At 35.7% G+C, this 57,671-nt stretch carries 56 protein-coding genes and 1 tRNA gene (2 of these 57 cut by a window edge); 26 read left to right on the forward strand and 31 right to left on the reverse strand.

The genetic code is table 11. The features are described from left to right. The 3 genes in view from KXJ69_RS04120 to rnr are tightly spaced (at most 60 nt apart) and all read right to left on the reverse strand, a layout consistent with a single transcriptional unit that may run on beyond the window. A protein-coding gene (locus tag KXJ69_RS04120; protein ID WP_219051556.1) for a head GIN domain-containing protein crosses the window boundary here: on the reverse strand, positions 1–165 show its beginning. It extends 510 nt beyond the left edge of the window; the window shows 165 of its 675 coding nt (coding positions 1–165); it begins with the start codon at positions 163–165; its stop codon lies beyond the left edge, outside the window. Positions 166–225: 60 nt separating this feature from the next. Next, the gene (locus KXJ69_RS04125) at positions 226–741 is read right to left on the reverse strand and encodes a DUF3124 domain-containing protein (RefSeq protein ID WP_219051558.1); all 516 of its coding nucleotides are present in this window, start codon (positions 739–741) and stop codon (positions 226–228) included. A gap of 34 nt (positions 742–775) precedes the next feature. Next, complete coding sequence (rnr, locus tag KXJ69_RS04130) at positions 776–2,971, reverse strand: ribonuclease R (protein ID WP_219051560.1); 2,196 nt, start codon at positions 2,969–2,971, stop codon at positions 776–778. Positions 2,972–3,058: 87 nt separating this feature from the next. Here rnr and KXJ69_RS04135 point away from each other — a divergent pair, with 87 nt between their 5' ends. From KXJ69_RS04135 to KXJ69_RS04155, 5 genes are all read left to right on the forward strand, one after another. After that, complete coding sequence (locus tag KXJ69_RS04135; RefSeq protein ID WP_219051562.1) at positions 3,059–3,298, forward strand: DUF2007 domain-containing protein; 240 nt, start codon at positions 3,059–3,061, stop codon at positions 3,296–3,298. Between the two features lie 551 nt (positions 3,299–3,849). Then, positions 3,850–4,281: a ribose 5-phosphate isomerase B gene (gene rpiB, locus KXJ69_RS04140; protein ID WP_219051564.1), complete on the forward strand. Its 432-nt coding sequence runs from the start codon at positions 3,850–3,852 to the stop codon at positions 4,279–4,281. Positions 4,282–4,291: 10 nt separating this feature from the next. Beyond that, on the forward strand, positions 4,292–5,203 hold the full coding sequence (locus KXJ69_RS04145; protein ID WP_219051566.1) for a cation diffusion facilitator family transporter: 912 nt from the start codon (positions 4,292–4,294) through the stop codon (positions 5,201–5,203). Between the two features lie 2 nt (positions 5,204–5,205). Next, on the forward strand, positions 5,206–5,649 hold the full coding sequence (locus KXJ69_RS04150; protein WP_219051568.1) for a GNAT family N-acetyltransferase: 444 nt from the start codon (positions 5,206–5,208) through the stop codon (positions 5,647–5,649). A gap of 135 nt (positions 5,650–5,784) precedes the next feature. Beyond that, entirely contained in the window at positions 5,785–7,071 is a 1,287-nt protein-coding gene (locus KXJ69_RS04155) for an ammonium transporter (RefSeq protein ID WP_219051570.1), read from the forward strand. On the opposite strand, the gene KXJ69_RS04160 is transcribed toward KXJ69_RS04155, so the two are convergent. The 8 genes from KXJ69_RS04160 to KXJ69_RS04195 all read right to left on the reverse strand — a co-directional run bounded on the left by KXJ69_RS04160 (position 7,068) and on the right by KXJ69_RS04195 (position 15,714). Then, a complete protein-coding gene (locus tag KXJ69_RS04160) occupies positions 7,068–7,439 on the reverse strand; it encodes a hypothetical protein (protein WP_219051572.1) in 372 nt (123 codons plus the stop codon). The two genes, KXJ69_RS04155 and KXJ69_RS04160, sit on opposite strands and share 4 nt — an antisense overlap. A 70-nt stretch (positions 7,440–7,509) precedes the next feature. Next, positions 7,510–8,331 (reverse strand): sterol desaturase family protein, encoded by an 822-nt coding sequence (locus KXJ69_RS04165; RefSeq protein ID WP_219051574.1) that lies wholly within the window; start codon positions 8,329–8,331, stop codon positions 7,510–7,512. A gap of 2 nt (positions 8,332–8,333) precedes the next feature. Further along, entirely contained in the window at positions 8,334–9,956 is a 1,623-nt protein-coding gene (locus KXJ69_RS04170) for a S41 family peptidase (protein ID WP_219051576.1), read from the reverse strand. Positions 9,957–9,962: 6 nt separating this feature from the next. Beyond that, positions 9,963–10,814: a DUF4349 domain-containing protein gene (locus KXJ69_RS04175; protein WP_219051578.1), complete on the reverse strand. Its 852-nt coding sequence runs from the start codon at positions 10,812–10,814 to the stop codon at positions 9,963–9,965. After that, a complete protein-coding gene (rnpA, locus tag KXJ69_RS04180) occupies positions 10,811–11,167 on the reverse strand; it encodes a ribonuclease P protein component (protein WP_219051580.1) in 357 nt (118 codons plus the stop codon). Before rnpA ends, KXJ69_RS04175 begins: the two co-directional genes overlap by 4 nt. A 208-nt stretch (positions 11,168–11,375) precedes the next feature. Further along, on the reverse strand, positions 11,376–13,166 hold the full coding sequence (locus KXJ69_RS04185; RefSeq protein ID WP_219051582.1) for a M1 family metallopeptidase: 1,791 nt from the start codon (positions 13,164–13,166) through the stop codon (positions 11,376–11,378). Then, the gene (locus tag KXJ69_RS04190; RefSeq protein ID WP_219051584.1) at positions 13,166–14,842 is read right to left on the reverse strand and encodes a S8 family peptidase; all 1,677 of its coding nucleotides are present in this window, start codon (positions 14,840–14,842) and stop codon (positions 13,166–13,168) included. Before KXJ69_RS04190 ends, KXJ69_RS04185 begins: the two co-directional genes overlap by 1 nt. A gap of 11 nt (positions 14,843–14,853) precedes the next feature. Further along, positions 14,854–15,714, reverse strand: coding sequence for an MBL fold metallo-hydrolase (locus tag KXJ69_RS04195; RefSeq protein WP_219051586.1), 861 nt, complete (start codon positions 15,712–15,714; stop codon positions 14,854–14,856). 207 nt (positions 15,715–15,921) lie between these two features. On the opposite strand from KXJ69_RS04195, the gene KXJ69_RS04200 reads away from it, so the two are divergent. Beyond that, complete coding sequence (locus tag KXJ69_RS04200; protein ID WP_219051588.1) at positions 15,922–17,787, forward strand: cation:proton antiporter; 1,866 nt, start codon at positions 15,922–15,924, stop codon at positions 17,785–17,787. 39 nt (positions 17,788–17,826) lie between these two features. Then, positions 17,827–18,051: a hypothetical protein gene (locus tag KXJ69_RS04205; RefSeq protein ID WP_219051590.1), complete on the forward strand. Its 225-nt coding sequence runs from the start codon at positions 17,827–17,829 to the stop codon at positions 18,049–18,051. A gap of 64 nt (positions 18,052–18,115) precedes the next feature. Here the strand turns inward: KXJ69_RS04205 and KXJ69_RS04210 are convergent, their stop codons facing one another. The 3 genes from KXJ69_RS04210 to lepA form a co-directional block, all read right to left on the reverse strand. Continuing rightward, a complete protein-coding gene (locus tag KXJ69_RS04210) occupies positions 18,116–19,804 on the reverse strand; it encodes an Ig-like domain-containing domain (protein ID WP_219051592.1) in 1,689 nt (562 codons plus the stop codon). A 102-nt stretch (positions 19,805–19,906) separates the two neighbouring features. Then, a complete protein-coding gene (locus tag KXJ69_RS04215; protein ID WP_219051594.1) occupies positions 19,907–21,454 on the reverse strand; it encodes a LytTR family transcriptional regulator in 1,548 nt (515 codons plus the stop codon). Positions 21,455–21,528: 74 nt separating this feature from the next. Next, the gene (lepA, locus tag KXJ69_RS04220) at positions 21,529–23,325 is read right to left on the reverse strand and encodes a translation elongation factor 4 (protein ID WP_219051596.1); all 1,797 of its coding nucleotides are present in this window, start codon (positions 23,323–23,325) and stop codon (positions 21,529–21,531) included. A 237-nt stretch (positions 23,326–23,562) separates the two neighbouring features. Here lepA and KXJ69_RS04225 point away from each other — a divergent pair, with 237 nt between their 5' ends. Both KXJ69_RS04225 and dusB read left to right on the forward strand, forming a co-directional pair. Continuing rightward, on the forward strand, positions 23,563–25,929 hold the full coding sequence (locus KXJ69_RS04225; RefSeq protein ID WP_219051598.1) for an outer membrane beta-barrel family protein: 2,367 nt from the start codon (positions 23,563–23,565) through the stop codon (positions 25,927–25,929). 33 nt (positions 25,930–25,962) lie between these two features. Then, positions 25,963–26,955, forward strand: coding sequence for a tRNA dihydrouridine synthase DusB (gene dusB / locus KXJ69_RS04230; RefSeq protein WP_219051600.1), 993 nt, complete (start codon positions 25,963–25,965; stop codon positions 26,953–26,955). Here the strand turns inward: dusB and KXJ69_RS04235 are convergent. Then, positions 26,952–28,157, reverse strand: a complete 1,206-nt coding sequence (locus KXJ69_RS04235) for an ABC transporter permease (protein ID WP_219051602.1) — start codon at positions 28,155–28,157, stop codon at positions 26,952–26,954. The genes dusB and KXJ69_RS04235 overlap by 4 nt on opposite strands. Positions 28,158–28,160: 3 nt before the next feature. Continuing rightward, complete coding sequence (gene rbfA, locus KXJ69_RS04240; RefSeq protein WP_255571188.1) at positions 28,161–28,574, reverse strand: 30S ribosome-binding factor RbfA; 414 nt, start codon at positions 28,572–28,574, stop codon at positions 28,161–28,163. Between the two features lie 53 nt (positions 28,575–28,627). Here rbfA and mce point away from each other — a divergent pair, with 53 nt between their 5' ends. The 3 genes from mce to KXJ69_RS04255 all read left to right on the forward strand — a co-directional run bounded on the left by mce (position 28,628) and on the right by KXJ69_RS04255 (position 29,527). After that, positions 28,628–29,035: a methylmalonyl-CoA epimerase gene (mce, locus tag KXJ69_RS04245; protein ID WP_219051604.1), complete on the forward strand. Its 408-nt coding sequence runs from the start codon at positions 28,628–28,630 to the stop codon at positions 29,033–29,035. A gap of 50 nt (positions 29,036–29,085) precedes the next feature. After that, a tRNA-Ile gene (locus KXJ69_RS04250) sits at positions 29,086–29,159 on the forward strand. Positions 29,160–29,299: 140 nt separating this feature from the next. Then, on the forward strand, positions 29,300–29,527 hold the full coding sequence (locus tag KXJ69_RS04255; protein ID WP_255571189.1) for an Fjoh_0651 family PID-CTERM protein: 228 nt from the start codon (positions 29,300–29,302) through the stop codon (positions 29,525–29,527). Here the strand turns inward: KXJ69_RS04255 and KXJ69_RS04260 are convergent. Beyond that, positions 29,508–30,098: a riboflavin synthase gene (locus tag KXJ69_RS04260; RefSeq protein WP_219051606.1), complete on the reverse strand. Its 591-nt coding sequence runs from the start codon at positions 30,096–30,098 to the stop codon at positions 29,508–29,510. The genes KXJ69_RS04255 and KXJ69_RS04260 overlap by 20 nt on opposite strands. Before the next feature lie 51 nt (positions 30,099–30,149). Here KXJ69_RS04260 and pdxA point away from each other — a divergent pair, with 51 nt between their 5' ends. From pdxA to KXJ69_RS04305, 9 genes are all read left to right on the forward strand, one after another. Further along, positions 30,150–31,214, forward strand: a complete 1,065-nt coding sequence (gene pdxA / locus KXJ69_RS04265) for a 4-hydroxythreonine-4-phosphate dehydrogenase PdxA (RefSeq protein WP_219051608.1) — start codon at positions 30,150–30,152, stop codon at positions 31,212–31,214. Between the two features lie 80 nt (positions 31,215–31,294). Next, positions 31,295–31,831, forward strand: a complete 537-nt coding sequence (locus KXJ69_RS04270) for a YceD family protein (RefSeq protein ID WP_219051610.1) — start codon at positions 31,295–31,297, stop codon at positions 31,829–31,831. Between the two features lie 9 nt (positions 31,832–31,840). Beyond that, the gene (gene rpmF, locus KXJ69_RS04275; RefSeq protein ID WP_219051612.1) at positions 31,841–32,038 is read left to right on the forward strand and encodes a 50S ribosomal protein L32; all 198 of its coding nucleotides are present in this window, start codon (positions 31,841–31,843) and stop codon (positions 32,036–32,038) included. A 179-nt stretch (positions 32,039–32,217) separates the two neighbouring features. Then, positions 32,218–33,213: a beta-ketoacyl-ACP synthase III gene (locus KXJ69_RS04280; RefSeq protein WP_219051614.1), complete on the forward strand. Its 996-nt coding sequence runs from the start codon at positions 32,218–32,220 to the stop codon at positions 33,211–33,213. Between the two features lie 33 nt (positions 33,214–33,246). Beyond that, positions 33,247–33,735: an acetyl-CoA carboxylase biotin carboxyl carrier protein gene (gene accB / locus KXJ69_RS04285; protein WP_219051616.1), complete on the forward strand. Its 489-nt coding sequence runs from the start codon at positions 33,247–33,249 to the stop codon at positions 33,733–33,735. Between the two features lie 78 nt (positions 33,736–33,813). Next, positions 33,814–35,166, forward strand: coding sequence for an acetyl-CoA carboxylase biotin carboxylase subunit (gene accC / locus KXJ69_RS04290; RefSeq protein WP_219051618.1), 1,353 nt, complete (start codon positions 33,814–33,816; stop codon positions 35,164–35,166). Between the two features lie 84 nt (positions 35,167–35,250). Beyond that, positions 35,251–36,381 (forward strand): NAD(P)/FAD-dependent oxidoreductase, encoded by a 1,131-nt coding sequence (locus KXJ69_RS04295; protein ID WP_219051620.1) that lies wholly within the window; start codon positions 35,251–35,253, stop codon positions 36,379–36,381. 1 nt (position 36,382) lies between these two features. Beyond that, on the forward strand, positions 36,383–37,087 hold the full coding sequence (gene mtgA, locus KXJ69_RS04300; RefSeq protein ID WP_219051622.1) for a monofunctional biosynthetic peptidoglycan transglycosylase: 705 nt from the start codon (positions 36,383–36,385) through the stop codon (positions 37,085–37,087). Beyond that, positions 37,068–37,526 (forward strand): 3-oxoacyl-ACP synthase, encoded by a 459-nt coding sequence (locus KXJ69_RS04305; RefSeq protein ID WP_219051624.1) that lies wholly within the window; start codon positions 37,068–37,070, stop codon positions 37,524–37,526. Before mtgA ends, KXJ69_RS04305 begins: the two co-directional genes overlap by 20 nt. Here KXJ69_RS04305 and KXJ69_RS04310 read toward each other — a convergent pair. From KXJ69_RS04310 to KXJ69_RS04350, 9 genes are all read right to left on the reverse strand, one after another. Then, a complete protein-coding gene (locus tag KXJ69_RS04310) occupies positions 37,512–38,450 on the reverse strand; it encodes an ABC transporter ATP-binding protein (protein WP_219051626.1) in 939 nt (312 codons plus the stop codon). The two genes, KXJ69_RS04305 and KXJ69_RS04310, sit on opposite strands and share 15 nt — an antisense overlap. Before the next feature lie 83 nt (positions 38,451–38,533). Further along, on the reverse strand, positions 38,534–40,693 hold the full coding sequence (locus tag KXJ69_RS04315) for a prolyl oligopeptidase family serine peptidase (protein WP_219051628.1): 2,160 nt from the start codon (positions 40,691–40,693) through the stop codon (positions 38,534–38,536). Between the two features lie 72 nt (positions 40,694–40,765). Then, positions 40,766–41,143, reverse strand: a complete 378-nt coding sequence (locus KXJ69_RS04320) for a DoxX family membrane protein (protein WP_219051630.1) — start codon at positions 41,141–41,143, stop codon at positions 40,766–40,768. A gap of 93 nt (positions 41,144–41,236) precedes the next feature. After that, positions 41,237–42,835: an FG-GAP-like repeat-containing protein gene (locus KXJ69_RS04325; protein ID WP_219051632.1), complete on the reverse strand. Its 1,599-nt coding sequence runs from the start codon at positions 42,833–42,835 to the stop codon at positions 41,237–41,239. 22 nt (positions 42,836–42,857) lie between these two features. Continuing rightward, complete coding sequence (locus tag KXJ69_RS04330; protein WP_219051634.1) at positions 42,858–44,243, reverse strand: Ig-like domain-containing protein; 1,386 nt, start codon at positions 44,241–44,243, stop codon at positions 42,858–42,860. Between the two features lie 306 nt (positions 44,244–44,549). Continuing rightward, positions 44,550–45,539: an aspartate-semialdehyde dehydrogenase gene (locus KXJ69_RS04335; protein WP_219051643.1), complete on the reverse strand. Its 990-nt coding sequence runs from the start codon at positions 45,537–45,539 to the stop codon at positions 44,550–44,552. A gap of 126 nt (positions 45,540–45,665) precedes the next feature. Then, a complete protein-coding gene (gene mscL, locus KXJ69_RS04340) occupies positions 45,666–46,073 on the reverse strand; it encodes a large conductance mechanosensitive channel protein MscL (protein WP_219051645.1) in 408 nt (135 codons plus the stop codon). 73 nt (positions 46,074–46,146) lie between these two features. After that, positions 46,147–47,277: an alanine racemase gene (gene alr / locus KXJ69_RS04345; protein ID WP_255571190.1), complete on the reverse strand. Its 1,131-nt coding sequence runs from the start codon at positions 47,275–47,277 to the stop codon at positions 46,147–46,149. 1 nt (position 47,278) lies between these two features. Next, positions 47,279–47,917 (reverse strand): thymidine kinase, encoded by a 639-nt coding sequence (locus KXJ69_RS04350; protein WP_219051650.1) that lies wholly within the window; start codon positions 47,915–47,917, stop codon positions 47,279–47,281. A 100-nt stretch (positions 47,918–48,017) separates the two neighbouring features. Between KXJ69_RS04350 and KXJ69_RS04355 the strand changes: the two genes are divergently transcribed. Genes KXJ69_RS04355 through KXJ69_RS04365 form a run of 3 tightly spaced genes read left to right on the forward strand, consistent with a single transcriptional unit; the run spans position 48,018 to position 50,050 of the window. Continuing rightward, positions 48,018–48,797 (forward strand): DUF8457 domain-containing protein, encoded by a 780-nt coding sequence (locus tag KXJ69_RS04355; RefSeq protein ID WP_219051652.1) that lies wholly within the window; start codon positions 48,018–48,020, stop codon positions 48,795–48,797. A 7-nt stretch (positions 48,798–48,804) separates the two neighbouring features. Continuing rightward, the gene (gene rsmI / locus KXJ69_RS04360; RefSeq protein ID WP_219051654.1) at positions 48,805–49,473 is read left to right on the forward strand and encodes a 16S rRNA (cytidine(1402)-2'-O)-methyltransferase; all 669 of its coding nucleotides are present in this window, start codon (positions 48,805–48,807) and stop codon (positions 49,471–49,473) included. 1 nt (position 49,474) lies between these two features. Then, positions 49,475–50,050: a uracil-DNA glycosylase family protein gene (locus tag KXJ69_RS04365; RefSeq protein ID WP_219051656.1), complete on the forward strand. Its 576-nt coding sequence runs from the start codon at positions 49,475–49,477 to the stop codon at positions 50,048–50,050. On the opposite strand, the gene KXJ69_RS04370 is transcribed toward KXJ69_RS04365, so the two are convergent. Both KXJ69_RS04370 and KXJ69_RS04375 read right to left on the reverse strand, forming a co-directional pair. After that, complete coding sequence (locus KXJ69_RS04370) at positions 50,039–51,925, reverse strand: M61 family metallopeptidase (RefSeq protein ID WP_219051658.1); 1,887 nt, start codon at positions 51,923–51,925, stop codon at positions 50,039–50,041. The two genes, KXJ69_RS04365 and KXJ69_RS04370, sit on opposite strands and share 12 nt — an antisense overlap. A gap of 83 nt (positions 51,926–52,008) precedes the next feature. Further along, on the reverse strand, positions 52,009–52,599 hold the full coding sequence (locus tag KXJ69_RS04375; RefSeq protein WP_219051660.1) for a carboxymuconolactone decarboxylase family protein: 591 nt from the start codon (positions 52,597–52,599) through the stop codon (positions 52,009–52,011). 100 nt (positions 52,600–52,699) lie between these two features. Between KXJ69_RS04375 and recJ the strand changes: the two genes are divergently transcribed. Beyond that, positions 52,700–54,391, forward strand: coding sequence for a single-stranded-DNA-specific exonuclease RecJ (gene recJ / locus KXJ69_RS04380; RefSeq protein ID WP_219051662.1), 1,692 nt, complete (start codon positions 52,700–52,702; stop codon positions 54,389–54,391). On the opposite strand, the gene KXJ69_RS04385 is transcribed toward recJ, so the two are convergent. Further along, positions 54,381–55,139, reverse strand: a complete 759-nt coding sequence (locus tag KXJ69_RS04385; protein WP_219051664.1) for a UDP-2,3-diacylglucosamine diphosphatase — start codon at positions 55,137–55,139, stop codon at positions 54,381–54,383. The two genes, recJ and KXJ69_RS04385, sit on opposite strands and share 11 nt — an antisense overlap. A gap of 26 nt (positions 55,140–55,165) precedes the next feature. Beyond that, positions 55,166–55,615: a 6-pyruvoyl trahydropterin synthase family protein gene (locus tag KXJ69_RS04390; RefSeq protein WP_219051666.1), complete on the reverse strand. Its 450-nt coding sequence runs from the start codon at positions 55,613–55,615 to the stop codon at positions 55,166–55,168. A gap of 91 nt (positions 55,616–55,706) precedes the next feature. Between KXJ69_RS04390 and KXJ69_RS04395 the strand changes: the two genes are divergently transcribed. Then, positions 55,707–56,342: a 2OG-Fe(II) oxygenase gene (locus tag KXJ69_RS04395; protein WP_219051668.1), complete on the forward strand. Its 636-nt coding sequence runs from the start codon at positions 55,707–55,709 to the stop codon at positions 56,340–56,342. Here KXJ69_RS04395 and KXJ69_RS04400 read toward each other — a convergent pair whose 3' ends face one another. Then, positions 56,343–57,671 carry the 3' portion of an MATE family efflux transporter gene (locus tag KXJ69_RS04400; protein WP_219051670.1) on the reverse strand. The gene runs 12 nt beyond the window's last position, so 1,329 of the gene's 1,341 nt are visible here — the last part of the coding sequence; the start codon falls outside the window, past its right edge; its stop codon occupies positions 56,343–56,345.

Consider the following 57,671-nt stretch of genomic DNA (forward strand, 5'->3'; position numbering starts at 1 on the left):
CTCACCTTTTATAACAACCTTGTTCTCATTAGATTGAATAAGCGTCACAACAATTAAATCGTACACTTTTAATTCATTAAAATCTCCAACTTCCCTAGTGATAATTTCTTGAGAAAAAACACTGGTAGTTAAAATTGCTAAAAAAATGGTGCTCAAAATTTTCATGATGTTCTATTTTAATTTCTATAAAGATGTAAGAAGTTTAGAATTGTTACAATAAATAAATCAATTTATCCTAATCCCTTGTGTAGTAAACGACAATCCTTGCTGCCCATATGTAGAAATCATGGCACATTCAAAAAAAGGTTCGTGGGTATTAGGTTTAATCTTCCAATCGAAAATAAAATTAGCACCAGAACCTCCTTCTTTATCGCGTTCATCAATAACAATCTCAACGGTCTCCAAAGGTGCTATGAAGATAGGTTTGCTGAAATAATTTCGAATTAACTTTCCGTGGGTATTATAATAGCTGGCCTTCTCAAGGTAAATAGTATCTCTTTTATTAATATTTCTAAGGCTTACTGTTGCGGTTAAATTAATAGTAGCATGTTCTGTTTCACTATAAATTTCTGAGTAAACTGAAAGATAACTTGATCCACTTAACAGCGAATCATTTGGATTGTATTTTATAGCTCTTTTATCCCAATTTACTGGGTTGATAGAACTGATTTCTTTTTGATTTTCACAACCCATGGAAATCAATAAAAAAGAAATAATAATAAAGTAAAAAACAGTTTTCATTGTACGCATTTACAGCTACTGAAAATACAAAAATTTATTTAACATCTTTTTTATGTCCCAACATAGTGAAATCGAGATGTTTTTTAACCAAATCGGCGTTTTTAACTTTTACATATACTTCATCTCCAAGTTGATATACATTCTTGGTTTTACTTCCAATTACCGCAAATTCATCTTTATCAAATGTGTAGTGATCGTCTTTTAAATCCTGCACACGCACCATACCTTCACATTTATTTGAAATAATTTCTACATACACTCCCCATTCGGTTACACCAGAAATAACACCTAAATACTCTTGGTCTTTATGGTCCATCATATATTTCACCTGCATATATTTTATACTATCTCTCTCAGCATTTGAAGCAAGTCCTTCCATATCACTTGAATGGCGACATTGTAATTCGTATTTATCTTCTGAAGCGCTTTTTCCTCCATCTAAATACTGTTGTAATAGTCTATGCACCATCACATCTGGATAACGGCGAATAGGCGATGTAAAATGAGTGTAATAATCGAAAGCTAAGCCATAATGACCAATATTATTTACGGTATACACCGCTTTACTCATACTTCGAATGGCCAACGTATCAACTAAGTTTTGTTCTTTTTTACCAGCAACATCTTCTAATAATTTATTTAACGAGCTAGCAGTACTTTTTCTGTCGCGGGTAATTAATTTATACCCAAAACGTTTAATTATATTTTCTAAAGCTGCAATTTTATCGTCATCCGGTTCGTCATGAACACGATATACAAAGGTTTTTTTAGGGGTTTGTTTTCCAATAAATTCTGCCACACTTCGGTTGGCTAAAAGCATAAATTCTTCAATCAATTTATTAGCATCTTTTGCTTCTTTAAAATACACCCCTTCAGGGTTATTATTTTCGTCTAAAACAAATTTAACTTCTACTTTATCAAAAGAAATAGCGCCGTTATGCATACGCTGTTTCCGAAGGATTTTTGCTAAGCGATCTAATTCTAAAACAGCTTCGGTAATTTTAGAATCGACTGAATAGGCTTTTCCTGTAAGCGAAACTTTTTCAGAAATAGAACCTTTTCCTGTTTCAATAATTTCCTGAGCTTCTTCATAAGCAAAGCGAGCATCACTATAAGTAACTGTTCTTCCAAACCATTTATGGACTACTTCCGCTTTAGAATTCATTTCAAACACAGAAGAAAACGTATATTTTTCTTCATTAGGCCGAAGTGAACACGCATTGTTACTTAAAATTTCGGGTAACATAGGTACTACTCTATCTACAAGATAAACTGAGGTTGCTCTTCCGTATGCTTCATCATCAAGAATGGTTCCTGGTTTTACATAATGTGACACATCGGCAATATGTATTCCTATTTCATAATTTCCGTTTTTAAGTTTTTGAAAGGATAACGCATCATCAAAATCCTTTGCGTCTTTTGGATCAATGGTAAAGGTAAGTACCTCTCGCATGTCTCGTCTTTTCTTAATCTCAGCTGGCTGAATGGAAGTATCTAACTGATTTGCATAATCTTCTACTTCCTTTGGAAACTCATACGGTAAACCGTATTGTGCTAGAATAGAATGAATTTCGGTATTGTGTTCTCCTGCTTTTCCTAAAACACGAACGATACTTCCAATTGGGGAATCGCTATGCGCCTCCCAACCTTCCATTTTCACAATTACCTTGTCTCCTGATTGGGCTTTATTAATTTTGGATTTAGGTACAAAAATATCTGTATACATGCTATATCCTGGGCATTCTACAAAGGCGAATTTATCTGAAACCTGAATGGTTCCAACAAATTCCGTCCTTTTTCTTTCTATAATTTTTGTGACTTCTCCTTCTAGTTTTCCACTTCGCTTACGTTTAAAAACATAGACTTCCACTATATCACCATTCAAGGCCTTGTTTAAATGTTTTTTTCCAATGGAGATATCATCTTCCAAGCCTTCCACAATCACATATCCTTTCCCTCGAGAAGTAATATCCATGACTCCGGTATGGTAGTTTTTAGAAGGTGTTAAAATATATTTACCTCTTTCTATTTCCTGAATAGATCCTTCTCCTTTTAATCGTTGAAGACTTTTTACAATATGATTTCTACTACTAGGATCGTTTAATCCTAATTTCGCTGCAATTTGTTTATAGTTAAAAGATTGAGTGTGTTCCTTTCGAAGAATGGTGAGGATGTTTTCTGTAAAGTGAGCAGACTGCTGTTTTTTTCCTCCTTTTTTCCTTTTCCGCATATGTCAAAAATATGATTTTTGTAAAAGTACGTTTATTAGTACAATAGCTTCCTATAATTAGGATAGAATTAGTAATTTAGTAATATCATGGAACACTTCAAAACCATTGCAATTTTCACGTATCCAGCAGAATATGCTGTACTTCGATTGCTTTTGGAACAAGAGGAAATACGCTATGTGTTTCAAAATGAAACCATGATTTGGGTACTTCCTTTTCATTCCAACGCAATAGGAGGAATCCGGTTAAAAGTTCACGAAGAAGATATTCCATCAGCAGAATTCATTTTAGATAAATGGAAAAACAATCCAGATCTTCGAATCGTATAAAATTTCTTTAAAAGTAGTTTTCAACAAGTATATAATCATCTTTATTTTTTATTGAAATTTAAATTAAAAAAATGATGGTTATTATAGTTTGTTAATAGGTAGTATAACTTTTTAATGTTCTCCTTTTATTTTTAGTTATTACCCTTTACGAGACCTTTATTAACATATTTTCAGTATTTCAATTAGCTGAAAAACAAGACTATTTTAAAAGTAATTGACAGTTGTGAACAACATAATTAAACACTAAATTTTTAAAAAGTTTTTGTGATAAAAATGTGGTTAACTTAACTATCTGGTCTGAAAAATTTACAATAACTGAAGACTTAAAATATTGTAGAATCCATTAAATTTTTCATATTGATAATCTCGAGGAAACTACCAACTATTCTTATAGAAATTCTATTAACAAATATGAACATACTTGTTAACTTAAATATCAGGTAAAGGTTAAGAAATAGTAAAGTATTGAAAGTTAAGTTCTTTAAAAACTTTCATTACTATCCTTAAATATATAGTCTTTATAAAATGTATCTTTGTATAAATTTTTTACTATGAAAATAGCTATAGGAAACGATCACGCAGGAACTGAATATAAACAAGCCATTGTTAAACATTTAGAAGCTCAAGGATACGCAGTTATTAATTTTGGGACCAACACAAACGATAGTGTAGATTATCCAGATTTTGTGCATCCTGTTGCAAAAGTTGTTTCTAATAACGAAGTAGATTTTGGAATCCTTATCTGCGGAAGTGGTAATGGTGTTTCTATGACGGCTAATAAACATCAAAAAGTTCGTGCAGCGCTGTGTTGGACTAAAGAAATTACAGAATTAGCACGCCAACACAATAATGCTAATATTTTAAGTATTCCTGCTAGGTTTACCAGCGAACCACAGGCGGTTGCCATGGTTGAAACTTTTTTAAACACTCCTTTTGAAGGAGGACGTCACCAAAATCGCGTGAATAAAATCGCTTGTTCATAACTCCATAAACATGGCACATTCCCACTCCCATCACCATCATACTCATGATACTAAAGGGAGGAATTTGTTTATTTCTATTTTATTAAACATTATTATTACCGTTGCTCAGGTAATTGGAGGAATTCTATCAGGTAGTCTTTCATTACTATCAGACGCGCTTCATAATTTTAGCGATGTTCTTTCTTTAATCGTTAGTTATATAGCTAATCGGTATTCTAAAAAGAAAGCATCCTTCGATAAAACCTTTGGGTACAAACGCGCTGAGATTATTGCAGCTTTTGTAAACGCGTCTTCATTAATTATTGTGGCCTTGTATCTAATTTATGAAGCTATTGTTCGCTTTATTCATCCACAAGAAATTGAAAGTGGATTAGTAATTTGGCTAGCATTATTAGGAATTGTTGCTAACGGATTTTCAGTTTTACTTCTTAAAAAAGATTCAAAAGACAATATGAATATGCGATCTGCATATCTCCATTTATTAACCGATATGTCTGCATCTGTTGCCGTGTTAATTGGGGGGTTGTTAATGAAATATTTTAATTGGTTTTGGGTAGACAGTGTTCTTACCTTGCTTATTGCATTTTATCTTATCGCAATGGGGTACGATTTATTAAAGAATTCTTTTAGGGTGTTAATGCTTTTTAGCCCAGAAGATGTGGATTTGAAAGAAATACGAGAGGCTATTTCAGCCTTTCCAGAAATAAAAAATGTGCACCATATGCATATTTGGCAGCTCAATGAAAAGGAGAATCATTTGGAAGCTCATATCGATTTTTATGAAGATATTACGCTTTCACAATTTGATGATATCTTAAATAAAGTAGAAGAAGTTTTATATCATCAATTTGGAATTAACCATGTTAATATCCAGCCAGAGTATCAAAAAGATGATGCTAAAGACATTATTGTTCAAGATTAATTATGGAAATAACCGTAAAAACATTTCAGCAATTAACCGTAGAAGATCTTTATGATATTTTACAATTACGTTCGGAAGTTTTTGTTGTCGAACAAGATTGCGTCTACCAAGATATTGACGGGAAAGATGATAAAGCCCTGCATATTATTGGTAAAAAGAAAGGTAAAATAATAGCATACACTCGATGCTTTCCTCCAGGAGTTTATTTTAAGGAGGCTGCTATAGGAAGGGTGGTTGTTTCTGAAAAGAAAAGAAAATATGGCTATGGACACGACTTAATGAAAGTGTCTATAAAAGCTATCGAAGACACATATAATACCTCTTCAATTAAACTTTCAGCGCAAACGTACCTTATTTCATTCTATGAAGCCCATGGATTTAAAAAAGAGGGAAGTGAATACCTGGAAGATGGAATTCCACATATAGGAATGATAAAAAACGGGTGATTATTTACTAATTTATTATTTTTTCTAGGCCTTTTCTAATAATCTTATAATTTTTTTATTTTACCCCCTAATTTCTAGGGGGTCACATCATAAATATTTAAATTTACCCTTTAAAAATTTAAATTTATAGGGGGTATGGGTAGAAAAGTAAACTTTTTAATGCTTTCATTATTGGTTTTACTATGTCTTTTATTAGGGACAGAGTATCAATTTATAGAGAATACTGGAAATATTGACACGGGTGATACCGCGTGGATGTTGGTCGCAAGTGCATTTGTATTATTAATGACCCCAGGATTAGCTTTTTTCTACGGTGGAATGGTTTCCAAAAAAAGTATCATTTCAACTATGTTACAAAGTTTTGTGGCCTTGGGAGTAATTAGTATTCTTTGGGTTGTTGTCGGTTTTAGTTTGGCATTTGGAGAAAGCTATTATGGAATTATAGGAAACCCTTTAACCTACTTTGCTTTTAATAATGTTTCAATATCACCAAATCCAGATTTTTCAGGGACTATCCCCTTTTTGTTATTTGCTTTGTTTCAATTAAAATTTGCAATCATTACACCAGCGCTTATTACAGGAAGCTTTGCCGAAAGGATTCGTTTTAGAAGCTATATTCTTTATATGGTTCTTTTTTCATTGTTTATTTATTCCCCCTTAGCCCATATGACATGGCACCCAGATGGGTTATTGCGAAATTGGGGTGTGCTCGATTTTGCAGGAGGAACTGTTGTGCATATGTCTGCTGGAATAGCAGCACTTGCGGGAGCACTATATCTTGGAAAAAGGAAAGAACAAATTGAACGACCCGCCAATATTCCTTTTGTAATTTTAGGAACAGGATTGTTGTGGTTTGGATGGTTTGGGTTTAATGCTGGATCTGCATTGGGCGCTAATACGGATGCTGTTATTGCTTTTGCAAACACCAATTTGGCATCTGCAGCTAGTATGATAACTTGGATATTTTTAGATAGATTTCAGAATAGGAAAATGTCCTCTTTAGGCGCTTGTATAGGTGCCATTGTTGGATTGGTAGCGATTACTCCTGCAGCAGGATTTGTAACACTAGGACAGAGTATTTTTATTGGTTTTGTTGCTGCAATTGTAAGCAATTTTGCCATTCGACTAAACAAAAAATCTGAAATCGACGATACACTGGATGTTTTTCCCAGCCATGGTGTAGGTGGAATTGTAGGAATGATACTTACAGGAGTACTAGCAAAAGATGTTGGGCTTATCTATGGGGAAACCACGACCTTTTTATATCACATGCTTGCGCTGGTAATTGTAGGCGCATTCACATTTATAGGGAGTTATTTATTATATAAACTTACCGATATGTTGTTATCTATGAGAGTAAGAGAGGATCAAGAATATCGTGGTTTAGACGCCTCTCAACACGGAGAAAATATCGAAAATTAAATTTTTATTGGGTCTTTATCAAGATTTAAATCTCTTAACATGTCATCTGTAAATTTATAATGCCCACGACGTGTTACTATTTTAAATCTGTGGTTTTTCATTCGGGTAAGTACATCTAGAAATCGCCATTTAGATTTTAATAAATTAGGCTCGGCGCTTTTAAGACTTACCTCAAAGTAATGTTTTACCCCTTCACGTTCAGCAACAAGGTCTGGAGTTATACTAATATCACTACCCACTTTAGTGTAAGACTTTGGAGATTCATAACCCTCAACATCGGCTTGAATGTTTTCGAATCCTCTTTTTTCGAGATATTGAACCGTGTCCAATAATACCTCTTCATTTTCTTTTTTATCTAATTGTACCATATAGCGTCATGATACAAAAATTTAAGCAGAAATACAATTAAACTTGTGTTAATATTTGGAAATGAAGAAATTAAGATTTCTTGCTTTTCACAGTTTTATTGAATGGAATATTTAACTGGACTAGTAGACTTTCATCGTTAGTATGGTCCGCAATATCAACCCCATAAACAATTTTATTAGGATCGTCGTAAACAAAAGTTCCAAAAATCCTATCCCAAATAGAAAGCATATTTCCATAGTTTCTATCGGTCCAAGGAAGCTGAAAATGATGATGAAACTTATGCATATTTGGGGTTACAATAACATAACTTAATCCTTTATCTAGCCAAAAGGGAAGGTTAAGGTTGGCATGAGTCCAATAGGTAAAAAGAACGCTTAAAATTCTGTAGAAAAAATAGTAAGAGATAGGCATTCCCATAATAACCACCGCAAGCAAGGCAAATAGTTCTCGAAGGACAAAGTCTAGAGGATGGTGCCTAGTCCCTGTGGTTACGTCTACATTTTTATCGGTGTGGTGCACTAAATGTAATCGCCACATCCATGTTACTTTATGAAGAAAGTAATGGACCCCGTATTGAGCTATTAAATCTAAGACCATTAAAGACAGTACTAGCTTAACCCAAACAGGGGATTCAAATAATTGTAATACCCCAAAACTAGACTCTTGAAGCCAAACAAACACACCTGTCGTTGCTGCTCCAAAGAATACATTTATAACCATAACAAATCCTAACAGGCCAAAGTTTACTTTGGCGTGTTTCCACTTTTTATACTTTAAATGAAACCTACTATAATAGCCTTCTAAAATCCAAAAAAGAGCGATGCAAAAAACAATCCATCCAGCTTTTTGCCACACTGGCATCACTTCAAAAAAATGTAAAAAAGCGTCCAATGTTATTTAAGAATTCGGTTGTATTTATTAGCATCATTTAAAACTGACACGGCTTCCAAAACTTCAGGATTGTGCTGAATTTGATAATCGTACAAGCCCTTTGCGTAGAAATATCTTTTTAAAATTTCATCGTTTAACAATGATTTTATTTCTACTTTTTTAGCGACAAGGTCTTTTTGTTTTGCAGCTTCAATGGATGCCATTAGCACATTATAACTAGATTGAATACCGTCCTTAAGCTCATCGTCTTCAGCTCGACGAAGGGCTTCAGCAAATTTCTTTTCGGTTTCGGTTTCGTAACTAAAGTTTTTCTTTTTTAGAAATTGAAGAAAATTCTGAAAATCTGTTTCAGAAAATTCAAAACCTTTCCAATCGGTAAGTTGATGAGTGTAATAGTATTCGGTAGCGTAATCAAAAATGGCATTATCCTTCAATAAAGCCGTTGTAATGGGGCTAAACTTTGAAGATTCCAATTCTATATCTGGCAAAATTCCACCACCATCGTACACCGTTCTGCCGCCTTTTGTTTTGAAGGTATTATAATTTTTAGGATCTAATCGAATAGGATCCCCATTTTCATCACGATTCCAGTAATCCAAAGCCTGAATACATCTACCGCTTGGTGTGTAGTATCGAGAAATGGTTACTTTTAATTGGGTGCCATAGGTTAACTTTTTAGGACGCTGAACCAATCCTTTTCCAAAACTACGTGCACCAATAATAACAGCCCTATCCAAATCTTGTAATCCACCCGATACAATTTCACTTGCCGAAGCACTACGACCATTAACCAATACCACCAAAGGAATTTCTGTATCTATTGGATCTTTAGTGGTTTTATAAGTTTTGTTGTATTTTTCAATCACAGATTTAGTTGTTGTAATTACCTCCCCTTTTGGAACAAATAGGTTAACAATACTAATAGCTTCGTTTAGTAAGCCTCCAGGATTACCACGCAAATCGAGAATGATTTTAGTTGCGCCTTGGGACTTTAAATCTTCCAGCGCGGCCTTCGTTTCTATCGTTGTTTTTTGGTTAAAAGCACGAAGAACAATATATCCAATATCATTGTTAATAAGATTATAATACGGCACCGCTTTTACATCCACTTTTTCCCGCTTTAGGGTAGTTGTTTGCGTCTTTCCTTGTCTTTTAAAAGTAAGTTGTACTTCAGATCCTGCAACCCCTTTTAGTAATTCGCCAGCGTCATCTTCAAAATCAGAAAGTGTGATATTCCCAATTTTAACGATTTCATCGCCCGCTTTTAAACCTGCTTTGTCTGCAGGATATCCTTCAAAGGGCTCGGTAATAATAATCTTTTCTTTTTGTGTTTGTACTGTCGCACCAATTCCTGTGTAGGTTCCAGAATTTTTTATACGGGCGTCCTCCACTTCTTGTTCGTTCCAATACACGGTGTAGGGATCTAGGTCTGCCAGCATGCCATTTATAGCTTTGTCCATTAACATGGCAGGCGTGGTTTCATCCACATAATTCATATTCAGCTCTTTATAAAGCGTGGTGAATATCTCTATTTGCTTCGCAATTTCAAAAAAATCGTTTTTAAAACTGGCTGTAGTTATGAGGATTCCTAATGCGAGAATAGGAATGACAATTTTCTTTTTCATGAGTTTCTAGCTTTTATTTTCTGAAGCCTTTTTCTTGCTTCGCTTCAAATATCTTCGAAGCACCAAGATAACAATTAATGCTATGACGAACAAAGGCCATAAATACAACAACCCAAGGAAGAATACCGAAATCCCGTCCCATCCTCCTTTGAGGGCATTCACGATTTTTTGTCCATAGGAAAGCGTCACCCCTGTTTCGGCGGTTTGTTTGTAAAATTCAATATTTACCGTACTTAAAGAAACTTTATTCTGAAGGTAATTTAAACGTCCTTGTTTGGCTTCAATTTCTTCGCGAATATTAGATAACTCACGTTCAATTTCCAGCATTTCTTTTACGTTTTTGGCTTGTTTCAGTAATTCTAAATACCGTGTTTCCAATTCTCGCTTTGCTTTTAAGCGAGCTTCGAGATCCACAAATTCTTCCGAAACATCCTGACGGGAAATATCTTTTTGGTCGAAATACGGAACCCCTTGGGAAATAGCATCTATGTAGAGTTGAAAATTCTCTGTGGGAATGCGCACCACCATATTTCGGTATAACTGATTGTAGTTTTTACCGGCATTATCACTTTGGATAAACCCTTTGTATTGTTGGGTTAGAGCCAAGATGTTTTTGTGGGTTTCTTCGGGATTGGAAGCTTCAAAACGAAGATTGGCTGTTTTAATGATTTTTTGCTCTTGAACCTCCACAGTTTCTATTGAACCTTCATCTGCTACTTTTAATTCCGAGACTGGTTCCTCAATATATTCGTAATCTGCCGCCACAGAAGATTCCGATTTGGATAGACTATAATCACTATTGCCACCTCCGCCACAGGCCAAGGCAAGACCTAAAAGAAAAAGACTGAAAATTTTCATAATGTTAGTTGTTTAAGTAATAACTGAATTGAGTTGTCTAATTGATTGTATGTTGGCCTATCTTTACCAATGTACATAACTAATATCGCAAATTTCTTGCCGTTATTGTTGGTTAACAAGGATTTATGAATTCGGTAAGCTTCGCGCATTTGTCTTTTAATGCGATTTCTAGAAACGGCAAGTTTAAAACTTCGTTTGGGCACTGCGAACGCAGCCTGAGTTTTTTCTAGGGCTTCTACTTCTAAATACACTAATTTGACGGGAAATTTTTTCACCGATTTGCCTTCGGCAAATAGTTGATCAATTAACTTGCGGCTTTTTAATTTTTCTTCTTTTGGAAACTTAAAACTCATGAAGTAAATTTAGGAAAGATTAAATTGTTAAAGTAAAATATTTTAATGGAGAAGAATTCTGAAAATGATTATCAAAAATTTTATAAAATATATTCATTAGCCGCTATAATCATTACCTTGATTGTTTTAATTCTAATTTGTTTATAAAAAAAGGCCTTTCAAAATGATTTCTGAAAGGCCTTTTTTTTAATTTTTATAAAAATGAAATTTATTGCTCTCCGTATAGGTTGTTTTCCATATCAATATCCGCCATCAATAAAGAAGCATCTATCATCATGTTTTTCACTTTCTTTCCGTTGGCAATTTCAAAGGAATAGGTAGTATACGCCCATGCCCAATCTTTTAAAACAGTTCTTTTAAAAGTAGGATATGGGTTGTCTTTTTCACCACGCATCATTTGCAGCGGGATATAAAAAGATTCCTGAGTCCCATCTTCGTAGGTTACATATAAGTCAATAGGCATTGGCATTAAACCAATTCGCTCTAAGGTTACTTTCGTTTTACCAGCCTCTTCTGTAACGTCTTTAATGGCGTAATCAATGGTATTAGTAGTTTGGGCAAAATCCTGTAAGTACCAATCTAACTCAAACCCAGATACTTTTTCAGCTACACGAATAAAATCGTTAGGCGTAGGATGTTTAAATGCCCATTCTTTATAATACCTTTTAATGGTTTTTTCTAGGTTTTTTTGACCAATTACATACCCTAATTGTGCCATAAAAACAGCTCCTTTGCTATACGCAGCAATGCCATAACTACGGTTAGACGCGTAACGATCTGCATGCGTTGTTAATGGTTGTTCTTGTCCGCTTGTGGCTAAATAACGATACCCACGATACGAGCCTGCCACAGGATTCGGGTTGTTTTCATGTAACACTTCATTTTCAGCTAAAGCTGAAATATAGGAGGTAAAACCTTCGTCCATCCATTCGTGTAAACTCTCGTTTGTGGCTAGCAAAAACTGAAACCAAGAATGTGCCAACTCGTGAGCCGTTACACCCACCAAGCTTTCAAACTTTCGATGTCCTGTGATAAGGGTACACATGGCATATTCCATACCACCGTCACCCCCTTGAATGACAGAATATTGCTTATAAGGATAAGGCCCAATATGTTCATTAAAGTAAGCCATTAGCTCAGCTGTTTTTGGCTGAAGGTTTTTCCAGTTTTCAAGAATATCGGGGTTATTTTTATAATAAAAGTTTAGAACAACTCCGTTAGGTCCAGGATAGATATCGTGGATATAATCTGGATCCGCGGCCCACGTAAAATCGTGCACATTGGGCGCCACAAAGTGCCAAATTTTCTTTTTCTTTTTTACTGAAGGCTCTCCTTGAAGATAGCCTGTTCCTCCCACGACGTATTTCTCGTCGATGGTAAGCATTACCTCAAAATCACCCCAAACTCCATGGAATTCACGTCCAATGTAAGGATCTGCATGCCACCCTTGAAAATCGTATTCGGCTAATTTAGGGTACCATTGTGTCATGGATAGTGCCACTCCTTCTTCATTGTTTCTTCCGCTTCTTCTAATTTGAATCGGAACTTGTGCGTCCCATTCCATATAAAAAGTGGTGTTTTGTCCAGGCAAAATAGGCTGGTTTAAAGCCACTTCAAGGATGGTTCCAACGACCTCGTAAGAAAGCGCTACTCCATCTTGTGTTAGCTTTAAAGGTTTTATGAATCCAATTTCTGAAGGCGATAATTTTGAAATTCTATCGGCTACACGTGGGTCTGCATCCGAAATTGTCATCGAACGCACATCCATTTCACTACCGGGTTGAAAGGCATTAAAATGCAAATGATAAAAAACTTTGGACAATGTATCAGGAGAATTGTTGGTGTACACCAATTCCTGAGTTCCTTTATATTGCCAATTGGTTACGTCCATATCAATGGACATTTTATAATTCACTTTTTGTTGCCAGTAAGAGGTATTATTTTGAGCAGTTACCGAAACAACTAGTAGTAGTGCCCAAAATGCTTTAAAAAACTTCATTATCGTGACATTTTATCTGCCATAATTAAGGCATTATACAAATTCACCATTTTTCCAGATGCCGAAATATTTCCAAATTTATCTTGGTTAGATTGGTCACCTCCTAAAATTACAGTTGCAGTTGAGCTCAAACCACTATCCATTAATATTTGCTTTACTTGTTTAGCAGAAAGTGAAGGATAGTACGAACGAATCATAGCGGCAACACCTGCCACAGCTGGAGCAGCCATTGAGGTTCCTTGTAAATATTCATAAGTGTTTAAAGGGGTAGTGGACCAAATTTTTACACCAGGTGCAAATACATCCACATTACTCTTTCCATAGTTTGAAAAATTGGCAACTAACTCGCTTCCATACTTATAGTTTAATGCTCCAATGGTGATAAATGTGTCCCCCATTTCTGAAGTTTCTCCTACCTTTTGATCGTTTGGATACACTTGAATTTTATCTAAATCGAATCCTTCATTTCCTGCGGCATTCACAATTAGCACATCTTTATCTGAAGCATATTTAATAGCATCCCAAACCCATTCTGGGCGTGGCGAATAGTATTTTCCGAAACTAGTGTTTATTACTTTTGCACCATTATCTACTGCATAACGAATGGCCAATGCGATGTCTTTATCATACTCGTCCCCATCTGGTACAGCACGAACAACCATAATTTCAACATTGTTTGCAACACCGTCCATTCCAATACCATTTCCTCTTTTTGCAGCAATTATTCCAGCTACGTGTGTCCCGTGGCGGGCATCCTCTTTTTTAGGATCAGGACCGTCCACATCATTGTTTCCATAATATTTTGATGAAAAGTCATCAGGGTCGTCACCAAGTTTTTCACTTCTGAAGTTTTTATCCATATTAAAATGACTTTTTAAACGGCCATCGAAATACTCGATTCCATCATTAAGCTGTTTTAATACTTCAGGAACCGAATCTCCAAAACTCAACATTTGAGTAAGCATTCCTATTTGTTGTTGCTCCGTTTCCGTTGGACTTGCAATACCATTTAAATCGGTAACAGTATAATCTTCTTTTCCTAATTTTTTTGAAATAGCATCGTGAGCAGGAGCTACTTGTCCAAGAATTTGCTCATAGCGTGCTTTGTTTGCTTGCGTTTCTCCAAATTCTTTTTCGTATTCCGCTTTTGCTCTTTTATATACTTCATAATCTGGCCGATCTGCTGCACTTATGGAAGCTTCAGATTTACCTTTAAATTTTGGTTCTAATTTTTTAATGTAACGAACATATTCCATGTTCTCTTCCACGATATTTCCAAGAAAATTCCATCCGTGGATATCGTCTACATATCCGTTTTTATCGTCATCAATTCCATTGCCAGCAATTTCATCATCATTAACCCAAATAACATCTTTTAGGTCTTCGTGTTCAACATCAATTCCACTGTCAATGACAGCCACAAGTACTTTACTATTTTTTCTTCCTTTAAGAATTTCAGTATAAGCTTTGTCGACACTCATTCCAGGAATGGTATCGCTTAACAAGTCTGCAGCACCCCAAGTTTTTGTTTCTGCTTCGGTAAGTGGAGCAGCTTTTAATGGCAAGTTATCAATGTTTGCAATTGGGGTTGAAACTATAGGGGCAACACCACCTCCGCAAGAAGAAAGTATTGTAGCTGAAGCTATAGTAAGTAAAGAAATTTTAAAAATGTTCATCTGTTTATAAATTAATTAAATAGTTCGTTAAAAGTAAAAACCTGATCAAGGCGAACCCCTTTTTCGGTATGTTTTACGGTGATTATTTGATTGTGAGCATCATGCTCTAAAAATAGGTAGTACTTATTATCTGCTGCCGCATTCAGAAATTTTTCTTTTTCTGGCATAGTTAACAAAGGTCTAGTGTCATATCCCATTACAAAGGGAAGTGGTAGATGCCCTGCAGTGGGCAACAAGTCTGCCATAAAAACGATCGTTTTTTCTTTATATTGGATATGAGGAATCATTTGTTTTTCGGTATGGCCATCGGCAAAAAAGATGCCGAAATCCAGTTCCTTTGCTTCAGAAAAATCTTGAACAGGGTCTTTTACGAAATGCAGTTGCCCACTTTCTTCCATGGGAAGAATGTTTTCTTTTAAAAATGAAGCTTGTTCTCTTCTATTGGGTTCTGTGGCCCATTTCCAATGTCGCAGGTTGCTCCAATATTTTGCTTTTTTAAATGCGGGCTCGTAACCAGTTCGGTTTTTATTCCATTGAATACTACCTCCGCAATGATCAAAATGAAGGTGTGTTAAAAAAACATCTGTAATATCATCTTTATGATACCCAGCATTTTTTAAAGAATCATCCAAATTGTAATCACCCCAAGGGTAGTAATAGCCAAAAAACTTATCGCTTTGCTTATTTCCCATACCATTATCAATAAGGGTAAGCCGATTGCCATTTTCAATGAGGAGGCATCGAGCCGCAATATCAATCATATTATTACTATCGGCTGGATTAGTTTTAGACCAAAGAGATTTTGGAACAACGCCAAACATGGCACCGCCGTCAAGCTTAAAATTTCCAGCTTCAATTGGAATTAATTTCATAGGAAGCGCAAATTAGCAAAACTGATACATTTTAAATATGGGTGTAGCCACTAATTTTGAAGAATTTAACAAAAACGAGCATATTATTCCCGTTTTTTTAAAAAGTATCATTTTTTTGGAGTTAAAAGGCAATAATTTGGTAATTGTAATAAATAGTTTGGGACTGTAATTAGTTTCTTCCTATTTTTAGAAAATTAAAAAATATTTATGATTGAATTAGCGGGTATCATTATTCTTGGAATTTTAGCACAATGGTTTGCTTGGAAATTTAAGATTCCTGCTATACTTCCCTTAATTCTTATAGGCTTATTAGTTGGTCCTATTGCCACTTTAATAACTCAAAATGGTCAATCTTGGATACAACCCATTTGGGATGGGAATCGGGGACTATTTCCTGGGGATAATCTATTTTCTTTTGTCTCATTAGCCATTGGAATTATTTTATTTGAAGGCGGGCTAACTTTAAAAAGAGGGGAGTTATCTAAAGTGGGTCCAGTAATAGGAAAACTTATTAGTCTTGGAGCTGCGGTTACTTTTTTTGGTGCAGGAGTAGCTGCGCACTACATTTTTGGACTTAACTGGCGAATTTCATTCTTGTTTTCGGCATTAATTATTGTTACCGGACCAACGGTTATTTCGCCCATTTTGAGAAATATTCCGTTAAAGAAAGATGTTTCTGCCGTATTAAAGTGGGAAGGAATCTTAATAGATCCCATAGGAGCTTTAGTAGCCGTTTTAATTTTTGAATTTATTAGTATTGAAGGAGATGCAGGCTATTCTAAACAAGCATTAATAGAGTTTGGCAAGATTATTCTTATTGGATTCTCCTTCGGAATTTCGGGAGGTTATGCTCTTTATTTTGCCATAAAAAGAAAATGGATTCCTCACTATTTACTTAATGTTGTAGCACTATCTGTTGTGTTACTCATATTTGTAGAAAGTGATGTTTTTGCACATGAGTCTGGCTTATTATCGGTTGTTGTGATGGGAATGTTTTTAGGTAATAGCGACCTTCCAAACTTAAAAGAGTTACTCTATTTTAAAGAATCTTTAAGCGTTTTATTAATTTCTATTTTATTCATTTTATTGGCAGCGAATATTTCTATTGACGATTTGCTGTTAATATATAACTGGAACACGGCCATCCTTTTGGCAGTGGTCATATTTATTTTAAGACCGATTTCCGTTTTTGCAAGTACTATAAATTCTTCATTGAAGTTAAATGAAAAACTATTTATTAGTTGGGTAGGCCCTCGTGGAATTGTAGCTGCTGGGATTGCTTCGCTGTTTGGAACAAAATTAGCTTTAAGAGGGTTCCCAGGAGCAGAGTATATTACACCGTTGGTGTTTGCAGTCGTTTTAGTTACTGTTTTGTTGAATGCAACCACTGCAAGGTTTTTTGCTTCGGTTGTTGGTGTGTTTTTAAAAACTTCGGAAGGAGTTTTAATCGTAGGAGCGTCAAAGGTATCGAGGCTTATTGCAAATTATCTTCAAAATAATGGTCGTCATGTGGTTTTAGTAGATTCAAATCAATCTAACATAGCTCAGGCTCAGGAGTTGGGTTTGGAAGCTTTTAATGCCAATATTTATGCAGCTGATCTTGCCTCGGATATCGAATTGAGTGATGTTGGATATTTACTGGCACTTACAGGTAGTGAAGAGGTAAATAAACAAGCCATTAATCGTTTTGGTAAAATATTTGGTGAAACAGGAATTTTTAGACTCCTATCCGCAGAAGAAAAACTTCAGGGTGTTGAAGAAAGGGATTCCAAAGAGCTTTTTTCAAATACACATGATTTTACCATGCTTGAAGAAGTTGCAAGGGTGTACCCGTCTATCCAGGAGGTTCCTCTACAGTCGAAAGAACAATTTTTGAAATTGCTTTCTATTATTGAAAAAGAGAACAATACTGTGGCGTTGTTTTTAAAACTTCCCTCTGGGTTTTTAGAAATTATAAACACCCCAAAAGAAATGGAAGTTAATGAAGATAGCCAATTGGTGTATTTGGGAAAACCATTAGATATTGAAGAACTCAATAGTGTAGCAAGAAATCAAAAGGCTGCAAAAAGGTAAAAATAAACTTAACAAAAAGGCGTTTCTTAAAAAAGACTTATGAGGTTTCTATTTTCCCTACTTGTATTTTTTACCTTGCTTGTTTCTTGTAAGAAAGACGATTCTAGGTCTTGTACTATTTGCAATTCTCCAGAAACATTTGAATTTGAAGTTTGCCGAGAAAGTAATGGAAATGCTTCGGTTAATGGAGATGACACGGGAACCAATTACGACGTTTATGTATCAGGACTTGAAGAAGCTGGGGCAACCTGTGGAGGTAATTAAAAATTAATAACCCCAAGCAATCCTACTAGAACCACTTGGAGTTATTTTTCAAGAAATAGTATGTTTAAAAATTAGGCACGAACCAAATATCGTTTAGCAACGATGTGCCATTTTTACCACCATATATTACTATTTCTCCATCAATTGCAATACAATCAAACTCTTGACGACCTTTAAAATCCCCAGATCCAGAATCGTCGGAGATATGTGGCTCTAGTTCTAACCAAGTTTCGCCATCATCGGTAACCCAGGCATCATTTAGAGAATCAATACTAATTCCAGTATTTGGGTCTATCCCATTTCCGCCAAAAAGCCAAAGTACATCTCCGTCACTTTGCACTTCCATAACGTGTTCAGTTCTTTCAGAAAAGGGTGCAGTTGCAGACACTAAAGTCCAATTAACACCATTGGCGGAGGACCAAATATCATTCATTCTTTCAGTACCCGTTGAGCCTCCAGTAAGAATTATTTTATCTTTAAAAACAACGGCTTGATGTCCATATCTAGGTAAAAAGCCAGCATCATCTGTTTCTAGTATCCATTCAATTTCACCATTGGCATCGGGAATTCCATTTGTACTCCATACATCATTTTTTAATATCCCAGAGGCGCTTCCTCCAATAACATAAAGTCTATCGTAAAATACAACTGCTTGATGCTGGTGTCTGGGCGCATAATGTGTGCCCTGGCTCACATTTCCAGAATAAGGAACAAATTCCCAATTAATTCCATCGGAACTTTTATGAGCCGTACTACCATTACCGTTGAGCACCCAGATTTCATTTCTAAAAACAACCGCTTGGTGTTCTTCGCTAGGCGTAAAACCTTCGGGAGGAGCGGTATTTTCTTTCACTAAGCTCCATGTATTACCACCGTCGCTGCTATTCCAAACATCGTTATATTCTCCTCCGCTACCATCATCATTTATTGCGAGACCACCAATTATCCAAATTTTTCCATTATAATTAATCATTTGATGTCCTCTTCTACCAACTTGGTTGGCTATTGCATTACTAGAAATAAGGGTATAATTTCCATTTCCGCCAGAAGAACCATCATCTGTAGTGAATGAAAAAATAGATGAATTAACACCATTTCCAGCGGTATCTAATGCCTGTACGTACCAAAAATAGGTTGTATTAGGTAATAGCGAACCCACCGGAAGTGTTGTTCCTTGTACACCAGCACCTATTCTTACAGGAACGTTTTCTCCAAGGTAGACATCATAAACTATAGGATCATTTTCTGGATCTGTGGCAGCTTGCCACGACAATATTGGATCTGAAGGCACATCCATTTCATTGTCGAAAGGTGATACTAAATCAAAGGGATTAGGCGGTAAATTTTGAGCGTCTGCAGTAATAAAAGAAAAAACATTATTACTGTTTATATTCCCTCCACCACTAATTTTTGCTTTTACATACCACTTGTATTGTGTTGTTGGTAAAAGAGGGCTTGATACGGTATAAGTATTTGTGGTTATTCCACCTTTGTGAAGTTGTGTGGGCAATGAACCGCTAGGAACTTGATCTGCCTTTTGAATGTATAAATCGTAAGTTACAGATTCGCCATTAGGACCTGTACTTTCTTCCCAAGTAAAGGTGGGCGTAAAACTCACCCCGGTTGCATTGTTAGAAACAAATAATAAATTAAAACTGGAAGGATTAACAGCGCCTTCATTTGTATCATCTTTGCTACACGAAACTAGAACAGTTACAGAGAAAAGAAACAAGATTAATTTTGAGATTTTCATAGTATTTAATTTTATGATTCACTCCAAATGTACTTGTGACAGAGCCTCCTTTAAAAAGAATGTGATGAATTACAGGAAAAACGATACGAACAACAGATTCCTTTAAGAAAGATTTTGCTTATAGGTTCTAGATACAGGAATTTCTACCCCATTTTGAAGCCTTAGAGAGGTTGCGTTTAATGATTGAATGACATTTTTATTTACAATAAAGGAGCGATGTGTCTGCACAAAATTTGGAGGTAATTGATTGGCTACAGTTTTTAACTTATTGCGATCAATAACCTTTTTTTCCTTAGAATAAAATTCCAAATAATTACCATCAGACTTAATATAATCTAAATCCTTTATATACACCTTCGCTTTGTTGTTAAGTGCAATGTATTTTGCCTCCACTTTTTTTTCAATAGCAGCTTTTTCAGATTCAACATTCTTTACTTTTTGAATATATGCCACAAGCTTCCTCCCCAAAAATAGAGATATAATTAAAAACAGAATAGATAAAGTTGCCCATTGCCATCTTCTCCTTGTTTGTTGAGATAGTAGAAGTGCGGTTTCTTGATTGGCCTTTTCAAGCCTTAAAATGTCGTTTGTTTGTTTTTCTACTTGATATTTTGAGGTAATTTCTGCGATGCGTTCATTTTCTTGAAAAGTAGCTATAGAATCTTTAATTTTTGAAAGTGTTTCAGCATACAGGAAGGCATTCTTGTAATCACTTTTGTTTTTATACCCAAGAATGAGCATTTCATACATTAATGGTTTTAGAGAGCGTTTTTCAGAAAGTTTTATAGCCGTTAAAAGATTTCTAATTCCTTCGTCATTTATGTTTAGCCTAATTTGAGATTTCCCCAAAATAAAATAGGAGAAATCTAAATTTTGGGTATAACCAATATTGTTTTTTATCTCTATGGCTTTTTTTGCCATTTCAATAGCTTCAAGATATTTTTTATTATCAATATAATTTTTACTTAAGTCATGATAAATAACCGAAGCAAGCCTTGATTCACTTTGGTTTTCTATACTTTTTAATGCTTCAAAACAAATTTTCAACTTGGTTTCATAATTTTCTTCTGCACCACGCTTTACATCTTCATGGGTCACAGACAAACTATTATTATTAAAATTAGAGTGGTGTAATGATTTATCATAAAAATAGTCTGCTTGTTTGTTTTTTCCTTCATTTTCATAGATTATGCCAACATTTAGATAGGTTCTAGCAAGATAATCATGAGAGCCTATTTCCTCAAAAATGTATAAAGCAATTAAATAGTTTTCTAAAGCAATGTCCCTTTGTTCTTTAAGAGAGTTTATGGATCCAAAATTAGCATAGGTAATACCTAAGTCTATTTTGTTAATTTTTGATTTATTCTGAAGGTTTTGGTTTAGTAATTTTTCAGCTTCTTGATACTTTTTTTTGCTAATTAAATAGGTTGCATGTTGAGCAATGGCTTGCCCTATAACAGAAACATCACCCTGCTTTAAAGCTTTTTTATAGGCCAAACCTGAGTAGTATAAAGCACTATCTTGATTCGTCTTATAAAAAACTTTGGCTTTTTGCAACAACGAATCAAAGTCGATTTGCGTATGGTTTTGAGAAAAGGCTGTAGATTCAGATAGAATTAGAAAGCCAATAATGAAAAGTACTTTATTCATACTGAAAAAGGTACAAAAAAAACTGAAGCGTATAAACTTCAGTTTTAATGTATTATAAAATGGAGGTGTTCGTTTTAGTCATTCAATTTTAACACTGCCATAAACGCTTCCTGAGGAATTTCAACATTCCCTACAGCGCGCATACGTTTCTTTCCTTTTTTCTGTTTTTCAAGTAGCTTTCTTTTTCTTGAAATATCTCCACCATAACATTTGGCGGTAACGTCTTTTCGAAGCGCTTTTACTGTTTCACGAGCAATAATTTTTGCACCAATAGCGGCTTGTATTGGAATATCAAACTGCTGTCGTGGAATTAATTGGCGTAATTTTTCGCACATTTTTTTTCCAATATCGTAGGCATTGTCTTGGTGTAACAATGCTGAAAGTGCATCTACGACATTGGCATTTAGTAATACGTCTACCTTAACTAATTTTGAGGCACGCATCCCAATAGGAGCATAATCGAAAGAGGCATATCCTTTCGAAACCGTTTTTAATCGATCGTAAAAATCGAATACAATTTCGGCCAAAGGCATATCGAAACTTAATTCTACACGATCTTGAGTTAAATAAGTTTGATTGGTAATTTGCCCTCGTTTTTCAATACACAATGACATTACGGACCCAACAAAATCAGATTTTGTGATAATGCTTGCCTTAATGTAAGGTTCTTCAACTCTGTTTAGTGTAGATGGTTCTGGTAAATCACTAGGATTATTAACAAGAATGATGGTATCGGGTTCTTTATTCGTAAAAGCGTGATAGGACACGTTTGGCACCGTTGTGATAACGGTCATATCAAACTCACGCTCTAAGCGCTCTTGAATAATTTCAAGATGGAGCATTCCTAAAAAGCCACATCGAAAACCAAACCCTAATGCTGCCGAACTTTCAGGCTGAAAGACTAAAGAGGCATCATTTAACTGAAGCTTTTCCATAGAGCTTCTCAATTCTTCATAATCTTCAGTATCTACAGGGTAGATTCCTGCAAAAACCATGGGCTTTACATCTTCAAACCCTTCAATCATGTTGGTGGTAGGATTTTTAGAATCGGTAATAGTATCACCCACTTTTACTTCACGGGCATCTTTAATTCCTGTAATTAAATAACCAACATCTCCAGTTTTTACTACTTCTTTAGGCTGTTGCTTTAAACGTAAGGTTCCAACTTCATCGGCAAAATAAGATTTGCCCGTAGCCATGAATTTTATTTGTTGCCCCTTTTTAATTTCACCATTCAAGACTCTAAAATAAGTTTCAACCCCTCGAAAAGGGTTATAAACAGAATCAAAAATTAATGCTTGAAGAGGTTCATCAGCAATTCCTTTGGGAGCAGGCACACGTTCAACAATAGCCTTTAAAATTTCTTCAATTCCAATTCCTGTTTTCGCACTCGCTGGAATCACTTCTTCTGGGTCACATCCTAAAAGGTCTACAATATCGTCAATTACTTCCTCTGGCTTTGCCGAAGGAAGGTCTACTTTATTTAGTACAGGAATGATTTCCAGGTCGTTTTCTAAAGCCAAGTAAAGATTAGAAATAGTTTGTGCTTGAATGCTTTGTGCCGCATCTACAACTAAAAGTGCACCTTCACAGGCCGCAATAGAACGGGAAACCTCGTAAGAAAAATCGACGTGACCAGGAGTGTCAATAAGATTTAAAACATATTTTTCACCTTCATACACATAATCCATTTGTATGGCATGACTTTTTATAGTGATACCACGCTCTCTTTCCAAATCCATACTATCCAACAATTGATCTTGTTTTTCTCTATCTGTAACAGAGCCAGTGGCATCCAATAACCTATCGGCAAGGGTACTCTTCCCGTGATCAATGTGCGCGATAATGCAAAAATTGCGAATATTCTTCATAAATAACTTCTTCCTAGCAATTAAGGTTGCAAATATAGATTAAAAATAAAGCTTAAAATACTTAAAATTTGACTTGTAAGAATTTTAATGTTAAAAGAAAATGCGGATATTTGTTATTCAATTTTAATTACTTAGCCAAAGCAGAGTTTCTACTAAAGATTAAGATGAGTTTCTTTTGTAGAATATTAAAAAGACATGCGAACGTACATTCTTATATACTTTCTATCCTTTTGGACTTTGATAACAGCCCAAAATCATACACTTACGGGCATTATCGTCGATGAAAATAATTCCCCTATTTCATTTGTAAATGTGGTTTTATATCAAAAAGCCGAATCAGAACCTTTTACCGGAACTGCTTCAGATGAAAAAGGAAATTTTAAATTAGAGTCAATTTCTCAAGGAGAGTATACGCTCGAAATAAGCATGATTGGTTTTAAAACAAAGACTTTGCCTATATCTATTTCTGAAAATATTTCTTTAAACACCATACAAATTGAAGAAGATGCTGAACAATTAGGTGAAGCCGTTGTGACGGCCAAAAGACCAACGATTCAAAAAACGGCGGGAATGTTGGTGTTTAATGTTGAAAACTCATCACTTTCCACGGGTAATTCGTTGAATTTGTTATCTAAAACACCAGGGGTGTTGGTTCTTGGGGGGAATATTTCTATTAAGAATCAGCCTACAACTATTTACATTAATGGGAGGAGGGTATATCTTTCTGCTTCCGAAACAGTTTCTTTTCTTCAAAATTTAGACGCCTCTGTTGTAAAGCAAGTAGAGGTTATAACAAATCCGTCGTCTCAGTTTGACGCAGAATCTGGGACGGTGTTAAATATTATTACTTCAAAGAATCTAACTCCAGGCTATAAAGGCTCAATCAGCAGTACTTACGAACAGGCAATTTTTTCTAAATATACTTTTGGGACTAGCCATTTTTACAAGAATAATTGGTTAAACCTATATGGCAGTTATAGCTTCAGTCCTAGAAAGGAAAATAAGGATCAAGATTCTTATATCCGGTTTTTTGAGGCAGACGAAACAACCACTAGCACCATCTGGGAAAGCGATTTTAATAGAATTACAAGAAGCTATGGGCATCAAGGTAATTTTGTGGCTGACATTGATTTTGACGATAGGAACGCTCTTAACGTAACAGCAAATATTTTTGTGTCACCTAATAAGGAGTATAAAAACCATCAAAACACGGCCATTTTTAACGCACAACGACAACTGGACTCTACCTTTTTTACGAAAAGCTTAATGGATACAGATGTTACCAATATTGCGTTGGGCACAGACTATAAAACAAAAATAAACGAGAATGGAGGAGCGCTCACTATTGGCGGAAATTATATAACGTACACCAGCGATCAGTCTCAAGAATTGAAAAGTGATTATTTTCTTCCGAATGGAGATTTTATAAAAAGTATTCAATTTGAAACAAATGCAACGCAAGACACTAAAATTGCCACTGGATATCTAGATATAAGCACAGGTCTTTTTGAAGGAACTCTTGAAACAGGGTTAAAATATTCCAATATTGACACCAATACAGGCTTGGATTATTTCAATCTTGTAAATGGAAGCATGGTTTTAAATCCTTCACTTTCAGATAAATTTACCTATGAAGAATCCATATTTGCTGGCTATTTTAGTTTTGATAAAGGCTTCGAAAAATGGAATATAAGCCTTGGAACTAGAGCTGAGTATACTGATGTAAAAGGAATTTCTGTGTCTTTAGGTAGTTTAAATACACAGGAATATTTTAAGTTGTTTCCTTCAGCATCAGTGGAATATCAGTTGGATTCAAACAATTCTTTTGGCGTAAATTATGCTAGAAAAATTGAAAGGCCAAGGTACCAAAGTTTGAATCCTTTTCGATATTTTTTAAATGAAAATAATTTTAATGAAGGAAACCCAAATTTAGTGCCTTCTATAGAAGATAAAGTTACCTTAAGCTATACCCACAAAGGGAAGTGGTTTTTTGAATTGTATTATCAAACCATCGAAAATTCTTTAGAAATATTAAATTTTCAGAACAACGAAACCTTTACTTTTAGACAGCTTGACGCTAATTTAATTGACTTTTTTCAATACAGTTTTGATGTGGTTTACTCTGCTCCAATTGGTAATTTTTGGTATGCAAGTTTTGTGACTTCAACCTATTATTTGGAGAATGAATTCTTTGCTGTTGAAAGTTCTCAAGAAAGAGCCCAAAATCATACCCTCGGGTTTTTTGCTCAAGCCTATAGCCAAATTACACTTTCTCAAAAAGGAGGATTTACATCGGATGTATCCGCGCGTTATATTTCAAACCTAATTTCAGGTTCTTTAGATTATAAAAATATTTTTGATCTTTCCATTTCATTTAGAAAGTCATTCTGGAATAGGAGCGCTAGCATTTCAGCAGGAGTGGATGATATTTTTCAAACCAATAATGTGCGAGTTTCTTCTAGGTATTTAAATCAGGACAACTCCTATTTTGCGAGACCCGAATCTAGAAAGTTTTGGATTGGATTTAAATACAATTTCGGAAACTACAGTCTTCGCGAAAACAAGAAAACCATTAGCACAAAAGAAGGCGACCGTCTACAATAATTTATCCACAAGAAATTCACTATTTTTGCACCCATGGCCAAAATTGGTAACATAGACGTTGGAGATTTTCCCTTGCTTCTTGCTCCTATGGAGGATGTAAGCGATCCACCTTTTCGTGCACTTTGTAAGGAACAAGGTGCAGATGTGGTATTCACTGAGTTTATTTCTTCGGAAGGTCTTATTCGTGATGCCGCAAAAAGTGTAATGAAACTTGATATTTATGAAAAAGAGCGCCCAGTGGGCATTCAAATATTTGGTGCGGTTCTCGATTCGATGCTTCAAAGTGTTGAGATTGTTGAGGCAAGCGGTCCCGATATGATTGATATAAACTTTGGATGCCCAGTTAAAAAAGTGGTATCCAAAGGCGCTGGTGCTGGCATTTTAAAAGATATAGATTTAATGGTATCGCTTACGGAAGCCATGGTGAAACACACGAAGCTTCCTATAACAGTAAAAACGAGATTGGGCTGGGATTACGATTCCATTAAGATTGTTGAGGTTGCCGAAAGACTGCAAGATGTAGGTTGTCAAGCAATTTCTATTCATGGAAGAACACGTGCTCAAATGTATAAAGGTGATGCCGATTGGGCACCTATTGCAGAAGTAAAAAATAACTCCCGAATGCACATCCCTGTTTTTGGTAATGGCGATGTAAATTCACCAGAAAGAGCCATGGAGATGCGGGATAAATACGGACTTGATGGAGCAATGATAGGAAGAGCTAGTATTGGTTACCCTTGGTTTTTTAGTGAGGTGAAACATTATTTTAAAACTGGAGAACACCTTGCGCCGCCCACCATGGAAGAAAGAGTTTATGCTGCCAAAAGACACCTCCAAATGGCTATTGATTGGAAAGGGGAAAAATTAGGTGTTTTTGAAACCCGCCGTCATTATACCAATTACTTTAAAGGGATTCCAGACTTTAAAGAATATCGAATGAAAATGGTCACCAGCGATGACTCTGCTTCCGTTTTTGAAGCTTTTGATGAAGTTTTGGAAAAATTTGGAGACTTCCAATTTGTCTAAGAAAGCAACCGATTGGAAACTCGTAACGATGCTATTTTGGAAGCCATTCCTCCTAATAACGTGATAGTTAAAAATACAATCAAGAGGTTTATTATATTAAATTTCACTGGATAGGGCAAGGATTCAGTAATAGGAACAAAGCCATATTGTATTTGTAATAACACCAATACGCTTCCTAAAAAAAGACCAATAAACACTCCTATAAGTGTCATTAAAAGACCATTGTAAAAGAATACTTTTCTAATTTCCTTTAGTGTTAAACCTAAAAAGTATAGTGTTTTAATATTTCCTCTTTTTTCAAGAATAATCATAATAATCGTTCCTGCAAGATTAAAAATGGCTATCGCTGCAATAAGACTCACAAAAAGGTACGTAAAGAGATTTTCAGAATTCAGCATTTTATACAAAGCATCGTTTTGCTGAAATCTATTTTTAATGATAATTTCTTCAGGAAAAATTCCTGAAATGCCTGCTTTTACTTTATCCTCTTGAGCTGAGGGATTTAATTTAAACTCTAGGAATGAAACTTTTGTACTATCAAGTCCTAGTAGATTTCTTGCAAAATCAATATCCGAAAAAAGGTATTTTCCATTTAATTCATCATTAATTTCATAAATACCAGAAGCCACCACCCTTTCAGAATTAAAGGCAGAAGTTGGATCTAGAACATTTATTTGACCTGTTCCTGGTTTTGGCACATACACTTCAATTAACTTACCATAATCTCTTGGTGGGATAGATAATTTAGCCGAAATACCGAAACCAATCACCACTTCATTCTGATTTGGAATCAACCAATCACCCACTAGAAGTAGACTATCAACAGGTGTAACTTTTGAATAATTTTCATCGACTCCTTTGATGAATGCAATATGATTTTTACCCTCATAACGAATAAAAATTCGTTCTTCTATAGTTTTTGAAACGGCTTCAATTCCTTCAATTTTCTGAATTTTTATAAACTGTTCCTCGGTGATTTGAAGTGTTTTTCCCTTTGCAGGAATTACTTTTAAATCACTATCAAACATATTGGTAAACTGAAGCGCAAACTCTTTTAGACCAGAAAATCCAGAAAGCACTATAAATAATGCCATAGCACCTAGGATAACAGCAATAATGGCAATTCTAGAAATAATGTTTACAGCATTTTTATTACTCTTTGAAAACAAATAACGCTTTGCGATGTAGAGCGGGTAGTTCACAAATTAATTTTTCTTCCTTTTGGGTAATAGATTAGGATCTTTGATTGGGTTAGCCTCTCCTTTCACCGCTTTTTCAATTTGTTCGATGTATTCAAGAGAATCATCGTTATAAAAAGTAAGATCTGGCATTTTTCGCAATTGATGTTTTGTAAGTTGTGCGATTTGATGCTTTATTTTTGGTTTTAGAACGTTTAATTCCTTTACCATGGCATTTCCTTTTTCAGGAGGGAAAACACTTACGTAAACCTTTGCTAAGGATAGGTCAACTGTTACAGAAACTTTAGACACCGAAACAATTATGCCTGTTTGTCCACTATTTCTTAGGAATTCTTGAAGCACGCTAGCAAGGTCTTTTTGTAAAACCCCAGCAATTTTTTTTTGTCTATTACTTTCTACCATAGTGCAAAAATAGTACATTTAATAGGATGGGCAGTTAATTTATTACTTTTGAAAAAGTGAAAAAACTAAATATGAATAAAATAGAGCACCTTGGCATTGCAGTAAAGGATATTGAACAAGCAAATAAATTATACGAAAGCCTTTTAGGATATACTCATTACAAAACAGAAGCCGTAGAGAGTGAAGGAGTTATAACCTCTTTTTTTAAAAGTGGTGAAAATAAAATAGAACTATTAGAGGCAACCAATGAGGAGAGTCCGATAGCAAAATTTATTGAAAAAAAAGGAGAAGGAATCCACCACATAGCTTTTTCCGTAGATAATATTAAGAAAGAAGTTGAAAGACTTAAAAAGGAAGGATTTACTATCCTGAATGAAGAGCCAAAAAAAGGAGCAGATAATAAATGGGTTGTTTTTTTACACCCAAAAAGCACAGGCGGTGTGTTAATTGAGCTTTGTCAAGAAAGGAACAATAGCTAAATTTGTTTTGCAGTATAACTTAAAGTGTTTTACATTTGCAACTTGTTTTTGGTCCCATAGCTCAGCTGGTTAGAGCACCTGACTCATAATCAGGGGGTCCTTGGTTCGAGCCCAAGTGGGACCACTTATAGTTTAAAAGGATTAAATAGAATAAATAAACATTACCCAAAATGCAATTTTTTAATTAAATTTTGGTTAATAAATGGTTGATAACAAGCTTTTTTGTTTGTTGTTTAAAAAAAATTATTACTTTAGCCCCTGAATATGCGACCCCAAATCGTAACTATATTAACCCTATTGCTATTCTTAATGAATGGCATTTCTATGCTTGGGCAGTCTTCGACTGCATCTTCAGGCCCACCACCTCCAGCTCAAAGAACACCAGTAGATTTACCCATTGATGGTAGTGTTTACTTACTTCTTATTGCGGGATTAGTTTATGGTGTATACCTAATTATAAAGAACAAAAGGGTTAGCGATACGCATTCATAATTCTACTTACGTATTTCCCAATTACATCAAATTCTAAGTTTACGATGCTACCAACTTTTAGCATTTTAAAACTTGTATTTTCATAAGTATAGGGAATGATAGCTACACTGAAAGAATTTTTTTTGGAATTTACAACAGTCAAGCTCACACCGTTTACCGTTATTGATCCCTTTTCAATAGTAATATTTTCCAAGTTCTGTTGGTATTCAAAAGTGAATGACCAGCTACCATTAGTTTCTTCCATAGAAGTGCAAACAGCAGTTTGATCCACATGACCTTGCACTATGTGACCATCAAGTCGTTCGCCGAGTTTCATAGCTCTTTCTAGATTTACAATATCTCCTTCAACTAGTTGTCCTAAATTACTTTTGTCCAGTGTTTCCTTAATGGCAGTAACAGTGTAATAGTCATTTTCAATATTAACGACAGTTAAACAAACACCATTGTGCGCTACACTTTGATCTATTTTAAGCTCATTTGTAAAATTGCTTTCAATAGTAATGTGGAGATTGTTATTTTCTTTTTCCAGTAAAACTATTTTACCAATCGTTTCTACAATACCTGTAAACATGCTTTCAATTAATTACATTTGTAGCACAAAAGTAACAAGGAGTATTTGTTTATGGGTAAAAATGAAAAAATAATTGTTGGAATTTCCATTGGTGACTATAACGGGATTGGGAGTGAGGTCATATTAAAAACCTTTCAAGATAGTAGAATGCTTGAATTTTGTACTCCTGTAGTATTTGCTTCAGTTAAGCTGATGTCTTTTTTTAAAAAGGAATATGACATGGAAATTAATTTTCATGGCATTGATAAAATTGAAGATGTTATCCATAAAAAAATTAATGTTTTAAATGTTTGGAAAGAACCAATCGAAGTAAATTTTGGAAAAGAAGAAGCTAAAGCAGGAGAATTTGCAATTACATCCTTGAAAGCTTCAGTTGAGGCGCTTAAGAACGACAAAATTGATGTATTAGTCACTGCTCCCATTAATAAAAGTAATGTACAATCAAAATCGTTTAGTTTTCCAGGACATACAGATTATTTAGCAAAAGAATTGGGCGGCAACAGCCTTATGTTTATGATTTCTGAAGAATTAAAAATTGGGTTACTTACAGACCATGTTGCCGTTAAGGATGTTCCAGGAACTATTACAAGAGAACTCATTGAAAAAAAGATTAATACCATCAACAAAACATTAATTGAAGACTTTGGTATTATAAAACCAAAAATTGCTGTTTTGGGAATTAACCCACATACGGGGGATAATGGGGTAATTGGCGACGAGGATGACACTGTTTTAAGACCAACTATAGAAAATATTAGAAATAACGGGAAAATTGTGTTAGGACCTTATGCTGCAGATAGCTTTTTTGGATCAGGAAACTATAAAAGCTTTGATGCAGTAGTAGCTTCTTATCACGACCAAGGGCTTATTCCATTTAAAACGCTAGCTTTTGGTCAAGGAGTTAACTATACAGCGGGGTTAAGCAAAATTAGAACTTCTCCAGACCACGGAACAGCTTACGAAATTGCAGGAAAGAATCAAGCCAATGAATCTTCTTTTAAAGAAGCTGTTTTTGCGGCCATTCAAATTTATAAAAACAGGGAAGAATATCAATTATATGCCCAAAATCCATTAAAAGTTACTGCAAAAAAAGAATATTCAAAAAAGAATTTTTAAAAAGGATAAGCAAATAGAAATATTTTTTATCTTTGCGACCGCCTTTTTTGGAAGGCAAATGTTTAAATATAGATGTGAAAATGAATGAAATGAAAGAATTTGCAATCCCTTTTGTGGGGTTGAAATTGGGGAAACACATCTTTACTTTTGAAATAAGGAACACGTTCTTTGAACATTTTGAGTATGATGAGTTTAATGATGTAAACATTTCATTAGAAGCGGTTCTCGATAAGAAAACTACACTTTTGGAATTTACTCTTGATTTTTCTGGGTTTGTAAAGGTTAATTGTGATTTAACGAATGAACCTTTTAATCAAGAAGTATCAGGCAATTATCATTTTGTAGTAAAGTTTGGCGAGGAGTTTAATGATGAAAACGAAGATTTACTTATCCTTCCTCACGGAAGCTATCAAGTAAATATTCAGCAATATATATATGAATCTATTGTTCTTGCTTTACCATCAAAAAGAATCCATCCGGGAGTAAAAGACGGAACATTAAAATCGGATATACTCGAAAAATTAGAAGAATTAAGCCCTAAAGGCAAAGACATTTCAGAAGAAACAGATATAGATCCCCGTTGGGACAACTTAAAAAAATTATTAACAGATAAATAGAATTGAGTAATGGCACATCCTAAAAGAAAAATCTCGAAAACAAGAAGAGATAAAAGAAGAACACATTACAAGGCCACGTCACCACAAATTGCTACAGATCCTACTACAGGAGAGGCACATCTTTTCCATAGAGCTCATTGGCACGAAGGAAAATTATATTACAAAGGGCAAGTGGTTATTGACGCAGTAGAATCAGTAGAAGCATAAGTAGTTTATATAAAAAACTAAAAACTCTCACAATCTATTAATTGATCGTGAGGGTTTTTTATTTTCTTTCTAATAATTTAAAAAGGTGCTTTTTTTGATCATTTTTGATTAAAAATTAGTATTTTTCAGTCTTATTTATTGCTTTTTGGCCTTTTTTGTGAATTTTAATACAAATCTATATGTCTAAAATCACTGCAGCCATTACCGCTGTGGGAGGATACGTCCCAGACTATGTACTTTCCAACCAGATACTGGAAACCATGGTAGATACCAACGATGAATGGATTACCGCTAGAACAGGTATTAAAGAACGCAGAATTTTAAAAGATAAAGACAAAGGAACCTCTTATCTAGCCATAAAAGCCGCAGAAGACCTTCTTAAGAAAAGTAATACTAACCCAAAAGATATAGATTTGGTGATTATGGCGACGGCCACACCAGATATGCCCGTAGCGGCAACAGGCGTTTACGTTGCGAGTAAAATTGGAGCCGTAAACGCTTTTTCTTTTGACCTAGTGGCAGCGTGTTCCAGTTTTTTATATGGAATGTCTACTGCCGCCAGATATATTGAATCGGGGAAATACAAAAAAGTACTTTTAATTGGAGCAGATAAAATGTCCTCCATTATAGATTACGAAGACAGAACTACATGTATTATTTTTGGAGATGGAGGAGGAGCTGTTCTTTTTGAACCTAATACCGAAGGGCTAGGATTAATTGATGAACATCTGCGGTCCGACGGAATAGGAAGAGCACACCTTAAAATAGACGCTGGAGGTTCTTTACTTCCTGCATCCATTGAAACTGTCACAAACAAGCAACATTATGTTTTTCAAGATGGGAAAACAGTATTTAAGTTTGCGGTTTCCAATATGGCAGATGTATGTGCGAAAGTCATGGAAAAAAATAATTTAGAGGGGAAGGATGTAAATTGGTTGGTACCACACCAGGCAAACAAACGGATTATTGATGCAGCGGCCAATAGAATGGAACTCCCAGAAGAAAAAGTAATGATGAATATCCATAAATATGGAAACACAACCTCCGCAACGTTACCTCTATGCCTCCATGACTATGAAAAGCATTTAAAAAAGGGAGATAATTTAATTTTTGCTGCTTTTGGAGGAGGATTTACTTGGGGAGCTGTCTATGTTAAATGGGCATACAATTCATAAAAAAAATAAACGACCAATTAAACAAATAACAATATGGACTTAAAAGACATTCAAAATCTAATCAAGTTTGTAGCAAAATCTGGAGCTAGCGAAGTGAAACTTGAAATGGAAGATGTTAAAATCACCATTAGAACTGGACACGAAAATGATGAACCTACTTATATTCAGCATATACCAGCGCCAATTCAGCAACAAGCGCAACCGACTATAGCGCAACCACAGGCAGAAAGTACACCAGCTCCTGTTAAGGAAGCTGCCGCACCGGCAGATGAGAGTTCAAAATATATAACTGTAAAGTCTCCAATTATTGGTACTTTTTACAGAAAACCTTCTCCAGATAAACCTGTATTTAAGGAAGTGGGTGATATGGTGTCAGTAGGCGATGTTCTTTGTGTTATTGAAGCAATGAAATTGTTTAATGAAATTGAAAGTGAAGTTTCAGGAAAAATTGTGAAAGTTTTAGTGGAGGATTCATCTCCAGTAGAGTTTGATCAACCCTTATTCCTTATAGACCCATCTTAATTGTCAAATCCCAAATCCCAATAATCAAATTCTTTTCAATTGGAAATTTGGTGACGGAGATTTGAAAATTAGCAAACTATGTTTAAAAAAATATTAATAGCCAATAGAGGTGAAATTGCCTTACGAGTTATAAGGACTTGTAAGGAGATGGGAATTAAAACAGTTGCGGTGTATTCTACTGCAGATGCAGAAAGCCTTCACGTACGTTTTGCAGATGAAGCCGTTTGTATAGGACCACCACCAAGTAGCGAAAGCTATTTAAAAATTTCAAACATCATAGCCGCTGCTGAAATTACTAATGCCGATGCCATTCATCCTGGATATGGATTCTTGTCTGAAAATGCTAAGTTTTCAAAAATATGTGAGGAACATGGCATTAAATTTATTGGTGCCTCTGCAGATATGATCCAAAAAATGGGAGACAAAGCCACCGCTAAAGCTACCATGAAAGAAGCTGGGGTACCTTGTGTTCCTGGAAGTGATGGTATAATTCCTGATTTTGAGACCTGTAAAAAAGTAGCTAAAGAAACGGGATATCCTGTGATGTTAAAAGCTAGTGCAGGTGGAGGAGGAAAAGGGATGCGAGGTGTTTGGAAAGAAGAAGATTTACTAGCCGCTTGGGAATCTGCGAGACAAGAAAGTAAAGCTGCTTTTGGAAATGATGACATGTATATGGAAAAGCTTATTGAAGAGCCCCGTCATATCGAAATACAAATTGTTGGAGATAGCACCGGAAAGGCTTGTCATTTAAGTGAAAGAGATTGCTCAATTCAGCGTCGTCATCAAAAATTAACAGAGGAGACGCCAAGTCCATTTATGACTAAAAAGCTTAGAGATGATATGGGTAAAGCGGCTGTGAAAGCTGCGGAATATATCAATTATGAAGGCGCAGGAACCATCGAATTTTTGGTAGATAAACACCGCAATTTCTATTTTATGGAAATGAATACTCGTATTCAAGTTGAGCATCCTATTACCGAACAAGTGGTAGATCACGATTTAATTAGAGAGCAAATTTTGGTAGCTGCTGGGATTCCAATTTCAGGGAAGAATTATTTGCCACAGCTTCATTCTATAGAATGTAGAATTAATGCCGAAGATCCTTATAACGGGTTTAGACCTTCCCCTGGAAAAATAACCGTTTTACATGCGCCAGGAGGTCATGGAGTGCGATTAGATACTCATGTATATGCTGGCTATGTGATACCGCCAAATTATGACTCAATGATTGCGAAGCTAATTACAACTGCGCAAACAAGAGATGAGGCAATTAATAAAATGAAAAGAGCTCTTGACGAATTTGTCATTGAAGGTGTAAAAACCACCATTCCCTTTCATAGACAATTAATGGATGATCCTGCGTATGTTTCAGGAAATTATACCACAGCGTTTATGAATACCTGGAAAATGAATACACCAGAAGAACAATAAATTTATAGCACTTAAATTTAGAATATACCCATTTCAAAAAGTAATATCTTTGAAATGGGTATTTTTTTAACCAAACTCTAGCTATTGAATCTATCTTATTGGGAATATAAAACTTGGTTTCAAAACATTGACTACGCCATCATTGGAAGTGGAATAGTTGGGTTAAGTTGTGCGCTATCCCTTCGTGAGAGGCATCCTAATGCCAAAATTGTTGTTTTTGAAAGAGGCACCTTACCTAACGGGGCTAGTACCAAAAATGCTGGCTTTGCATGTTTTGGAAGCTTGTCCGAAATTATTGAAGATTTAAAAACACATTCTGAAGATGAGGTGGTTGAATTGGTTAAGAAAAGAGTGAGGGGGTTAGAGTTGCTTCGGAAGAATCTAGGCGATAAAAAAATCGATTTTCAGCGACACGGAGGCTATGAACTTTTCACCCTTGAGGATGAAAATTTATATGAAAATTGCCTTTCAAAATTGCCTTACATTAATAATTTACTAAAAAAAACTATTTTTAACGAAAATGACGTGTTTTCTATTAAAAATAACACATTTTCGTTCAAAAAAGTTCAAAAAACGCTTATTTTTAATCGATTTGAAGGGCAGTTAGATACCGGCAAAATGATGCAAGCGCTTATTCAAAAATGTATAAATAAGGGTGTTTTTATAGTAAATTCGTTCAGAATTGAGTCATTTTTATCAAAAAATGATCAAATAGTAATGAATTTTGAGCAATTTGGAGAAATTTCGACAAAAAAGCTATGTATTGCTACAAATGGTTTTGCAAATCAGCTTATAAATACTCAAGATTTGAAACCAGCCAGAGCCCAAGTGCTTATTACTAAACCCATAAAAAATCTTCATATTAAAGGGACTTTTCATTTGGATAGAGGCTATTATTATTTCAGAAATATAGACGATAGAATCCTTTTGGGAGGTGGAAGGAATTTAGACATTATAGGAGAAACTACCACTAGTTTGGAATTGACTTCCCTTATTCAAAATAGATTAGAGGATTTATTACGTACTACCATTATCCCAAACATTCCGTTTGAAGTGGAACAGCGTTGGAGTGGGATTATGGGTGTTGGATCACAAAAAAAACCTATCGTTAAGAAGATAGAGGACAATGTGTATTGCGGTGTTAGATTAGGAGGAATGGGCGTAGCTATTGGTAGTTTGGTGGGTAGCGAGTTAGCAACTATAGCACAGACTTAAGATGATAAAAAAGGTATTTAAATTCATTTGGAAATCCATTTTATGGTTTTTGGGACTTAGTATCTTATGGGTAGTAATTTACAAATGGGTGCCAGTACCTTATACTCCTTTAATGGCTATTCGCTCTTTGGAAGCCGAAGGTGATTTTGAAACAAAACATGATTGGGTACCTATAGAAGAAATCTCTACTGAGCTACAACTCGCAGTCATTTCTGCCGAAGATCAAAATTTTTTATATCATAAAGGATTTGATTATGAAGCCATTCAAAAAGCATATAAAAACAATCAAAAAGGAAGGCGAATAAAAGGAGGTAGCACCATTTCGCAACAAACGGCAAAGAATGTTTTTCTATGGCCAAATAGAAGTTGGTTGCGCAAAGGATTGGAGACGTATTTTACATTTCTAATCGAAACCCTTTGGAGTAAAGAACGAATTTTAGAAGTATATCTCAACAGTATTGAAATGGGTAATGGAATCTATGGAGCCGAAGCCGCCTCGCAATATTGGTTCAAAAAAAGTGCTAAAAAATTAACTAGATATCAAGCAGCATCTATTGCTGTGATACTTCCAAATCCTAGAAAATATAAGGCATCCAATAGTTCAAACTATATTGAAAATAGAAAACAATGGTTGGTTCGACAAATGCAAAATTATGGTACATTTACTTTAAAACAATCTAAGGAGGATGACGGCAAAAGAAATTAAAGAGGCGTTATTTAAAATTTGTGCCGAGAAGGTTGAAAACCGCTATCAAAAAATTAAACAGGTTTTAGAAGATATAAAAGAGTCGTTACTAGAAGAAAGCAAGAGTACTGCAGGGGACAAACATGAAACGGGACGTGCCATGCTTGATATTGAACGAGAAAACACATCAAAACAATTGCAGGAGGTTGAGGTGTTAATGTCCATTCTTAAAAAAATAGATATTAATTCAAAATCAGATTACGTGCGTTTAGGAAGTTTGGTAAAGACAGATAAAGCTACCTATTTTATAAGCCTTTCTATAGGAGCTGTTGACTTAAATAAGAAGTCTTATCTATGTGTGGCGCTAAATTCTCCAATGGGACAAGGATTATTGGGGAAGAAAAGGGAAGATACTTTTACTTTTAACAATCAAGAATACAAAGTATTATTGGTTTCTTAGTTGTAAGTAAACTTCTATATTTAATTTGATAGGATTCTGGTTTTCAAAGAAAATTAAATGGTCTCCAAATTTGGTTTGTATTAAGTAATTTTTCCCTTTAAAATAGTTTTTCTGAATAAGTACCTTAAATTCTGTTTCATTTTCTGAAAGTTGTAATTGATTAGGAAGTAAGATAAGTTCTTCATTCGACAAAATTCCAGAAGGAACTATGGAAACTTCTCCAAAAAAACCAGCTTGATACACATTGTCTAGGGCGTTATAAATATTTTCAGGAGTGTCTAGCTTTTCAATCTTTCCGTCCTTTAAAAGCAATATTTTATCCGAAAAAGCTAAAGCCTCTTCGGCATCATGGGTTGCTGTAATACAAGCGATATTATTTTCTTTTAAATACCCAAAAAGCTTTCTACGTAATGTATTTTTTCTGAAAGTATCAATATTACTGAAGGGCTCATCAAGCAATAGTAGTTGAGGTTCCTTTGCAAGCGCTTTTGCAAGCGCTACACGTTGTTTTTGACCGCCGCTAAGGTTTTTCACCATAGTTTCAGGAAAAGATTCCATTTCAACTACCTCTAATAGCTCATTTACTCTTTTTCTATCACTTTTTAAATCCAGCCTTGAAAGATGGGTCGCAATATTTTCAGCCACTGAAATAAAAGGCATGACCTTAAATTCTTGAGCGACCAATTTCATAGAATCTTCCCCTGGGACTAAATTGAAATTGGGGCCTAGAAGCTGTTTATCTTCCCAATATAAGGTGCCTTTTTCTAAATGAAGTAGTCCGTAAATGATGTGTAATAAAGTAGATTTTCCGCAACCACTTTCTCCTAAAACTGATAAATGCTCCCCTTTTTCTAACGAAAAGGAAATGTCCGATAGAATTTCTTTATCAGCGTATGAAAAAGAGTTTATTGCTACTTGAAGCATACTGTTTTATAAAATGAAAAAGGTTGTCAACTACGTTTCAAATTTGCTTAACGCGACAACCTTTTGCAATAAAATGATTTTTATTATTCCTTAATTCCAGTATTTACTTTTTCTGGAAGGACTTCATAACCCATATTATAAAGCGTAAAACCAAAAATATCTGCGTACTGCTCAATAGTTTTATGAATTGGTGTTCCAGCACCATGTCCTGCATCCGTTTCAATTCTAATTAATACCGGATTATTACCTGCTTGATTTTCTTGCAATGTTGCAGCAAACTTAAAACTATGTGCTGGCACAACCCTATCATCGTGATCTCCAGTAGTCACTAATGTGGCAGGGTATTCGACCCCTTTTTCTACATTGTGAACAGGGGAATATCCCAATAAATAATCAAACATTTCTTTACTGTCTTCGGCAGTTCCATAATCATACGCCCATCCCGCACCTGCAGTAAAAGTATGGTACCTTAACATGTCCAATACGCCAACAGCTGGTAAAGCTACCTTCATTAAATCTGGGCGCTGGGTCATGACAGCACCCACGAGCAATCCTCCATTAGACCCCCCACGAAGAGCTAAATAGTCTTTGGAAGTGTATTTGTTTTCAATTAAATATTCGGCAGCCGCTATAAAATCATCAAAAACATTTTGCTTTTGCATTTTTGTGCCTGCTTTATGCCATTCTTTTCCATATTCACCTCCACCACGAATATTTGGAACAGCGTAAATACCGCCTCGTTCCATCCAGACAGCATTTGGGATGCTAAAAGCGGGAGTAATACTAATATTAAAGCCGCCATAGCCATAAAGAATGGTTGGGTTTTTACCATCGAGTTTTATACCTTTTTTATGGGTGATAATCATAGGGACTTTGGTACCATCTTTTGAGGTAAAAAAGACTTGATTGCTTTCATAGTTTTCTGAATTGAAATCGATTTTTGGTTTTCGGTATAATTCAGATTTCCCAGTTTCCATATTGTATTTGTAGATACTTCCAGGGGTAGTATAATTGGTGAACGAATAGTATAGTTCTGTTTCATCCTTTTTTGCTCCAAATCCTCCTGCACTACCAAGGCCAGGCAATTCAATTTCTCTTATAAGTTTTCCAGCGAAGTCATACTGAAAGACTTTTGAAATGGCATCTACCATATATTCGGCAAATATGTATTTTCCTCCCGTTGAGGGGGTAAGTACATTTTTAGTTTCAGGAATTACGTCTACCCAATTTTCTGGTGTTGGATTTGAAACATCCACTTTTACAATTTTTTTATTAGGAGCATTGAGGTTGGTGTTTAGGAACAAGGTTGAACCTTGATTATCCATAACGTAGGTGTCACTATCGGTATGATCCAAAATAGTTATAAACGAACTGTTGGGTTTTTCTAAATCTTTTATAAATAGTTTATTTCCAGAAGTAGAAACACTTGCTGTAACAACAAGATATTTATCATCTTCGGTAACAAAACCACCTACATAGCGATGTTTTTCTTCAGGGGTCCCTCCAAATATGAGCTTATCACTTTTTTGAGGTGTTCCTAATTTATGGTAGTAAAGTTTATGTTGATCTGTTTTTGCTGAAAGCTCACTTCCTTTAGGCTTTTCATAACTTGAATAATAAAATCCTTCATTTCCTTTCCAGGAAAGACTGCTAAACTTAATATCGACTAGGGTATCTTCAACAATTTCTTTCGTTTCGGCATCCATGACTAATACTTTTCTCCAATCACTTCCACCTTCCGAAATACTGTAAGCGGCAATTTTTCCGTTTCGTGAAAAGCTTAGGTTGCCTAGAGAAATAGTACCATCTTCTTTAAATTTATTTGGATCTAAAAATACTTGAGCGGTGCTTGGATCTTCGTTGGTTTTATAACGATAAACTACGTATTGGTTTTGTAACCCGTCATTTTTAAAAAAGTATGTGTAATCCCCTTCTTTAAAAGGAGCTGTTACTTTTTCATAATTCCAAAGGCTAGAAAGGCGTTCTTTTAATTCATTTCTAAATGGAATAGTATCCAAATAACCAAAGGTTACCTTATTTTGAGCTTTTACCCAAGCTTCTGTTTGCGAGCTCATATCGTCCTCCAACCATCTAAAGGGGTCTGAAACTTGGGTATCAAAATAAACGTCGACCGAATCTACTTTATCTGTAACAGGGTAAGACACAACAATAGGTTTTTTTTCAATTTCGTTTTGGCAGCTTATAAGTAAAATAGCTGCAAATAAAGACACAAAGTATTTCATTTACAAGATTTTTAACCTTGTAAAAATACTAAATAAAAGGTGTTAAAGTGTTAAAATGATAGTCTTAACCATCTATTGAAAAAGTGGTCTATAGGATTTCCAGTATTTATAAATTAAAATCGCATTGATAGAGACAATAATAATGGCTGGCAAAACGCGAGGGATGTCTAAAAAAAGATGAAACAAAAGTACGTTTAAGGAAATAGGTACTAATACAAGCAACGCAAAAGGAACCCATTTTTTGAATAACAATAACAGCCCAATGAAAATCTCTAAAACTCCAATAAGCGGCAACACATAACCTGATGCAGAAAGTGAACTCATAAAGTTAGCTCCTTCGGGAAGCTGTGGAAGTGGCATAAAACTAAAATCGATAAACTTATTTAATCCAAAAATAATAAGGATAAGTGCTAAAACAACGCGAAGAATTTTGGTAAATGTTGAGTTCATAGGTGATGGTTTTGAGTTACTTAAATATAATGAAAAAAGAAACACCACCACTTTTTTTAGTGACGGTGCTTAATTTTTTATAAAACTTAAAGCCTATTTTTTTATGAAGCGTTGGGTTTTAACTAATTTATTGTCGAAAACTCTTAAAATGTAATTTCCTTCAGCTAAGTAAGAAACATCTATAGAATCTGAATTTAACCTTGCATTCATCACTCTTTTCCCGTTCATATCAAAAATAGTGTAAATAGGATCATTAAACTCGGTAGTTTGACGAAGATTTAAAATTCCTTCAGTAGGGTTAGGGAAGGAAATTAAATTGTTTACCAGATTTTCATCAATACCAGCAATAATGGTAGAACCTTCTTCTACAGAAATTACTTGATCCACTGCAACATCTTCTAAAACATCAATAATTCCAGAAGTCCAATAAATGGTAATGGTGGTAATTTCGGTATCTGACCCTAGTCCAAAATGAGTATTTAAGGTACTCATATATCTAAAACCTTCACCACTTCGAACATCTCTAATTTGTGTTCCTGAAGCGCTTTCGATTTCTACGCGAGCGCCTAAACCGTTAATATTGCTTTCAACTCCAATTGTATTAATAGTTAACCAGTGATTAGAGTTTCCATTGTTCATATAAATGGTGGATCCAGTAAAACTGTCGATAAACCCGTCGTTATTTAGGTCTGCAAAAGATCCATTATTATCCGGTAAAAGGTCACTTACTAAGGCAAAAGTAAGGTCGCCGTTTCCAATTAGGATATTACCATTAGATGCGATATCTGGATATCCATCATTATTGAAATCGTAAGTTGCGTTTTCAATTCCAGTATCGGTCATTCCTTCCACACCCGAACCAGCAGTTACGTCTGTAAAAGTACCATCACCGTTGTTTCTCATTAACTTGTGGTCTCCAGTACTAGCTCCCACAAAAACATCCATATCACCATCATTGTCATAATCTGCCCATGCAGATGACCAAGTTTGCATAGGATCTGCAAGACCAAGGTCTAATGCATTTTCTGTAAAAGTACCGTCTCCATTATTAGTATGCATTTGATTTGTTCTTCTTTCTTCACTACCACCACATTTTGCAATAAACATATCAACATCACGATCATTATCATAATCAATCCAAACGCTTCCATAGTTTCCACCAGAAGGGAAATCACCTAAACCACCTTGATTAAAAGAAAAGTTACCCAACCCATCGTTTATATAGTAAACGTTAGGTTCTACATCGTGACAAACGAAAGCATCCATGTGACCATCGTTATTAATATCCACAAAGTTTGATCGTTGAGAAAATACATATTCTGGACCAGATACTTCAGTAAATCCAGTTCCGTCTGAATTTGCTCTCATAAAAGTCACACCACTTCCACCTCCGTAAAGTAAATCGGTATATCCATTTCTATCATAATCTGCAGCTGCTAAGCTCCAAGAAGGACCAAAATCTGCTGGGGAAGTTGTAATATTTACCTCATTAAATGAACCATCGGGTTGTTGATAAAATATTTGAACATTGGTATTGGTTACAGATACAATATCATCCAAGAAATCTCCATTCATGTCTACGGCGGCTCTATCTGAACCCGTTGTGCCTATGCCTTGACTAGTCCAGCCAAGTTGGGCACTTGCCGTAAAAAAGCAGGCCAAAAATAAAATTGGTAAAAGTATTTTTTTCATAATAAAAAGTGTTTTTAATTGGTTAATCACAAGTTTCGGTTAATGAATTTATCCATTCTTCAATAAGGGCAATAGCCTCTTCATGTTGAATGGTTCGCCCTAATAAAGGCATTCTATATTCTTCGTTATTAGTAATAAATCTAAAAAATAAAATCGAGTTATCGGCATCTCCAGGCATTATAATCTTTGAATCCTCGTACCCTGGGATAGGAGTATCTGGGTCAATACATATTCCTAAATTAGCTGGATCCTCTGTTTCATTGAATGCGAACCGTAAAGGTCTGTAATCGCAATGTCCACTTTCACTATGACAATTGGCACAATTAACATCAAAATAGGAACGAACTCTCATTTCAATAGATTCTGAAGCATCTGTCCAATCGACTACAGTTGTAATATTGGACGGAACACTTTCTAAATACCCCATTGAAATCCATTTCTCTAATTGATTAGCCGTGCCATCTGCATAAATATAATTACTGTTTAAACTTTGTGGCTTAGGTCCAATAGGGGTACTTGATTTGTAAAATTTATGACAAGTAAAACATTGGCTTTCTGAAGGGATACGATAATTTACGAACTTAGTTTCTCCGTTTTCAACCCATTCTATTTCTTTAAATCCACCATTTCCACTGGTGTCCAAAATGGCTTCGGTTTGATCCTCATTCCATATATAGTCGGCAAAAATCCAGCCTTCAGCCTTTTTTATAAGCAGTCGTGTTTCAATAATTTGTGTTGAATTATTGGGTAAAACATTTTCATAATAAAATGTTTTTATAAGAATACTCCCTGTGGGAAAATTCAAAACACTAGCATCTGATTCATATTGTGCTTTTACTCCATAAGGCATCCAGACAAACCTTTTTTTGTGAGCATAATCTGTAAAAAGGGGTGAAATAAGATCATAGGGTAACACTCCATAAACTGGTTCCTGATTTGCTAAGTCACCATCAAAAAAGTTATATTCTGAAAGCGTGTTGTACGGCGCCGAATTTATATCAAAATTTACTGGAGAGATTGGTAAAACATCTATAAATACAACTCCCGTAGCGCAACTCTGTCCGGAGGCATCGCAAACGGTATATTCAAAACTATCTTCGCCAGTTGTTTCACCATTTGGGGTGTAAATGATGAAATCATCGTCAACTTTAGTTGGGGTTCCATTGGTATTTAATACAACAGTACCTCTAAAAGGATTTGTTAAGATAATTTCTCCTTCCTGAGGAATATTATCATCATTATTCAAAATATAAATCTCTAATGATGCGTTCTGAAAAACCTCAGCAATATCTGCATTAGCTACTATGTCTAGAGGGACATATCCACCAGAGTCATCATCAGATTTACAGGCATTTAAAATAACTACAGACAATAGCAGAATACTTAATCGAGAAAAAGCGTTCCTCATACAATATTTCTTTAACAATTTTGTTTTTTTTAGACCCTAAAATTTTAGGAGGACCTAAATGTAAGAAAAACTTTTTATTTAAATTGTTTAAGAGCTTGTTTGTAATGTATTTAACGGAAATGGGCACCGTAAGAATCCCAATGTAAATAGATAAAGCATCCATTCACTAAAGCGACAATCAAAGCGGGCACAATGTTGGGAAGGTTAACAAAAGGATGAAAAGCCACCGAACTTATTGATTCCGAAGCTAAAAGTATGGGTCCAAATTATATAGAAAAAAGCTAAATAATGTACAAATGAAAATTCTTAAACCAACTTGTTTTTAACAAGGTATTCTGCAATTTGAATTGCATTTGTGGCAGCACCTTTTCTAAGATTATCACTCACAATCCACATATTTAAAGTCTTGGGTTGTGTTTCATCTCTTCTGATGCGACCTACAAAGACTTCATCTTTCTGATTGGCGTACATGGGCATAGGATACGTCTTAGTGTCTGGGTTATCCTGTACAATAATTCCCGGAGTATTGTGTAGTATTTGACGAACTTCTGAAAGATCAAAATCTTGATGAAACTCGACATTTACAGATTCACTGTGACCGCCAGCAGTAGGAATTCTAACAGCAGTAGCACTTACGGAAAAAGTTCGATCGTCCAATATTTTTTGGGGTTCTCTAGCTAATTTCATTTCTTCTTTGGTATAACCATTGGCTTCAAAAACATCACATTGCGGGATAGCGTTTTTATGAATGGGATAAGGGTATGCCATTTCACCTTTTACTCCTGCGATTTCATTTTCCAACTGCTGCACTGCCTTTACTCCCGTTCCTGAAACAGATTGGTAGGTTGAAACAATGACTCTTCGCATTTTGTATTTTTTATGAAGCGGAGCCAATGCCATAACCAATTGTATGGTTGAGCAATTAGGATTCGCAATAATTTTGTCTTCTTTGGTTAACGCAAATGAATTAATTTCTGGAACAATTAGTTTTTTTGTAGCATCCATTCGCCAAGCAGAAGAGTTGTCAATCACCGTTGTGCCAACTTCAGCAAATTTTGGCGCCCATTCAAGTGAAGTGGAGCCACCTGCTGAAAAAATGGCTATGGCTGGTTTTTTGGCAATGGCTTCATCCATTGACACTATGGTATAATGTTCTCCCTTAAATGAAATGGTTTTACCAATCGATTTTTCTGAAGCAACAGGGATTAATTCGGTTACAGGAAAGTTTCTTTCTGCTAAAAGTTGAAGCATTACTTCGCCTACCATTCCGGTGGCACCTACTACAGCTATTTTCATACTAATTTAATTAGGGGTCAAAAATAGGGGATAAGAAATAATTAATTCAAAATAAAATGTAAAAAAAGACCCCGCCTTTTGGCGGGGTTTACTGTTAAATTATGTAATGTAGCGGTTGCTACGCGTTTACTTTTTAAGAGCGTCTCTAATTTCTTTTAGTAAATCAATTTCAGACGGTCCTGGGTCAGGAGCTGGGGCTTCTTCTTTTTTCTTCTTGGTTTTGTTATATGCTTTTACAATAAGGAATAAAACAAATCCTACAATTACAAGGTTAATAACTGCATTAACCCATTTACCCCACATCACAGCATTTTCGGGTGTTGTAACATTACCTTCGGCATCTACAACAGCTTCAGACAATACAACTTTTAAAGCAGAAAAGTCCATTCCCCCTGTAAAATGGCCTACGATAGGCATCATAATATCATTGGTAAATCCAGAAACAACACCTCCAAGTGCAGCCCCTAAAATTACAGCTATGGATAGTTCAATGACATTACCCGTCATGATAAAATCCCTAAATTCTTTTAACATAATTGATTGGTTTTTACTGTTAATAAGGAACTAATTTACATAAAAAACCTTTTTGTTGTTAAAATAATCCATTTCAAGACTTGTGTTTTCGTTTAAAGACACGATTTACTCGTTGGGAGATGGCCGTAATGAGCTCGTAAGAGATTGTTTTTGCAGAAGTAGCAATAGAATCTGCAGTTGGATTTCCACCAAAAAGGAGCACCTCATCTCCTTCTTTACAATCAATTCCTGTAACGTCGACCATAATCATATCCATACAAACATTTCCAACAATTAGGGCTTTTTTCCCATGTATGGTAACCCATCCAGCACCATTTCCATAAATTCTTGATATACCGTCGGCATGACCTAAAGGGAGTGTGGCTGTTTTTGTGTCTTTACTTGCAGTGAAAGCTCGATTGTACCCTAAACTCTCTCCTTTTGGGACCTCGTGAATTTGAGAAATAATAGTCTTTAATTCACCAATAGGCTTAAGGTGTATATCAAATTTTGGATCGTTCCCAAATCCATAAAGTCCAATACCGGTACGAACCATATCAAATTGTGCTTCGGGATAATTAAGTATTCCCGAAGTGTTGAGCATGTGTTGTAACGGTTGATATTCTAATTTTTGAATGAATTGATTAGAATAGAAGGTAAATTTTTCAATTTGGGTAAGGGTAAACTCTTTTTCTGAAAGGTCTTCACTTGCAGCTAAATGCGAGAAAACCGATTTCACTTTTACGCTTTTTGTTTTTGAAAGAATAGCTAAAATTTCTTCTATATCAAATTCTGAAAACCCTAACCTGTTAAGCCCAGTATTAAATTTTATATGAATGGGATACTCTTTTTGCTGATGTTCTTCAGCAAAAGCAATAAATTCTTTTAATATTTTAAGTGAATAGATACTAGGCTCTAAACATTTATTCAATATAATGTCAAAATTGCCAGGTAACGAATGCAATACTAGAATGGGTGTTCTAATTCCATTTTCTCGCAATTTTTCACCTTCATGGGCATAAGCTACAGCAAAATAATCGATACCCAAGGTTACCAACTCTTTTGAAACTTCCACAGAATCACTTCCGTACCCAAAAGCTTTTACCACGGCCATCATTTTGGTGGTGGGTTCAATTTTAGATTTTAAAAAATGGTAATTGTGTGCAAGGGCGTTGAGGTCAATTTCCAAAACGGTTTCTTCGATGTTCGCTTCAGATTTTGACATATTAGGCATGCTTTTTACTTGATACTTGCTCTGGATCTTTTACGTCAATTTTTTTTACACGCTCACGCAACATCGCTTTGTAATAGGCAGCGCGACTTAGAGGTTCATATTCTTCAGTCTCTCCCAATAAAACGAGATCGTCACTTTGCGCTTTTCGGTAACTAAAATGTGCTAGATTTCCGGTCCTTGTACAAACAGCGTGTACTTTGGTGACATACTCGGCAGTAGCCATAAGGGCAGGCATAGGGCCAAAAGGATTTCCCTTAAAATCCATATCCAATCCTGCTACAATCACTCGCATCCCTTGATTTGCAAGGTCGTTACATACTTTTACAATTTCAGCGTCAAAAAATTGCGCTTCGTCAATGCCAATGACGTCGCATCCATCTGCTAGTATAGGAATATTAGCAGCAGCGGGCACTGGCGTCGATCGAATTTCATTGCTATCGTGTGAAACTACTTTGTCTTCGTCGTATCGATTATCGACAGAAGGTTTAAATATTTCTACCTTTTGTCTAGCAAACTTGGCGCGTTTTAATCTTCGGATTAATTCTTCGGTTTTTCCCGAAAACATAGAGCCACAAATCACCTCAATCCATCCAAATTGCTCTTTCTGATTAACTGTATTTTCGAGAAACATAATTAGGTTTTAGAATAAAATAGAATTCTTTGACGTTTACATAAAGGATGCGTAAATTTAGCAAAACAAAATATAGAACGCTGCATAAATTATAAAAGTTATGAAGAAGGAACTCCAAAAAAAATTGAAGGAATTGGCGCAAAACATTGTTGCGCATGATTCCTTGGAGGAAATCACAAAAATGAAGGAGCAAGCACGAGATTTGTACGAAAAACTTTCGGTGTTAGAATATCTGGAGGCACAAATTCTCGGAGAATCTATTTCAGAAAATAAGGAAGAATCATTAGACTCAAAAAGTTTTAGAGAACAAAATTGGTTTAAAGACCCAAAGCCTGTTCCTTCTCCTGAAAATAAAGAAGAACTGATCGAGCCTGCCACCGAAAAAATAAAAGACTTGGTGGCTCAAATGCCCAAGGAATCCCAACAAGTTGATGAACTTTTGGAAAAGGTGCTTCCGCCCAAGCAATTTCAGAAAAACGATTTAGAAGATTTTGCTTCCCACTACAAAGAAATGCCCGTTTTTGAGAGAAAGGAAACGCCAGTAGTTTCAAAAGCGGAAACACTTACTGAAACCATTGAAAGCCCAAAACCTCTAGAAACCAGCAAGCAAAATGACATTGAAAAACCAAAGTCTATAAACGATACTATCCAAGCTGGATTAACCATTGGTCTCAATGATCGTTTAGCGTTTATAAAACATTTATTTGACGGAAATGCAGATGATTACGCACGGGTACTTTCGCAAATAAATACGATGCCTTCTTTTGAAAAAGCGCAGGAATTTATAAAAGGTAAAGTGAAACCAGATTATAATTATTGGCTTCAAAAGGATGAATATTCTGAACGTTTTATGACCTTAATCGAAAAGCGATTTAACTAGATTTCTTATGGGAAAACTCTACCTAGTTCCCACACCCATTGGCAACCTAAAGGACATGACTTTTAGGGCGATAGAAGTTTTAAAAGAAGTAGATGTAATCCTTGCCGAAGATACACGTACCAGCGGGAAACTCCTGAAATATTTTGATATTGATACTCCTATGCAATCGCACCATATGCACAATGAGCATAAAACCGTGGTTGGAATAGTTTCAAAAATTGAAGCAGGGCAAAACATAGCGCTTATTAGCGACGCTGGCACCCCTGCCATTAGCGACCCTGGGTTTTTATTGACTCGAGCTTGTGTGGAAGCAGGAATTGAAGTGGATTGCTTACCCGGCGCAACTGCTTTTGTACCAGCATTAGTGAATAGTGGATTACCTAACGACCGATTTGTATTTGAAGGATTTCTTCCTGTAAAAAAGGGGAGACAAACGAGATTGCTTCAATTAGCCGAAGAAACTCGAACCATTATTTTTTATGAGTCGCCTCACAAATTGGTAAAAACATTAGCCCAATTTGTTGAATATTTTGGTGCCAACAGATCCGTTTCCGTTTCTAGAGAATTAAGTAAACTTCACGAAGAAACCATCCGTGGAACAGCTGAAGAAGTTTTTAAACATTTTGAAGCCAAACCTCCAAAAGGAGAGTTGGTTATTGTAGTTGGAGGGAAATAAAATGAAAAGCATAATTGCCGAAGTAAAGGAATGTACCATGTGCAAGACGCACCTTCCTTTAGGACCTCGCCCTGTTTTTTCTATTGCTAAAGACTCTAAAATTGCCATAATTGGACAAGCTCCAGGAACTAAAGTCCACGAATCTGGGATTCCTTGGGATGATGCGAGTGGGAAACTGTTACGGACGTGGTTAGAAGTTACTGAAGAGGAGTTTTACAACCCTTCTAATTTTGCTATTGTCCCTATGGGATTTTGTTATCCTGGAAAGGGGAAAAGTGGTGATTTACCTCCAAGACCAGAATGTGCTCCACTATGGCATGAACAACTTTTTGAACTAGCAAAATCGATTGAGTTGTATATTTTAATTGGCACCTATGCGCAATCGTACTATTTAAAAGAAAATTCTAAAAAGAACTTAACTGAAACTGTACGGAATTTTAAGGAGTATCAACCAAACTATTTTCCTTTACCGCATCCTTCCCCAAGAAACCGATTTTGGTTTCGGAATAATGAGTGGTTTGAAAAAGAGGTGCTTCCAGAATTAAAAATTCAAGTACAATATATATTATCCCTTTAACCAAACTTTACGTACTGCCACTTGTTTCTCCGAAGCTTCGGGGTTTGGTTGTAGTTTTTGCCCTGTAGTATACGATTGAGTAAGCTCTTTATCTATAATAATTTCTTCACCATTTCTATCTAACACTACATTGATTTTAGTACCGGGAGACCACATATACATATCCGTAAACATTTGTTGTGCATTTTCGAAAGTTAGGTCCGTACCATTTACGGTCTTTAGTACATCTCCAGCTTGTACTCCGTTTTCATTCCAGAAGCTATTATCTTTAACAGCTTCAGTAAAGGCGATGGTTCCTCTTGCTCTATTGGGGGCAAAAATAAATTGCCCGTCATTTTGAATATAATTTGTCTTTACAGTAGCTTCTACTAGTTCTAGGCCTACTTTTTCAAAAAATTCTGTATAGTTGATAGGTGTTGTTCCTACTACATGCGCTTTCAAAAAATTTCCTATAGAAGGGTAGGTCATTTGGGTAATTTCAGCTAGAATCGTATCATCGTTAAAGGGTTTATTCTTACCATATTTGTTTGATAATTCCTTCATTAAAGATAACATGCTTCGCTGTCCATTGCTTTCTTCGCGCATTAAAATATCAATACACATCCCTATTAAAGCTCCTTTTTGATACACATTATAATAGTTGGCTGCATAGGGTTGTTCTAGAACATTTTCACTCATTTCAGTAAAACTCATGGTATCGTCCATACTCATAGATGTTTGAATTTTACCCATCATTGAGGCATAAAATTCATCATCGGTCACTAGTCCTTCATACACCTGAAAGTGTTGCGCAAAATACTCAGTTACTCCTTCGTACATCCAAAGATGTTTGGAAAAGGTTGGGTTGTAATAATCGAAATAATGTACGTCTTCACTATGCACACTTAGGGGTGTTACAATATGAAAAAACTCATGAGCAACCACATCTATCATACTATCGATAAGCCCTTCTAAAGTAGAACTTTCAGGAAGGACTACTACGGTAGAAGTATGGTGTTCCAATGCCCCCATCCCTTTAGGAGAATCTTCACTTCCATCACTTAAATACAGAAAAATATCATACCGAGGGGTTGAGTTAATTTCTCCTAAGTATCTTTTTTGTCCCTGCATCATAGTGTACATACTTTCTTTTAGTACAGCAGCAGAATGTACTTTGTTTGGAGAATACACACTTAAAACAATTTTAATACCCCCTACCTGAAATTCTTCTACATCCAATTCGCCATAAAACATAGGATTATCTGTGATGTCGAAATATCGAGGGGCAAAATAATGGGTGGTAATGCTTTTCCCATCGGCACTAGTTTCAGAACCTATTTCTTGTATTGCCGAAGAACGAACAAATTCACTTGGAGCAGTAACATTCAGTTTGTATTGTGCATTTTTTAAAGAATCGAAATAGCCTATAAATCCGTGTAAGTTCAATACATAATTAGTAGGCTCAATATTAGTTCCAGCGGGTGAAAAAGGATTTTCACCACCAATACCTCCTGAAGATTCTGTATCGAAAGTGTCATTTACTTCGTAAGTGATTTTATCTAATTGAGAAGCATTTGTAATAGACCAAGAATTATCGTCTAATTTATTGGAAGGTAGTTCATTCCCTTTATAATCAATGGCCTTAAAATTTTCAACATATCTTCCAAAACTACTCACCGAATAGGTTCCTTGAACCACTTTTGGGATTCTATAAATTTCGGTTTCTGTGGTAAATCGACCAGGGTTAATAACCACTGGAACTTTGTCATTAGTAACGTTTACAAGATTTAAGCTCGTTTCAATAGGATTTGAAACAGCTAAATCATTATTTGTAGTTTTTGTAGAAGTACAACCAATAAAAAAAACTGAAATGGCAATCAGTAGAAAATGTCTCATAACTGGGATAAAATTGTTTCCCACAAAGATATTTTTTTTCAAATGCAAGAATCTTAAAATTTTACCAAAAGAAAAGATAAGGTTTATAGGTGTTTACCCTTTTCCCAACCGTGTTTTCCAAGATACTTTTCGCCACTTTCCACGGCGCCCTCCTCGATAGAGGTTCCCATGCTATCATTCCAGCGGTTGAGGTAACCAAAAAGTGAAATTACCCCTAGCATTTCCACAATTTCACCTTCGTTCCAATGTTCATATAGCCGTTTTTTAATGTCATCGTCCACTTGATTAGGAACTAGACTTGCTTTTAACGAAAAATCCAACGCAGCGCGTTCGGCTTCACTAAAAGCAGGATGTGTTGGGTATTCCCAAATATTATCCAGCTTTTCCTGTTCGGCTCCATAACGTTCTGCTGCACGAATGGCGTGTGCTTGGCAATAGCGACAGCCTGCGGCGTTACTACTTACCCAGGCAATCATTCGCTTAAGTGCAGAAGTAACCCGCCCTTCATTTGCCATTACTGCTTTGTTAAGGTTAATAAACGCTTTACTAATAGCTGGACGACGCTGCATGGTAAGCACGCTATTGGGACAAAAGCCGAGCGTTTCATTAAAAAACTCGGCAAGCTGTTGGGTTTCTTTATCGTGTTCTGGGGAGAGTGGAGTTACTAAGGGCATATCTATGTTTTGTTTTCGAAAATACAAATTACTATTAAAAAAGAAGTGAAATTTGTACCTTTACACTTTAGCTTCCCACAAATTTAGTTACATTAAAAATATGCGTTGGACCCTTTTACCGAAACCGGAAAAAGAGAAAGTTGACCATTTAGCCCAATCCTTGGGCGTGGAACCTTTTGTTGCCACCTTATTGGTACAACGAGGAATTGAAACTTTTGAAGAAGCCAAAAAATTCTTTCGACCAAGTTTGGAAGACTTGCATGACCCATATTTAATGAAGGATATGGACAAAGCTGTTGACCGAGTTGAAAAGGCCATTGAAAACCAAGAAAACGTTTTAATCTATGGCGATTACGATGTAGATGGCACAACCTCCGTGGCATTGCTATCTTCTTATCTAAAAACCTACTACCCCAATGTCGCTACCTATATTCCGGACAGGTACGATGAGGGCTACGGAATTTCTTATCAAGGAATTGATTTTGCCGAAGACAACGAATTCAGCTTAATCATTGCACTCGATTGTGGGATTAAAGCTATTGAAAAAGTAGCCTATGCTTCAGAAAAAGGGATTGATTTTATTATTTGTGACCATCACCGCCCAGGAGATGAAATTCCAAAAGCGGTAGCCGTATTAGACCCAAAAAGAGACGATTGCGAGTACCCCTACAAAGAGCTGTGTGGGTGTGGGGTTGGGTTTAAGCTCATTCAGGCTTTAGCGCAAAACCGAGGTCAAAAAACAGAAGATTTACTTTTGTATTTAGATTTAGTGGCTACGGCTATTGGTGCCGATATTGTCCCCATCACTGGAGAAAATAGGATTTTGGCACATTATGGATTAAAAGTAATTAATGCCAATCCGCGAACGGGTTTTAAGGCCATTCTAAAACAAGTAAAAAAGGAAACACTCACTATTACCGATGTCGTTTTTATTATTGCTCCCCGAATAAATGCAGCGGGACGGATGAAACACGGAAATCATGCGGTGACACTATTAACCGAAACCGATATCAACAAGGCGGCCGAATATGCTGTGGAAATTGAAGCGTTTAATACCGAAAGAAAGGAAACCGATCAGCAAATTACCGAAGAAGCACTGCGTCAAATCGTGGATAACAACGAAGAAAACCGAATGACGACTGTGGTTTATAAAGATTCTTGGCACAAGGGAGTGATTGGGATTGTGGCTTCACGATTAACCGAAACGTATTATCGCCCTACCTTGGTTTTTACCAAAAATGGAGACACACTGGCGGCTTCGGCACGTTCGGTAAAAGGGTTTGATGTGTATAATGCTTTGGAAGGGTGTTCAGAATATATAGAACAGTTTGGAGGGCATAAATACGCCGCAGGACTTACTTTATTTGAAAAGGATTTTGAAAACTTTAAAAAGGCTTTTGAAAAAGTGGTTTCAGAAACCATTGACCCAAGTTTGCTAACCCCCGAGCTTAAAATTGATGCTGAAATCGACTTTAACGACATCACTCCTAAATTCTACAGACTTTTAAAACAATTTGCTCCCTTTGGCCCGGGAAACATGACCCCAGTTTTTATGACTAAAAATGTAAAGGATGTGGGGTACGGAAAAACAGTGGGCGAAGACAAAACCCATTTACGATTGGTAATGAAGCAAGGAAATTCCAATCCATTTACGGGAATTGGTTTTGGGATGGCAGAAAAAGAAGAAATTGCGTGTCATGGGAAGCCTTTTAAAATAGCCTATGTTATTGATGAAAACGAATGGCAAGGGAATGTGAGCCTTCAGTTGAGAATAAAAGACATTAAGGAGTAAATTCTTTCAGCTCAAAAGTGGTTCCGTCAAAAACCCCATAGGTGTAATGATTAATCCAATCGCCTAAATTAAAATAGGTGGCTTGTTCTCCTATCTCAATTTTCATAGGTAGATGGCGGTGTCCAAACACAAAATAATCGTAGTGCTTTTCCTCCAATTTTCGTTTGGCATAAAGGGCGAGCCACTCTTTATCATCGCCTAAAAATTGTCGATCTTCGTCCCCAGAAATTAATTTATTTTTTACGGAAAGGTATTGTGCCAGTCGCATGCCCCAATCGGGATGTAACCAACGGTACAACCATTTTGAAAAAGGATTGATAAACACCTTTTTCATGCGTTTGTAACCCTTATCTCCAGGACCTTTTCCGTCGCCGTGGCCAATTAAAAATGTTTTGTTGTTAAATGTGAATTCTTTTACATCACGATATACGGGAATATTCAGTTCTTTTTCAAAGTAATCGTGCATCCAAAGATCGTGGTTTCCAACAAAGAAATAAATAGGAATACCACTATCGCTAATTTCGGCAAGTTTTCCTAATACGCGGACAAATCCTTTAGGAACCACCGTCTTGTATTCGAACCAAAAATCGAATAAATCACCCAGCAAAAAAATGGCTGCCGCATCACCTTTTACCGCATCCAGCCAAGCCACAAACTTTTTTTCACGCGGTAAACTTTTAGAAGGCGTAGGAGCCCCTAAATGATTGTCGCTTGAAAAGTATATTTTTTTACCTGCGGGTAGTTGCATGGGATAAAGATAACTAAAATGGGGTTTTAATTATCATGGGCAAACCATTCGGCATAACTGGTTTCAGTTTCTTGTAGTTTTAGGGAATGAAGCGTAATGTTTTTTGGCAATCTTGCTTTAATTTTTTCAGCAAAATCAATCACCATCATTTCGCTCGTGGGCTGGTAATCGACCAAAAGAACATTATGGCCCCGTTGTGAAAGTTCTTTTGCCAACTCAACGTGTGGTGTATTTTTATTAAAAACGGTGGCGTGGTCAAATACATCTACAATTTCTTCCTTGACAATCTTTTTTAAGTCACTAAAATCGATGACCATGCCAAATTTTACATGCGAAGAATCTTCAATGGGGTTTCCAATGACCGTTACTGAAAGTTTGTAGCTATGCCCGTGTACATTGCGGCATTTACCGTCATATCCGTATAGGGCATGACCGGTTTCAAAAGAAAATTGTTTTGTAATTCTAATCGTTCCCATAAGGCATCAAAGATACAGTATTTTCGATTTAATTATTTTTTGAAAAAGATGTTGTTTTTGCGATTATATTTGCGGGCTTTTTTAAAACGTTATGGAGGTAGAATTATACGAGCAATTAGACTTTGTTGAGAATCCGTTGTTCGAATCTATTATTGAAGACCTGATGCAGCAACAGTATAGTGTTGTAGACAACTTTTTTATCGAAGCGGAGGTCGTAGCATTGCGTTCTAATTTAATTGCAAAATATGAGGCCGATCGTTTTAAAAAATCGGCTATAGGGAGTCGGGTAAATGAAGAAATTGATAAAACCATTCGGGGGGATTTTATTTTATGGATAGACGAAACCAAAACGGATGTGATAGAGCAGTTATTTTTTCAGAAGATTAATGAATTAGTGTCTTATCTCAATAGGACATGTTTTATGGGGATTCTTCAAAAAGAATTTCATTACGCCGTCTATCCCGAAGGGACCTTTTATAAAAGACATTTAGATACTTTTCAAAATGACGATAGAAGAAAACTTTCTATTGTGTGCTATTTAAATGAGGCTAATTGGCCCAAGGAGAATGGAGGGGAACTCACACTTTATCTTGAAGAAAAGCCACTTGATTTGTTGCCTCTGCCTGGTCGAATCGTCATTTTTGAAAGTCAAATGTTGGAGCACGAAGTGAAAGTTGTAAAAGCTTCAGAAAGATTAAGCATTACGGGCTGGCTTAAAACCCGTTAATTATTCTTTAGCCAGCGGAAGGTATTTTCGGTAAAACTTTATCATTAATGCAACGGCTCTGTAAGCAATCCAAGTAAGGATGGCAAACCAAATGCCAATAAGTCCCCAATCCATATATATGGATAGATATAAAAATGGGATAAAACCCACTATTGTGGCTCCCAAAAGGACATTTCTTAAATACGCCATTTCACCCAATCCTTTAAAAACAGCATCCAAAGTAAAAGCAATAGCATTGAGTGGTTGACTAATAATAACCATAAAAAACATTCCATAAAAAACGGTAAGTACAGCTGTATCCTTTATAAAAATACTCCCGATGGGTTTATAGAAAATTATACATAGTATAGCAAGCAAGCACGCGACAAGGAGATTATATATAGTTACTTTTTTTGTGAGTTTCCAAAGTGTTTTATACTCTTTTGCGCCTAATAGCCTTCCGCCTAAAATATTTCCAGCAGCACCATAACCATCAATAAAAAAAGCAGTAAAAAGCCAAATATTTATGGCAATGGCATGGGCTGCGATAAACTCTTTTCCTAATGCAGTTGCTTCTCTTACAGCTAACATTAAAGCAGCGTTTAGTGCAATAGAGCGAATAAATAAATTAAAACTCATGCTAACTAGTCGAGAAATTTCTGGATGAAGCGGAAAACGAAGTTTCAAGGATGTATTCGTTTTGGAAAGCACAAGAATTAACGCCAGCAGCGCCATGATGCTTTGTGCCATAAGACTCGCCCAAGCGGCACCTTTTATTCCCATGGCAGGAATAAACTCATCTATACCATAGACTAAAGCAAAGTCTAATCCTATATTTATTGTGGCGCCAACAATGGCAATAGTCATAGGCCAAAGGGTGTTTTGAAGTCCTCTAAAAATTCCAAAAACGGCAAAGGTGAATAAGGTTAACGGAAATCCCCAAACCCGAATATTATAATAATCAATACTAAACTGAAGAATTAATCCTTCGGCGTTGAGTAATCTAAAAATTTCTTCCACAAAGAAATAGGTAGAAAATAAAACAATAACACTGAGTATAATATTAAAATAAATGGCTTGCGCAGGAAAGTTTTTAATGTCTTCAATTTTTCCTGCTCCCAAATTCTGGGCAATTATGGTAGCAATGGCACTGCGTGTTTGCGCCAATACCCAAATTAATGTGGAAAGGAAAAACCCTACAACCCCCACTGCGGCAAGTGATTCGGTGCCATATTCAGGAATATTTCCAACCACAGCAGCATCGGTAGTGGAAAGTATAGGCTCCGCAATACCTGCAATAATGGCTGGGATAGCCAATTGCTGAATGCGTTTAAAGGAGATATTTGTTGT

This window comes from Halomarinibacterium sedimenti, assembly GCF_019312585.1.
GTDB lineage: Bacteria > Bacteroidota > Bacteroidia > Flavobacteriales > Flavobacteriaceae > Halomarinibacterium > Halomarinibacterium sedimenti.

Bases quoted from the DNA above. Each gene is read 5' to 3' on its own strand.
- recJ (WP_219051662.1), top strand. From the start codon at position 52,700: ATGCGTTGGACCCTTTTACCGAAACCGGAAAAAGAGAAAGTTGACCAT.
- KXJ69_RS04305 (WP_219051624.1), top strand. From the start codon at position 37,068: ATGACGGCAAAAGAAATTAAAGAGGCGTTATTTAAAATTTGTGCCGAG.
- KXJ69_RS04160 (WP_219051572.1), bottom strand. From the start codon at position 7,439: ATGGTACAATTAGATAAAAAAGAAAATGAAGAGGTATTATTGGACACG.
- KXJ69_RS04185 (WP_219051582.1), bottom strand. From the start codon at position 13,166: ATGAAGTTTTTTAAAGCATTTTGGGCACTACTACTAGTTGTTTCGGTA.
- KXJ69_RS04335 (WP_219051643.1), bottom strand. From the start codon at position 45,539: ATGAAAATAGCTGTAGTAGGTGCCACCGGAATGGTAGGCGAAGTAATG.
- dusB (WP_219051600.1), top strand. From the start codon at position 25,963: ATGGCCAAAATTGGTAACATAGACGTTGGAGATTTTCCCTTGCTTCTT.
- KXJ69_RS04325 (WP_219051632.1), bottom strand. From the start codon at position 42,835: ATGAAAAAAATACTTTTACCAATTTTATTTTTGGCCTGCTTTTTTACG.
- KXJ69_RS04200 (WP_219051588.1), top strand. From the start codon at position 15,922: ATGATTGAATTAGCGGGTATCATTATTCTTGGAATTTTAGCACAATGG.
- mce (WP_219051604.1), top strand. From the start codon at position 28,628: ATGAATAAAATAGAGCACCTTGGCATTGCAGTAAAGGATATTGAACAA.
- accB (WP_219051616.1), top strand. From the start codon at position 33,247: ATGGACTTAAAAGACATTCAAAATCTAATCAAGTTTGTAGCAAAATCT.
- KXJ69_RS04150 (WP_219051568.1), top strand. From the start codon at position 5,206: ATGGAAATAACCGTAAAAACATTTCAGCAATTAACCGTAGAAGATCTT.
- KXJ69_RS04385 (WP_219051664.1), bottom strand. From the start codon at position 55,139: ATGCAACTACCCGCAGGTAAAAAAATATACTTTTCAAGCGACAATCAT.
- KXJ69_RS04350 (WP_219051650.1), bottom strand. From the start codon at position 47,917: ATGTTTCTCGAAAATACAGTTAATCAGAAAGAGCAATTTGGATGGATT.
- KXJ69_RS04280 (WP_219051614.1), top strand. From the start codon at position 32,218: ATGTCTAAAATCACTGCAGCCATTACCGCTGTGGGAGGATACGTCCCA.
- KXJ69_RS04370 (WP_219051658.1), bottom strand. From the start codon at position 51,925: ATGAGACATTTTCTACTGATTGCCATTTCAGTTTTTTTTATTGGTTGT.
- KXJ69_RS04175 (WP_219051578.1), bottom strand. From the start codon at position 10,814: ATGAAAATTTTCAGTCTTTTTCTTTTAGGTCTTGCCTTGGCCTGTGGC.
- rpmF (WP_219051612.1), top strand. From the start codon at position 31,841: ATGGCACATCCTAAAAGAAAAATCTCGAAAACAAGAAGAGATAAAAGA.
- KXJ69_RS04320 (WP_219051630.1), bottom strand. From the start codon at position 41,143: ATGAACTCAACATTTACCAAAATTCTTCGCGTTGTTTTAGCACTTATC.
- KXJ69_RS04390 (WP_219051666.1), bottom strand. From the start codon at position 55,615: ATGGGAACGATTAGAATTACAAAACAATTTTCTTTTGAAACCGGTCAT.
- alr (WP_255571190.1), bottom strand. From the start codon at position 47,277: ATGTCAAAATCTGAAGCGAACATCGAAGAAACCGTTTTGGAAATTGAC.
- KXJ69_RS04330 (WP_219051634.1), bottom strand. From the start codon at position 44,243: ATGAGGAACGCTTTTTCTCGATTAAGTATTCTGCTATTGTCTGTAGTT.
- KXJ69_RS04310 (WP_219051626.1), bottom strand. From the start codon at position 38,450: ATGCTTCAAGTAGCAATAAACTCTTTTTCATACGCTGATAAAGAAATT.
- rnr (WP_219051560.1), bottom strand. From the start codon at position 2,971: ATGCGGAAAAGGAAAAAAGGAGGAAAAAAACAGCAGTCTGCTCACTTT.
- rpiB (WP_219051564.1), top strand. From the start codon at position 3,850: ATGAAAATAGCTATAGGAAACGATCACGCAGGAACTGAATATAAACAA.
- KXJ69_RS04355 (WP_219051652.1), top strand. From the start codon at position 48,018: ATGAAGAAGGAACTCCAAAAAAAATTGAAGGAATTGGCGCAAAACATT.
- accC (WP_219051618.1), top strand. From the start codon at position 33,814: ATGTTTAAAAAAATATTAATAGCCAATAGAGGTGAAATTGCCTTACGA.
- KXJ69_RS04375 (WP_219051660.1), bottom strand. From the start codon at position 52,599: ATGCCCTTAGTAACTCCACTCTCCCCAGAACACGATAAAGAAACCCAA.
- KXJ69_RS04315 (WP_219051628.1), bottom strand. From the start codon at position 40,693: ATGAAATACTTTGTGTCTTTATTTGCAGCTATTTTACTTATAAGCTGC.
- KXJ69_RS04190 (WP_219051584.1), bottom strand. From the start codon at position 14,842: ATGAACATTTTTAAAATTTCTTTACTTACTATAGCTTCAGCTACAATA.
- rbfA (WP_255571188.1), bottom strand. From the start codon at position 28,574: ATGTACTATTTTTGCACTATGGTAGAAAGTAATAGACAAAAAAAAATT.
- KXJ69_RS04210 (WP_219051592.1), bottom strand. From the start codon at position 19,804: ATGAAAATCTCAAAATTAATCTTGTTTCTTTTCTCTGTAACTGTTCTA.
- KXJ69_RS04365 (WP_219051656.1), top strand. From the start codon at position 49,475: ATGAAAAGCATAATTGCCGAAGTAAAGGAATGTACCATGTGCAAGACG.
- KXJ69_RS04170 (WP_219051576.1), bottom strand. From the start codon at position 9,956: ATGAAAAAGAAAATTGTCATTCCTATTCTCGCATTAGGAATCCTCATA.
- KXJ69_RS04195 (WP_219051586.1), bottom strand. From the start codon at position 15,714: ATGAAATTAATTCCAATTGAAGCTGGAAATTTTAAGCTTGACGGCGGT.
- KXJ69_RS04145 (WP_219051566.1), top strand. From the start codon at position 4,292: ATGGCACATTCCCACTCCCATCACCATCATACTCATGATACTAAAGGG.
- KXJ69_RS04135 (WP_219051562.1), top strand. From the start codon at position 3,059: ATGGAACACTTCAAAACCATTGCAATTTTCACGTATCCAGCAGAATAT.
- KXJ69_RS04260 (WP_219051606.1), bottom strand. From the start codon at position 30,098: ATGTTTACAGGTATTGTAGAAACGATTGGTAAAATAGTTTTACTGGAA.
- KXJ69_RS04155 (WP_219051570.1), top strand. From the start codon at position 5,785: ATGGGTAGAAAAGTAAACTTTTTAATGCTTTCATTATTGGTTTTACTA.
- KXJ69_RS04255 (WP_255571189.1), top strand. From the start codon at position 29,300: ATGCGACCCCAAATCGTAACTATATTAACCCTATTGCTATTCTTAATG.
- KXJ69_RS04215 (WP_219051594.1), bottom strand. From the start codon at position 21,454: ATGAATAAAGTACTTTTCATTATTGGCTTTCTAATTCTATCTGAATCT.
- KXJ69_RS04205 (WP_219051590.1), top strand. From the start codon at position 17,827: ATGAGGTTTCTATTTTCCCTACTTGTATTTTTTACCTTGCTTGTTTCT.
- KXJ69_RS04270 (WP_219051610.1), top strand. From the start codon at position 31,295: ATGAATGAAATGAAAGAATTTGCAATCCCTTTTGTGGGGTTGAAATTG.
- KXJ69_RS04395 (WP_219051668.1), top strand. From the start codon at position 55,707: ATGGAGGTAGAATTATACGAGCAATTAGACTTTGTTGAGAATCCGTTG.
- KXJ69_RS04125 (WP_219051558.1), bottom strand. From the start codon at position 741: ATGAAAACTGTTTTTTACTTTATTATTATTTCTTTTTTATTGATTTCC.
- rnpA (WP_219051580.1), bottom strand. From the start codon at position 11,167: ATGAGTTTTAAGTTTCCAAAAGAAGAAAAATTAAAAAGCCGCAAGTTA.
- lepA (WP_219051596.1), bottom strand. From the start codon at position 23,325: ATGAAGAATATTCGCAATTTTTGCATTATCGCGCACATTGATCACGGG.
- mscL (WP_219051645.1), bottom strand. From the start codon at position 46,073: ATGTTAAAAGAATTTAGGGATTTTATCATGACGGGTAATGTCATTGAA.
- rsmI (WP_219051654.1), top strand. From the start codon at position 48,805: ATGGGAAAACTCTACCTAGTTCCCACACCCATTGGCAACCTAAAGGAC.
- mtgA (WP_219051622.1), top strand. From the start codon at position 36,383: ATGATAAAAAAGGTATTTAAATTCATTTGGAAATCCATTTTATGGTTT.
- pdxA (WP_219051608.1), top strand. From the start codon at position 30,150: ATGGGTAAAAATGAAAAAATAATTGTTGGAATTTCCATTGGTGACTAT.